The 47,295-nt window shown below is 63.4% G+C and carries 46 protein-coding genes; 18 read left to right on the forward strand and 28 right to left on the reverse strand.

Going from position 1 to position 47,295, the window contains the following annotated elements:
* From AC0L23_RS20555 to AC0L23_RS20610, 12 genes are all read right to left on the reverse strand, one after another.
* A partial coding sequence (locus AC0L23_RS20555; RefSeq protein WP_473357366.1) for a HAMP domain-containing protein occupies window positions 1-1,396 on the reverse strand: 1,396 nt, incomplete at its 3' end.
* Entirely contained in the window at window positions 1,380-2,060 is a 681-nt protein-coding gene (locus AC0L23_RS20560; protein ID WP_035969420.1) for a response regulator transcription factor, read from the reverse strand. The genes AC0L23_RS20560 and AC0L23_RS20555, both read right to left, overlap by 17 nt.
* 294 nt (window positions 2,061-2,354) lie before the next feature.
* Window positions 2,355-3,938 carry a Do family serine endopeptidase gene (locus AC0L23_RS20565; RefSeq protein ID WP_085362396.1) on the reverse strand — a complete coding sequence of 528 codons (1,584 nt, stop codon included), beginning with the start codon at window positions 3,936-3,938 and terminating at the stop codon, window positions 2,355-2,357.
* Window positions 3,939-4,167: 229 nt separating this feature from the next.
* A complete protein-coding gene (locus AC0L23_RS20570) occupies window positions 4,168-4,650 on the reverse strand; it encodes a cytochrome c-type biogenesis protein (RefSeq protein ID WP_085362395.1) in 483 nt (160 codons plus the stop codon).
* Between the two features lie 4 nt (window positions 4,651-4,654).
* On the reverse strand, window positions 4,655-6,637 hold the full coding sequence (locus AC0L23_RS20575; RefSeq protein WP_473357367.1) for a heme lyase CcmF/NrfE family subunit: 1,983 nt from the start codon (window positions 6,635-6,637) through the stop codon (window positions 4,655-4,657).
* Window positions 6,634-7,143 carry a cytochrome c maturation protein CcmE gene (ccmE, locus tag AC0L23_RS20580; RefSeq protein WP_026233609.1) on the reverse strand — a complete coding sequence of 170 codons (510 nt, stop codon included), beginning with the start codon at window positions 7,141-7,143 and terminating at the stop codon, window positions 6,634-6,636. The genes AC0L23_RS20575 and ccmE overlap by 4 nt, the downstream gene beginning before the upstream one ends.
* A gap of 37 nt (window positions 7,144-7,180) precedes the next feature.
* On the reverse strand, window positions 7,181-8,296 hold the full coding sequence (ccmI, locus tag AC0L23_RS20585; protein ID WP_085362454.1) for a c-type cytochrome biogenesis protein CcmI: 1,116 nt from the start codon (window positions 8,294-8,296) through the stop codon (window positions 7,181-7,183).
* 131 nt (window positions 8,297-8,427) lie between these two features.
* Window positions 8,428-8,697: a hypothetical protein gene (locus AC0L23_RS20590; protein WP_007593394.1), complete on the reverse strand. Its 270-nt coding sequence runs from the start codon at window positions 8,695-8,697 to the stop codon at window positions 8,428-8,430.
* 100 nt (window positions 8,698-8,797) lie between these two features.
* The gene (locus AC0L23_RS20595; RefSeq protein WP_085362393.1) at window positions 8,798-10,198 is read right to left on the reverse strand and encodes a hypothetical protein; all 1,401 of its coding nucleotides are present in this window, start codon (window positions 10,196-10,198) and stop codon (window positions 8,798-8,800) included.
* 159 nt (window positions 10,199-10,357) lie between these two features.
* Window positions 10,358-11,734 (reverse strand): sensor histidine kinase, encoded by a 1,377-nt coding sequence (locus tag AC0L23_RS20600; protein ID WP_085362392.1) that lies wholly within the window; start codon window positions 11,732-11,734, stop codon window positions 10,358-10,360.
* A gap of 121 nt (window positions 11,735-11,855) precedes the next feature.
* Window positions 11,856-12,527: a response regulator transcription factor gene (locus tag AC0L23_RS20605; RefSeq protein ID WP_018458554.1), complete on the reverse strand. Its 672-nt coding sequence runs from the start codon at window positions 12,525-12,527 to the stop codon at window positions 11,856-11,858.
* Between the two features lie 231 nt (window positions 12,528-12,758).
* Complete coding sequence (locus AC0L23_RS20610) at window positions 12,759-12,914, reverse strand: hypothetical protein (RefSeq protein WP_007593402.1); 156 nt, start codon at window positions 12,912-12,914, stop codon at window positions 12,759-12,761.
* Window positions 12,915-13,147: 233 nt separating this feature from the next.
* On the opposite strand from AC0L23_RS20610, the gene ku reads away from it, so the two are divergent.
* The 7 genes from ku to AC0L23_RS20645 all read left to right on the forward strand — a co-directional run bounded on the left by ku (window position 13,148) and on the right by AC0L23_RS20645 (window position 18,743).
* Window positions 13,148-14,131, forward strand: coding sequence for a non-homologous end joining protein Ku (gene ku / locus AC0L23_RS20615; protein ID WP_018458552.1), 984 nt, complete (start codon window positions 13,148-13,150; stop codon window positions 14,129-14,131).
* A 57-nt stretch (window positions 14,132-14,188) separates the two neighbouring features.
* Window positions 14,189-14,425 (forward strand): hypothetical protein, encoded by a 237-nt coding sequence (locus tag AC0L23_RS20620; protein WP_018458551.1) that lies wholly within the window; start codon window positions 14,189-14,191, stop codon window positions 14,423-14,425.
* Between the two features lie 168 nt (window positions 14,426-14,593).
* On the forward strand, window positions 14,594-14,776 hold the full coding sequence (locus AC0L23_RS20625) for a hypothetical protein (protein WP_018458550.1): 183 nt from the start codon (window positions 14,594-14,596) through the stop codon (window positions 14,774-14,776).
* Between the two features lie 192 nt (window positions 14,777-14,968).
* Window positions 14,969-15,133 (forward strand): Flp family type IVb pilin, encoded by a 165-nt coding sequence (locus tag AC0L23_RS20630; protein WP_018458549.1) that lies wholly within the window; start codon window positions 14,969-14,971, stop codon window positions 15,131-15,133.
* Between the two features lie 185 nt (window positions 15,134-15,318).
* Window positions 15,319-16,881 carry a hypothetical protein gene (locus AC0L23_RS20635; protein WP_085362391.1) on the forward strand — a complete coding sequence of 521 codons (1,563 nt, stop codon included), beginning with the start codon at window positions 15,319-15,321 and terminating at the stop codon, window positions 16,879-16,881.
* Window positions 16,882-17,055: 174 nt separating this feature from the next.
* Window positions 17,056-18,051 (forward strand): glycosyltransferase family 2 protein, encoded by a 996-nt coding sequence (locus tag AC0L23_RS20640; RefSeq protein ID WP_085352302.1) that lies wholly within the window; start codon window positions 17,056-17,058, stop codon window positions 18,049-18,051.
* Window positions 18,052-18,059: 8 nt separating this feature from the next.
* A complete protein-coding gene (locus AC0L23_RS20645) occupies window positions 18,060-18,743 on the forward strand; it encodes a class I SAM-dependent methyltransferase (protein WP_085385858.1) in 684 nt (227 codons plus the stop codon).
* A gap of 1 nt (window position 18,744) precedes the next feature.
* Here AC0L23_RS20645 and AC0L23_RS20650 read toward each other — a convergent pair whose 3' ends face one another.
* Window positions 18,745-20,190, reverse strand: a complete 1,446-nt coding sequence (locus AC0L23_RS20650) for a hypothetical protein (protein WP_085385859.1) — start codon at window positions 20,188-20,190, stop codon at window positions 18,745-18,747.
* Window positions 20,191-20,388: 198 nt separating this feature from the next.
* Between AC0L23_RS20650 and AC0L23_RS20655 the strand changes: the two genes are divergently transcribed.
* The 3 genes from AC0L23_RS20655 to AC0L23_RS20665 all read left to right on the forward strand — a co-directional run bounded on the left by AC0L23_RS20655 (window position 20,389) and on the right by AC0L23_RS20665 (window position 25,274).
* Entirely contained in the window at window positions 20,389-20,808 is a 420-nt protein-coding gene (locus AC0L23_RS20655; RefSeq protein ID WP_085362453.1) for a hypothetical protein, read from the forward strand.
* 215 nt (window positions 20,809-21,023) lie between these two features.
* On the forward strand, window positions 21,024-22,658 hold the full coding sequence (locus AC0L23_RS20660; protein ID WP_018458542.1) for a thiamine pyrophosphate-requiring protein: 1,635 nt from the start codon (window positions 21,024-21,026) through the stop codon (window positions 22,656-22,658).
* Between the two features lie 114 nt (window positions 22,659-22,772).
* Complete coding sequence (locus tag AC0L23_RS20665) at window positions 22,773-25,274, forward strand: GAF domain-containing sensor histidine kinase (protein WP_085362388.1); 2,502 nt, start codon at window positions 22,773-22,775, stop codon at window positions 25,272-25,274.
* Window positions 25,275-25,280: 6 nt separating this feature from the next.
* Here the strand turns inward: AC0L23_RS20665 and AC0L23_RS20670 are convergent, their stop codons facing one another.
* Both AC0L23_RS20670 and AC0L23_RS20675 read right to left on the reverse strand, forming a co-directional pair.
* The gene (locus tag AC0L23_RS20670) at window positions 25,281-26,861 is read right to left on the reverse strand and encodes an MDR family MFS transporter (RefSeq protein ID WP_085362387.1); all 1,581 of its coding nucleotides are present in this window, start codon (window positions 26,859-26,861) and stop codon (window positions 25,281-25,283) included.
* Window positions 26,862-27,016: 155 nt separating this feature from the next.
* The gene (locus tag AC0L23_RS20675; RefSeq protein WP_026233606.1) at window positions 27,017-27,532 is read right to left on the reverse strand and encodes a YcgN family cysteine cluster protein; all 516 of its coding nucleotides are present in this window, start codon (window positions 27,530-27,532) and stop codon (window positions 27,017-27,019) included.
* 295 nt (window positions 27,533-27,827) lie between these two features.
* Here AC0L23_RS20675 and AC0L23_RS20680 point away from each other — a divergent pair, with 295 nt between their 5' ends.
* The 4 genes from AC0L23_RS20680 to AC0L23_RS20695 all read left to right on the forward strand — a co-directional run bounded on the left by AC0L23_RS20680 (window position 27,828) and on the right by AC0L23_RS20695 (window position 31,885).
* On the forward strand, window positions 27,828-30,116 hold the full coding sequence (locus AC0L23_RS20680) for a transglycosylase domain-containing protein (RefSeq protein ID WP_085352296.1): 2,289 nt from the start codon (window positions 27,828-27,830) through the stop codon (window positions 30,114-30,116).
* A gap of 8 nt (window positions 30,117-30,124) precedes the next feature.
* Window positions 30,125-30,703, forward strand: coding sequence for a DUF1214 domain-containing protein (locus AC0L23_RS20685; protein WP_007593444.1), 579 nt, complete (start codon window positions 30,125-30,127; stop codon window positions 30,701-30,703).
* Window positions 30,700-31,284 (forward strand): DUF1254 domain-containing protein, encoded by a 585-nt coding sequence (locus tag AC0L23_RS20690; protein WP_085362386.1) that lies wholly within the window; start codon window positions 30,700-30,702, stop codon window positions 31,282-31,284. The genes AC0L23_RS20685 and AC0L23_RS20690 overlap by 4 nt, the downstream gene beginning before the upstream one ends.
* 424 nt (window positions 31,285-31,708) lie before the next feature.
* Window positions 31,709-31,885: a hypothetical protein gene (locus AC0L23_RS20695; RefSeq protein WP_162847298.1), complete on the forward strand. Its 177-nt coding sequence runs from the start codon at window positions 31,709-31,711 to the stop codon at window positions 31,883-31,885.
* An 81-nt stretch (window positions 31,886-31,966) separates the two neighbouring features.
* On the opposite strand, the gene AC0L23_RS20700 is transcribed toward AC0L23_RS20695, so the two are convergent.
* From AC0L23_RS20700 to AC0L23_RS20735, 8 genes are all read right to left on the reverse strand, one after another.
* A complete protein-coding gene (locus AC0L23_RS20700) occupies window positions 31,967-32,869 on the reverse strand; it encodes a universal stress protein (protein WP_085362385.1) in 903 nt (300 codons plus the stop codon).
* Between the two features lie 253 nt (window positions 32,870-33,122).
* Entirely contained in the window at window positions 33,123-33,251 is a 129-nt protein-coding gene (locus tag AC0L23_RS20705; RefSeq protein WP_018458533.1) for a hypothetical protein, read from the reverse strand.
* Window positions 33,252-33,659: 408 nt separating this feature from the next.
* Window positions 33,660-34,010 carry a monovalent cation/H(+) antiporter subunit G gene (gene mnhG / locus AC0L23_RS20710; RefSeq protein ID WP_018458532.1) on the reverse strand — a complete coding sequence of 117 codons (351 nt, stop codon included), beginning with the start codon at window positions 34,008-34,010 and terminating at the stop codon, window positions 33,660-33,662.
* Window positions 34,007-34,288, reverse strand: coding sequence for a K+/H+ antiporter subunit F (locus AC0L23_RS20715; protein ID WP_018458531.1), 282 nt, complete (start codon window positions 34,286-34,288; stop codon window positions 34,007-34,009). The genes mnhG and AC0L23_RS20715 overlap by 4 nt, the downstream gene beginning before the upstream one ends.
* A complete protein-coding gene (locus AC0L23_RS20720) occupies window positions 34,285-34,773 on the reverse strand; it encodes a Na+/H+ antiporter subunit E (protein WP_085362384.1) in 489 nt (162 codons plus the stop codon). Before AC0L23_RS20720 ends, AC0L23_RS20715 begins: the two co-directional genes overlap by 4 nt.
* A complete protein-coding gene (locus AC0L23_RS20725; RefSeq protein ID WP_198957672.1) occupies window positions 34,770-36,401 on the reverse strand; it encodes a monovalent cation/H+ antiporter subunit D in 1,632 nt (543 codons plus the stop codon). Before AC0L23_RS20725 ends, AC0L23_RS20720 begins: the two co-directional genes overlap by 4 nt.
* Complete coding sequence (locus AC0L23_RS20730; RefSeq protein WP_018458528.1) at window positions 36,398-36,739, reverse strand: Na+/H+ antiporter subunit C; 342 nt, start codon at window positions 36,737-36,739, stop codon at window positions 36,398-36,400. The genes AC0L23_RS20725 and AC0L23_RS20730 overlap by 4 nt, the downstream gene beginning before the upstream one ends.
* Complete coding sequence (locus AC0L23_RS20735; RefSeq protein ID WP_085362383.1) at window positions 36,739-39,660, reverse strand: monovalent cation/H+ antiporter subunit A; 2,922 nt, start codon at window positions 39,658-39,660, stop codon at window positions 36,739-36,741. Before AC0L23_RS20735 ends, AC0L23_RS20730 begins: the two co-directional genes overlap by 1 nt.
* 797 nt (window positions 39,661-40,457) lie before the next feature.
* Between AC0L23_RS20735 and AC0L23_RS20740 the strand changes: the two genes are divergently transcribed.
* The 3 genes from AC0L23_RS20740 (at window position 40,458) to AC0L23_RS20750 (ending at window position 42,227) form a co-directional block, all read left to right on the forward strand.
* Window positions 40,458-40,949, forward strand: a complete 492-nt coding sequence (locus AC0L23_RS20740) for a GreA/GreB family elongation factor (protein ID WP_085362382.1) — start codon at window positions 40,458-40,460, stop codon at window positions 40,947-40,949.
* 9 nt (window positions 40,950-40,958) lie between these two features.
* Window positions 40,959-41,372 (forward strand): nucleoside diphosphate kinase regulator, encoded by a 414-nt coding sequence (gene rnk, locus AC0L23_RS20745; RefSeq protein ID WP_143273371.1) that lies wholly within the window; start codon window positions 40,959-40,961, stop codon window positions 41,370-41,372.
* Window positions 41,373-42,032: 660 nt separating this feature from the next.
* Window positions 42,033-42,227, forward strand: a complete 195-nt coding sequence (locus tag AC0L23_RS20750) for a hypothetical protein (protein ID WP_026233604.1) — start codon at window positions 42,033-42,035, stop codon at window positions 42,225-42,227.
* A gap of 35 nt (window positions 42,228-42,262) precedes the next feature.
* Here the strand turns inward: AC0L23_RS20750 and AC0L23_RS20755 are convergent, their stop codons facing one another.
* The 3 genes from AC0L23_RS20755 to AC0L23_RS20765 form a co-directional block, all read right to left on the reverse strand.
* Window positions 42,263-42,658: a response regulator gene (locus AC0L23_RS20755; protein ID WP_085352290.1), complete on the reverse strand. Its 396-nt coding sequence runs from the start codon at window positions 42,656-42,658 to the stop codon at window positions 42,263-42,265.
* A gap of 264 nt (window positions 42,659-42,922) precedes the next feature.
* The gene (locus AC0L23_RS20760) at window positions 42,923-43,111 is read right to left on the reverse strand and encodes a hypothetical protein (RefSeq protein ID WP_085352289.1); all 189 of its coding nucleotides are present in this window, start codon (window positions 43,109-43,111) and stop codon (window positions 42,923-42,925) included.
* A gap of 235 nt (window positions 43,112-43,346) precedes the next feature.
* A complete protein-coding gene (locus AC0L23_RS20765; RefSeq protein WP_473357368.1) occupies window positions 43,347-45,308 on the reverse strand; it encodes a hybrid sensor histidine kinase/response regulator in 1,962 nt (653 codons plus the stop codon).
* 407 nt (window positions 45,309-45,715) lie between these two features.
* Between AC0L23_RS20765 and AC0L23_RS20770 the strand changes: the two genes are divergently transcribed.
* Window positions 45,716-45,976: a YjiS-like domain-containing protein gene (locus AC0L23_RS20770; protein ID WP_085362380.1), complete on the forward strand. Its 261-nt coding sequence runs from the start codon at window positions 45,716-45,718 to the stop codon at window positions 45,974-45,976.
* A 113-nt stretch (window positions 45,977-46,089) separates the two neighbouring features.
* On the opposite strand, the gene AC0L23_RS20775 is transcribed toward AC0L23_RS20770, so the two are convergent.
* Window positions 46,090-46,590: a GlcG/HbpS family heme-binding protein gene (locus AC0L23_RS20775; RefSeq protein WP_026233603.1), complete on the reverse strand. Its 501-nt coding sequence runs from the start codon at window positions 46,588-46,590 to the stop codon at window positions 46,090-46,092.
* A 29-nt stretch (window positions 46,591-46,619) separates the two neighbouring features.
* A complete protein-coding gene (locus AC0L23_RS20780) occupies window positions 46,620-47,213 on the reverse strand; it encodes a hypothetical protein (protein ID WP_039800453.1) in 594 nt (197 codons plus the stop codon).
* Window positions 47,214-47,295 lie beyond the last annotated feature (82 nt).

Consider the following 47,295-nt stretch of genomic DNA (forward strand, 5'->3'; position numbering starts at 1 on the left):
CGGGCCCCACACGGGGGCCGAGTCCCCGGGGGGGGGGGACCCCCACCCCCAACCCCCCCCCATCCACGGGCCCCCCCGGGGTGGCTACCCTGCGGCCGCGGCCGGACCCCGGCCGCGGGGGGCGGGCTTCCCGCCGCACGAATCGTTCCACCACATGCTTGCGGTCGGCTTCGGGTATCCCGGGACCGCGATCGGTGACGCTGAGCAGCACTTGATCGCCCTCGCGCCTCGATTCGATCGTGATCTGCCTGCCCTCCATGCTGACCACGGTTCCCGCCGGCTGCGCGGCCGGCTTGCCGTATTTGATCGCATTCTCGACAAGATTGGCGAGCGCCTGGCTGATCAGTTCGCGGTTGGCGTGCACCGGCGTCGGATCGGCCTTGACCTTCAGCGTCATGCCGTCGTCTTCAGCCAGCGGCTCGTAGAGCTCGTGGATGCCGTTGGCGACATCGGCCGCGTCGAAATCGTCCATGTTGCCGCGCGCCTGCCCGGACTCGGCGCGCGCGATCATCAGCAGCGCGTTGAAGGTACGGATCAGGCCGTCGGATTCCTCGATGGTCCGCTCCAGCGCGGCACGGTAGTCAGCCTCGCTGCCTGATTTCGCCAGCGCCTCCTCGGCGCGGTTGCGCAAGCGTGTCAGCGGCGTCTTGAGATCGTGGGCGATGTTGTCGGAGACCTCCTTCAGCCCCGCCATCAGCGCCTCGATGCGCTCCAGCATGGCATTGAGGTTTTCGGCGAGGCGGTCGAGCTCGTCGCCGCTGCGCCCCACAGGCAGGCGTTCGCTGAGATCGCCCGTCATGATGCGATGGGCGGTGCCGCTCATCGCGTCGATGCGCCTGAGCACCCTGCGCGCGACGAAGATCCCGCCGCCCAGGCCAAGCACCACGACGATCAGCACCGACCATTGCGCGGCCTTGGCGACGATGCCGAACAGGCGCCGCCGCTCGGCGAGGTCGCGGCCGATCAGAAGCCGGAAGCCATTCTCGAGCTCGGTGACGCGCACCAGGGCGCGATGGTCGCGCTCGTCCGCATCCTCGATGCGCCGATACGCCGTCTCCGACCAGCCGCGCGTCGCCATCACGCCGGGCGCCAGCGAGCCGACATTGCCGGCGATCGCCTGCCCGGTCGGCGTGGTCACGAGGTAGAGGTTGGCCCCCGGCCGCAGCGCCCGGTACTCAATCGCGCGCACGAGGCCGACCAAGCCGCGGCGGCCGTAGATCTCGTTGATCTCGGACGTCTCGGCATTGACCGTCTGCGTGATTTCCTCGGTGATCAGCCGCCGCGTATTCCAGGCGAAATAGGCCAGCAGCGAGGCCGCGAACATCGCGAACAACAGCAAATAGACCAGCGTCAGCCGGAACGCCGTGGTGCGGACGAGTTTACCGAATGCCGTCACGGATCATGTATCCCGCGCCGCGGATGGTGTGCAGCAGCGGCCGCTCAAAACCCTTGTCGATCTTGGAACGCAGCCGTGAAATGTGCACGTCGATCACGTTGGTCTGCGGATCGAAATGATAGTCCCAGACGTTCTCCAGCAGCATGGTGCGGGTCACCACCTGGCCCGCATGCTTCATCAAATATTCGAGCAGGCGGAATTCGCGCGGCTGCAGCGTCAGCTCGTCCTTGCCGCGCGCAACGCGATGGGAGAGCCGGTCGAGCTCGAGATCGCCGACGCGGTACAGTGTGTCCTCGGCCGGACCGCCGCGGCGGCGCGACAGCACCTCGACGCGGGCCAACAGCTCGGCGAAGGAATAGGGCTTCGGCAGATAGTCGTCGCCGCCGGCGCGCAGGCCCTTGATGCGGTCGTCGACCTGGCCGAGCGCGGAGAGAATCAGCACCGGCGTCGAATCGTCCTTGTCGCGGAGCGCGCCGATCACCGACAGGCCGTCGCGCTTGGGCAGCATGCGGTCGACCACCAGCACGTCGTAATCGCCGTTCTCGGCCATGGCGAGGCCTTCCTCACCGTCCGCGGCGTGGTCGGCAATGTGCCCGACCTCGCGAAACGCCTTCACGAGGTAGTCGGCGGATTCGCGGTCGTCTTCGATGATGAGGAGGCGCATCGTGCGTTCGGCAACGGTCAAGGGAGTGAACCTTCTCTAAACATGGCGCGAGCGGCAATCGCATGCAAGCCGAGTGAGAGACTCTGGCATCGAGAAAAAGGCGGGCGGTGAAGCTGGGGGGACTTCACCGCCCTAGGCCTTCCGACGGAGGGGGGCGTATTCCACCGGAAGGTAGACAGGGGAAGCAAACGTTGCGCTGCTCCCCCGAAGGGCGCCGTCGGCGGGGGCGACTGATGCCGGCGACACCCTTCATCTCGGAGGCCTCCTGAGGCCGAGCCCTTGGTTAGCCCTTCGTTAGCCCTTGGCGATGGGCACGGCGACGAAGCGCGACTGGCCGCCGCTCTTCACCCGCATCAGGACGCTGTTCTTGTTGTCGGTCCGCGCCGTGTTGATGGCGTCGCGGACTTCGCCGGCGGTGCTCACGCTCTTGCCGCCGACTTCGAGAATCACGTCACCTTCCTTGAAGCCGCGTTCGGCAGCCGCGCTCTTCGGATCGACTTCGGTGATCACGACGCCTTCCTTGCCGGCGCCGGCCACGGAATCGGCGGGCGCGACGGTCATGCCGAGCTTGGGCACGTCGGTGCCGCGGCTCGCGCCCTTGCCGCTGTCCTTGTCGATGTCGGCCTTGGCCTCGATCGTGTTCGGCAGCTGGCCGAGGGTGAGGTTCACGACCTTGTCCTGGCCCTTGTGCAGCACGTTGAGCTTCACGGTCGCGCCGGGCGCCAGGCCGCCAATGGTACGGGCGAGCTCGCGTGCGTCCTTGACCGGTTCACCGTTGACCGACGTGATCACGTCACCGGACTCGATGCCGGCCTTGGCCGCCGGACCATTCGCCTGCGGCTCTGCAACCAGCGCACCTTCAGCCTTCTTCATGCCGAGGCTGTCGGCGATGTCGGATGTCACCGGCTGAATCTGCACGCCGATCCAGCCGCGGCTGACCGAGCCCTTGTCCTTGAGCTGCGCCACCACGCTCTTCACGGTGCTTGCGGGAATCGAGAACGCGATGCCGACGCTGCCGCCGGAAGGCGAGTAGATCGCGGTGTTGACGCCCATCACCTCACCGTTGGTGTCGAAAGCGGGACCGCCGGAATTGCCCTTGTTCACGGGCGCGTCGATCTGGATGAAATCGTCATAGGGGCCGTTGCCGATGTCGCGGCCGCTGGCCGAAACGATGCCGGCAGTCACGGTGCCGCCGAGGCCGAACGGGTTGCCGACCGCGAGCACCCAGTCGCCGATCCGCGGCTTGCCGTCGGCAAGCTTCGCGAACGGGAAGTTCGAGCTGCCCTCGACCTTGATCAGGGCGAGGTCGGTGCGCTGGTCGGTGCCGATCACCTTGGCGGTGTAGGTCTTGCCGTCGTCGGTGGTGACTTCGACCTTGTCGGCGCCGTCGACCACGTGGTTGTTGGTCACGGCAAAGCCATCAGCCGAGATGAAGAAGCCGGAGCCCTGGCCCTGCACGACGCGGCCACGACCGCCACCACCCTTCAGGCCCGGCATGCCATCCGGACCGCCGAAACGGCGGAAGAACCGCTCCATCGGCGAGCCCGGCTGGAACGGCGACTGCGCGTCATCGCCGTCATCGTTGCTCGCGGTCTTCTCCTTCATGTTGACCTTTACCGAGATCACCGACGGTTTCACGCGCTCGACGATGTCGGCGAAACCAATTGGGCGTTCGACCTTGCGGACCTCGTTGTTGACCTGTGCATGCGCCGGGCTCGAGAACAGGTCGGCCGGCGAGGTCGACGTGCCGAAGCCGTAGACGGCGGCGCCGAGGCCGGCGACGACCGAGGCCATCAGCGCGATCTTGCGGGCCGAGAAAATCGACCGGCGGGGCTGCCGGTAGGACGGAAGGTTCGAGAGGTCGGAACGGTCGGTCATGCAGAGATCTCCAGGGCCTTGAAATCCATTTGGTACCTGACGGCGGCACCTTACGGACCTGAAGATGGGGGCTGCCGCCTTACCGTGCGCTGGCGGCGGGGTTAAACTTTTGTAATGAACGCGTGTGCGGATGCGGCAGTTTATCGCGGCCGAAAATCGCGAACCTGCAGGAACTTAACGAAGTTCCAGGAATGCCCGCGCAGTGCCCCGCTTTGATGCAGCGACGTAGCTAACGCGATGTGGCCTCGTCTGACATCAATGCGGCGAGACGCGCCTCTTCCTCGAGCGTGAGCGGCGGAGCTGGGACATCTGCACCATTTCGCGAGCGCCGGCGGATTTGCAGCCACAGCGCCAAGCCACCGCCAATCAGCAGCAGCGGCGCGAGCAGCCACAGCAGCACGTTCTGGCGCTCGAAGCGCGGCTTGAGCAGCACGAACTCGCCGTAGCGCGCGACCAGGAAATCGAGCACTTGCGAATTGCTGTCGCCGGCCGCGATGCGCTCGCGCACCAGGAGCCGCAAATCGCGCGCCAGTGGCGCATCGGAATCGTCGATCGACTGGTTCTGGCAGACCATGCAGCGCAGCTCGCGCGACAAGTCGCGTGCGCGCGACTCCTTCACCGGGTCCGACATGATCTCGTCGGGCTGCACGGCATGCGCCGCAGGCAAGGCCAGCAGCATCAGCGCGACGAACGCGACCATCATTCGGCGCATCAGATCACTCCGCCGGCTGCAGGCGCTGCTTGGCCCGCGCCGGTTTTGGCGCACCCACCCGCAGGCGCCGGTCCGACAGCGACAGCACGCCGCCGAATGCCATCAGCACTGGCCCCCACCAGATCAGCAGCACCAGCGGCTTGTGATAGATGCGCACGGCAATGGCGCCCTCGGCAGTGGCGTCGCCGAGCGAAATGTAGAGCTGGCTGGCGCCGCGCGTCAGCAGCGCGGCCTCGGTGGTCGACGAGCCGCGGGTCGTGAAGCTACGCTTGGACGGCGTCATCACGCTGAGCGTCTCGCCGTCCTGGCTGACATTGAATTCGGCGATCATCTCGCGGAAGTTCGGGCCTTGGCGCTGAAACAAACCATCGAGCTTGACGTCGTAACCGGCAACATGGGCGACGTCGTTCTGTTTCATGGTCGCGATATATTCGCTGTTCCAGGTGGTCTCACAGACGATCCCGATCAGCGCGATGCCGAGGCCGGCATGCGCAAACGCGGAGCCCCAGGCCGAGCGCGGCAGGCCGCGGGCCCGGTGCAGCGCCGTTGCGAACGGTAGCCGCACGAGGCCGGTGCGCTCGACGATGTCAGTGACGGCACCGGCGATCACGAAGATGCCAAGCCCGATCGCGAGCGGCGCCAGCGCGCTGCCACCGCGCGCCCAGCCCCAGACCATAGCGGCGACGACAAGCCCGGCAACGCCAGCCGCCAGCAGGCGTTGCGTCACGCCGAGCAGATCGCCGCGCTTCCATGCCAGTAACGGCCCGAACGGCACGGCGAGCAGCAGCAGCGTGAACAGCGGAGCGAAGGTGAGGTTGTAGAACGGCGCGCCGACCGACATCTTGAAATCGGCCAGCATTTCCATCGCCAACGGATAGAGTGTGCCGAACAGCACCACCGCGCAGGCGACCGTGAGCAGCAAATTGTTCAGCACCAGCGCACCCTCGCGCGAGATCGGCGCAAACAGACCGCCCTGCTTCAATGACGTCGCGCGCCCCGCGAACAGCGACAGGCTGCCGCCGATGAACAGGCAGAGAATCAGGAGAATGAACACGCCGCGGGTTGGATCGGTCGCGAAGGCATGCACCGAGGTGATGACCCCCGAGCGCACCAGGAAGGTGCCGAGCAGCGATAGCGAGAAAGTCAGGATCGACAAGAGGATGGTCCAGACCTTCAGCGCATTGCGCTTCTCCATCACCAGCGCCGAATGCAGCAGCGCGGTGCCGGCAAGCCACGGCATCAGCGAAGCGTTCTCGACCGGGTCCCAGAACCACCAGCCGCCCCAACCCAGTTCGTAATAGGCCCAGTACGAGCCCATGGCGATACCGAGCGTCAGGAAGATCCAGGCGACCAGCGTCCACGGCCGCACCCAGCGCGCCCAGGCGGCGTCGATCCGCCCCTCCAGCAGCGCCGCGATCGCGAAGGAGAACGAGACCGAGAAGCCGACATAGCCGAGATAGAGCATTGGCGGATGCACGGCGAGACCGATGTCCTGAAGCACCGGATTGAGATCGCGTCCCTCGATCGGCGGGTTGGCGATGCGCAGGAACGGGTTGGAGGTCACCAGGATGAAGAGATAGAAGGCGCTGGCGATCCACGCCTGTACGGCCAGCACATGCGCGCGCAGCGACAGCGGCAGATTGTTGCCGAAGGCCGCGACCAATCCGCCGAACAGCGCGAGGATCGACACCCACAACAGCATCGAGCCTTCATGGTTTCCCCACACGCCGGTGATCTTGTAGAGCAGCGGCTTCATGGAGTGGGAATTCTCGTAGACGTTGACGACCGAGAAATCCGAAGCTACGTGCAGCATCACAAGCGCGATGAACGACGCACCGACGAACAGGAGCTGCGCCAGCGCAGTGGAGCGCGCCACATTCATCAGTGCATCATCGCGCAGCCGCGCACCGATCAGGGGCACGATGGACTGGATCAGTGCCAGTCCGAGCGCCAGCACCAGCGCGTAATGTCCTGACTCCGCGATCACCGAACTGCTCCCTGCGGATTGCCCTGCGCGGTCGTGGCCGCGGGCTTGACGCCGTCGGAAGCTTTGGCGCCGTAATCATCCTTCCAGTGCCCCTGCTTCTTCAGGGCATCGGCGACGTCCTTTGGCATGTAGGTCTCGTCGTGCTTGGCGAGCACGGTGTCGGCCTTGAACACGCCGTCAGCATCGAGCGCGCCTTCGGCGACGACGCCCTGCCCCTCGCGGAACAGATCGGGCAAAATGCCCTTGAAGGCGACCGGAAGCTTTGCGCCGCCGTCGGCGACCTCGAAGGTCACAGCGAGATTGTCGCCGCGCTGGAGCGAGCCGGGCTGCACCAGGCCGCCGAGGCGAAACCGCTTGCCGGGCGCAACGTGCTTCTCGGCGACCATGGTCGGCGTCGAAAAGAACACGATGGAGTCGCGCAGCGCGTTGAGCACCAGCGCGGCCGCGAGGGCGAGCACGGCGAGCGAGCCGCCGATGATGGTCATACGTCGCTGCTTGCGCGTCATGGCGTATCCATTCCCTGCCCGTCTCGTCCTGACATCATCATCCGTCGAGCCCGAGCGTCTTGAGGCCTTCATCGAGCTGGCGCAGCCGCGCTGCATCGTTGGCAACCGCCTGGCGGGCATCGGTCGATGCCCCCACTGCCTTGTCGCGATCACCCATGACGAGATAGGCGCGCACCAGGCGCAGCCAACCCTCGACGTCGTCGCCGTTCTGCTTGAGGCGCGTGGCGAGCCGTTCGACCATGCCGCGAACCATCGCGTTGCGATCGACCTCTTTCATGTCCTTGGAAGCTGCGAGGGTCTCATCCGACAGCGCCGGCATCGTCGCGCCACCGCCACCGACCCGCGCGAGCGAGGTCTGCACCAGAGGCCGCCACGGCGCATCCGCCGGCGCTTTCGCCAGCAGCGCGCGCCAGATATTGGCGGCATCGTCTTTGCGGCCGTCCTGCTCGGCGGCGAGACCGAGAAAATAGTTCGCCTTGGGGTCGTCGGCGCTGAGCGCGCGCGCGCGCTCGAACTCGGTCTTGGCCTCGGCGGTCACGACGCCGCCGGCGGCGGCCGAGATCGCTTCGCCGAGATCGGACCGGCGCTCCGCGCTCTCGCCATTGTAGGTGAGCGAGTTGCGATAGGCGCGCACGGCGTCGTCGAACCGACCCAGCCGCTCCAGCACGGGCGCGATCACGTTCCAGCCGCGCCCGTCGGTCGGATTCTTTTCCAGATGTTGCTCGACCTGTACGACCAGATTCTCGAGCGACTGCGCCATGCCGGACCCGGATCCGCGCTCCCGCTGCGCCAGTGGAAAGTCCTGAAGCCTGGGCGAGCCGAGCGGCACATAGACACCAATCGCAACCAGCGGCAGGCCGGCAAGCGCCAGCACGGCCGCCGCGCGGCGCCATTTGAGGCTGGATTTCGGTGCCGTTGCGGGCTCGCTGCCGGCCGCGGCAAGCAGCCTGCGGCTGACCTCGACGCGCGCGGCCTCGGCTTCGGGCGCGGCGATCAGCCCTGCGGCAAGATCACGCTCGATCTCGGCGAGTTGGTCCTTGTAGACCGCGACCTCGCTGCCCTGATTTTGCGCGCGTCCGCTACGGCCGAGCGGCAAAAGCACGGCGAAGATCGCCGCGACCGTCATCAGCGCGAACACGAACCATAGCATCATCTGGCAAGCTTCCGGCAGCGCGCAAGCCGCGCCCACAGGTCGCTTTACACCACGGCCGGACGATGCGGCAATTGACAATTGTCAATTCGGCGCGACCGCGCACAGTCCCGAAATGGTGAAAATCCAACGGCTTAGCCGATCTCGAAGTCCGCGCTTTGAGCGGCGTCCTCGCCATGTCCGTTGAAGGCCTTCAGGAAATATGTTCCCGGCTCGATAGCGTCGGGCAATCTGATGCGCAACGCCCCGACGGGAACGGGTGATGCAACCCTGGTGACGGTCTCAGGAAGCTGCCGACCGCTTGCCTTCTCGACCAGCACCACCTTCGCGCCGACCATCAGCCTTTGATATTTGGCAACAACGACGCGATTCTCGATTTCGATGGAACTGATAACGGATTTCATGCGCCCACAGATAGAAATATAAAAAACCTGCACGGCGACCGTAGGGCCAGCCACCGACACCGTCAACCTGAAATTGTGACTACTGAAATATGCGCCTGGATCAGCTAGCGCGCGACGATTTGCGCTCGCCCGTGGCCGCGTTCTCCGCGGCGCGGCTCATCAGCGAGGCATAATCATCGCCGAACAGCACCTGGCAGAAGCGGATCGCGGCCTGCACCTGCTGCTGCCGATAGGTGCGGACCTTGTGATCGGCGCCGCGCAGCGACTGCACCAGCTGCTCAGTCGAACGCTCGACATATTGCTGGAGGTCGGAATAGGTGCGCAGTGTCACCTCGTTGATCGCAAGCTCGCTCGCATAATTGCGGCAGGTGGCGACGAAATCGATCAGCGCGACGGTTTCCTCGACCTCGGTGCTGTCGATCCGCGCGCCCGGCGGAATGTCCTTCTCGGCGCGCTGGCGCAGGATGCGGCGGACGCGGCCGGGAACACTGTCGATCTCGGATTGCAGCGCGTTAGAGATGTCGGCCCGGATCGAGGTCAACTGCTTGCCCCAGGCAGAATCGTTGCGCAGGTCGAGTTCGGTACGCAGGCCTCGCACGCCGTCGTGCAGCGTCTTGAGATTGGCGGCGACATTGTCGAAATGGCCGCGCTTGATGTCCATGCGCAGGATGGCGGCCACGCAGGACAGATCATGCAGCGCGATCGTGACGGCGACGCCATAGGGCGTTGCCGCAACACGGATCTCGTCGTCGGATGCGGCAATCTTGATGGCGAGGCGGATGATCTGCCACGGCGCGGTCATCCGCTGCACGACGATGGAGAGCGCGAAGGGCAGCATCTGCGGGGTCTGGAGGACGGGAATGTTGAGCGCTGCAGTCACCGATGCGATCTGGGCATCGCCGAAGGCGCGCAAAGAGCGCGGCAGCTTCTCGTTCAAGGTGGCAATGGCGTCGCGGACCGCGAGCACCGCCCCGGTCGAACAGAGGTCCTCAATCACGTTGGGCGGACCAACGCGGGCGAGCGCACGCGACTTGTCACCCCCGCCCGGCCCCGTCAGCTCGAAGATGGCATCCGCAGCGACCGCCTGGAGCTTCGAGGCCAGCGCTTCGACCTGCCCTGCGCTGTCGGCCGGCGTGCGCGCCAGCGCCGCCTCGAGTTCCTTCAGCTTATCCGGAGCACCGTCGCGGCCGAGCCATTGCCAGATCGGAGCCAGCGAGGAGCGGCGGACCTGCCCGACCCGGATCGGGGCGCCTGCTTCGACCAGGAAGGGTTCCAGCACCTGGAACAGCAGCCGCGACAGATCGTCCGTACGCGGCGGTGCGGCCTCGTCGGCTTCCGTCTTGCGGACAATCTTGCGCAGCTGGTCGAGCACGAGGGTTGCCACGGCCGTGTCCTGGCCGCGCTCGAGCGCACGCTCGAACTCTCGCATCAGCAGCGCCTGCGCCTGCGGCGGGAGCTGCGCGAGATAGTCCCTCAGCCGCTCGATCGATGTCTGGCTCATGCGCCCGGGTAATGAACGGTAAAATGGCGGACGTGGGATCCGTCCTGCTCGATCATAGGTGGGGCCACTTAAGAAGCCGTTTAGGAAGTCCCTCCGAATACCCCTGGTTTCGTCCGGATCGGTGTGCAGCAGGCCAAATAGTCGCGTCGGAACAAGGGATTATATTCCGGGGAGGACCAGCTCCGCCCGCAGGCCCCCCATCGGTGCGCGCCCGAGGGAGAGGCTGCCGCCATAGAGCGCAGCGAGCTCGGTCACGATCGACAGTCCCAGCCCCGATCCGGGCTTGGACTCGTCGAGCCGCTGGCCGCGCCGTGAGACCTGGGTGCGCTCGGCCTCCGACAGGCCGCGGCCGTCATCGTCGACGATGATATGCAGCCGCGGGCCGATGCTCGCCTGCTGCGGCGCTTCCGCCAGAACTTCGATGAAGACCCGCGACGCCGCCCATTTGCAGGCGTTGTCGACGAGGTTGCCGACCATCTCCTCCAGATCCTGCCGCTCGCCACGAAATTTCGCCGACGGATCGGCCTCGGCCTCGACCACGATGCCGCGGCCGCGGTGGATCTTCTCCATGGTCCGCCGCAGTGCCTCGATGGCCGGTGCCACCTCCGTCACCGTCGCAACGACCGAGACCCGCGCCGCGATGCGCGCGCGCTCGAGATGATGGGCGACCTGGTCGCGCATCACGTCGGCCTGCTCCATCACCTTGGCCGCGAACGGATCGGTGGCATGCGCGCCGGCCTCGTTCACGATGACCGAGAGCGGCGTCTTGATGGCGTGGGCGAGATTGCCGACATGGGTGCGCGCGCGCTCCACGATCTCGCGATTGGCGTCGATCAGCGCGTTGGTCTCGCGCGCCAGCGGTGCGATCTCGACCGGGAACTCGCCCTCGAGCCGCTCCGCCCGCCCGGACCGGATGTCGGCGATGGATTCGGAGATGCGCTTGAGCGGCGCGAGACCGAAGCGGACCTGAAACACGGTGGTCAGCAGCAACACGATACCGAGCGCGGTGAAGGTGCCGCCGAGGTAGTAATCGAAACTGCGCGTCTCGTCGAAAATCTCGGTGTCGTCACCGGCGACACTGACGAGAAATTTGCCGTCCGCGCCGAGATCGACCGGCCGCTCCACCATGCGCAGGTTCTGTCCCTCTGGACCGTCGACATAAGCGATCCGGATGCCCGCGGCTGTGAGCTCGGTGCCCTGCTCTTCCAGCTTTGGCAGCTTCTTGTCCCAGAGCGAGCGCGAGGAGCGCACCTCCGGCTTTTCGGTGTCGGTCCGCGTGATCTGCCAGTACCAGCCGGACAACGGCAATTCGAACAAGGGCTCGCCGAGCGACTGGAACTGGCGGTCCGGCGGCTCGTCGGGGGTGGCGACCTCGGCGATCAGCGTGCGGAGATAGAGATTGAGCCGGCGGTCGAAGGCGCGCTCGGTGGCGTTCTTGTAGACCGACGACAGCACCACGCCGGTGATGGCCAGGATCACCACGAGCCACGCGGTCGCCGACAGAAACAGGCGGTTCGCAAGCGAGCTGGCGGGCATCGGAATGATCCCGGAGGCGCGGGGTGGCATGGCGTCGGAACTCATGACCCGAACAAGGCCCCTGCTGCGCCGCCCGTCAAGCCAAGATACGTCTAGACGAGATAGTTCGAGACACCGCGCTTCAAGCGCCGGGGGCCGGCGGGGTCAGGAGATAGCCGAGGCCACGGACAGTCTGGATGATGTCGACGTCGAGCTTCTTGCGGATGCGGCCGACGAAGACCTCGATCGTGTTGGAGTCGCGGTCGAAGTCCTGGTCGTAGAGATGCTCGACCAGCTCGGTACGGGACACGACGCGCCCCGAATGGTGCATCAAGTAGGCCAGAAGCCGATATTCGTGCGACGTCATCTTGATGGGATTACCCGACACGCTGACCCGGCCGGTCCTGGTGTCGAGCGTGACGGGGCCGCAGGTCAGCTCGCTCTGGGCGTGGCCGGTGGAGCGGCGCAGCAGCGCGCGGATCCGCGCCAGCACCTCCTCCAGGTGGAACGGCTTTGCGACATAGTCGTCGGCACCGGCATCGAAGCCCTGGACCTTGTCGCTCCAGCGGTCGCGCGCGGTGAGGATCAGGACCGGCATGGTGCGGCCGTTGCGCCGCCAGGCCTCCAGCACCGAGATGCCGTCCTTCTTCGGCAGGCCGATGTCGAGCACCACGGCATCGTAGGGCTCGTTGTCACCGAGAAAATGCCCCTCCTCCCCGTCGAAGGCGCGATCGACGACATAGCCGGCGTCGGTCAGCGCCTTGGTAAGCTGGCGATTGAGATCGGGGTCGTCCTCAACGACGAGCAGGCGCACGCTTCTCTCCAGAATTAGGCCGCATGAACACCTGCACAGATGAGCAATTCCGGCGTGAACTGAATATGAACACCGGGGAACCGGCCGCGTTACTTTTTGGTCATATCCGACCAGTTCGCAGTCAACGCACTGCGCCCGCCATGCCACCGGACGAACCGACGGCATGGCGGGCGCAATGTGCCGCGTTACGCGGCGAGTCGGAAGGTGCAAACCGTCCGGTCGATCTGCCGATCAGGTCCGGAAGAACACGAACCAGATGACCGCGAGGATCAGGATCGCGAGCCCGGTTGATATGGCGAGCAGCGCCGCCACCGACGGCCCAGGCTCGCCCTGGCGCGCCTCCGTCGGAGTTTCCACGATCTGACGTTGGTCTCGCGTGGTTGCCATGGTGACCTCAATTTCTGGCCGTCGCATCGGATGGCCGCGACTCCTCGCGGCGAATGTCCAGTGGCAACGCATGATCGGATATGATGTTCCGGTTTTTGCAGCCGGATCGGGCTGCAACCGCGCGCCGGGCGGCCGATTAACGCAGTTGCAAGATTCAGCGATCCGCCTTGCTATGATTCGGTGTTCCCCGATGGTATCTTCGTCTTCTGTCCCCGTTGCGTTTGGAGTAGCCCATGGCCCCCCGCGCCAATTGGAAGGGTTTTCTGCGTTTGTCGCTCGTGACCTGCCCGGTCGCGCTCTATCCGGCCACTTCGGATACCGAGAAAGTCTCGTTCAACCAGATAAACCGCAAGACCGGCCACCGGATCAAGTACCTCAAGGTCGACGCCGAGACCGGTGACGAGGTGACTTCGGAGGACATCGTCAAGGGCTACAAGGTCGACACCGACACCTATATCGAGGTCACCAAGGACGAGCTCGACGACATCGCGCTGGAGTCCACCCACACGATCGAGATCGACGAGTTCGTACCGAAGACCGACATCGACAGCCGCTATCTGATCCGCCCCTACTATCTCGTGCCCGACGGCAAGGTCGGCCACGACGCATTTGCGGTGATCCGCGAGACGATCCGGAGCATGGACAAGGTCGCGATCGGCCGCGTGGTGCTGACCAACCGCGAGCACATCATCGCGCTGGAGCCGCTCGGGAGCGGCCTGATGGGGACGCTGCTGCGCTACCCCTACGAGGTGCGCGGCGAGAAGGACTATTTCGACGACATCCAGGACGTGAAGCTGACCAAGGACATGCTCGACCTTGCAAAGCACATCGTCGAGAAGAAGTCCGGCGCGTTCGAGCCTGAGCTGTTCGAGGACCATTACGAGACCGCACTGATCGACCTCATCAACAAGAAGCGCAGCGGCGCGCCCATCGCAGCAAAGGCCGCGCCCAAGACCAGCGGCAACGTTATCAACCTCATGGACGCGCTGAAGAAGAGCATCGCGAACGAGAAGGACGCAGGCCCCGCGGCGAAGGTGGCCAAGGACGTGACCAAGGACGCCGTCAAGGGCAAGAAGCCGAAGAAGCGCGTCGAAGGCCAGCGTGAGATGCTGCTGCCGATCACCGGCAAGGGCGGCAAGGACACTGCTGCGAAAGCCGCTCCCAAAAAGGCGGACAAGCCGGTGCGCGCGCCGGCCCGGGCGAAGAAGGCCGGCTAGCGGCATCGCACAGCGCCGACGCCGTGATGCTGCCCCTCGTCGATCGGCCGACCTGACATGCCCTGGTCGACCGCGTTCGACGAACCCATCTCGTTACGTGGCGGGCGCAAGCTGCGGACGCTGCAAGAAGCTGCCGATCACATCATGCGACTGCCCGAGGATACGCAGGATGCGAGCCACTGGCAGACCGCGATCGAAACCCTGATCAACGCGGCCGAGACCGGCGGCGGCTGGATGATGTTCGCCCGCATCGCGGTGTTGCGGGCGCTGAATGCGGACGGTCGGCGCGAGTGAGCCGGGCGCCCGCTCGAGAACAGGCTCAACAATCCGTTAAGTCAAGCCGCGCTTTCAGCGTCTGCCTGCGGCCGGAGGGCACGTAATCCTACGGAAGACAAAATTAACCGACGCTTCCCGCTCAGCGCAGCATCGTCGCCCCTCGATTGAACTCGGGGTTGCAGGCTCGTGAAGCAGCAGGACGCCAGAAAGAATTACATCGGCATCGTCAACGACGCGGCCGAGGAAGAAAGCCTGGCCGGCAGCTCCGCGCGAGCGCAGCCGTCCGTGGTCAGCTATCTGGTCGGACGTCTGGCGATAGTGCTGAAACGCTCCAGCAAGGCCGCACCGGAACGCCAGATCTCGTCCTGAGACGGGATGACGACATCGCCAAATGCGTCCGAATTGGGTGACGAAACCTTAAGTCAATCGATGTCACCATATCAAACGGCAGGTGAGGACCATCCGCCCTGCGTTTTGGCGCGCTCACGAAAACTTAGTGAATCAATTTACCATTCCGAAAACGGCACCAGCCTAGGTTGGACGGATGAACAGGAGTTGACGATGACTTTGCTCAAGTCATTTCTTGCCGACGAAAATGGTGCCACCGCCATCGAGTATTGTCTGATCGCCACCGGCATCGCGTTCGCGATCATCACGGCCGTGAACAACACGGGCAGCGCACTCCTGAGCAGCAAATTCAACTCGATCAGCGCGGCGATGAAGTAGCTGGCATAGCCGGCGCGCCGCAATCGCATCAGCACGAATCCGCGTGCAGCGCGCCGGATGATAGGCTCCTCCTTCCGATGCGGCGGCGACCCCAGTTTGATTTTCGCGAAGTTCACATTATTGGCGTTGTGTCGCGCGGTTGCGCCGTCGTAGAGCGTAAGCTCAAACTCTAGCGGCCCTATGACATGATTCCTTCCGACAAGCCGACCTCGACAATCTGGGCTCGTTTTGGCTCGAACCGATCGACCCCGATCAGCGTCCTTGCTGTCCTGGCGGCCCTGTCGTTTCTTCCGGTGCTGCTGACCCCTATCCCCGCGATGGTCGACTATCCCAATCATCTCGCCCGGATGTACATTCTGAGCCAGAACGGCACTCCCAATGCCAATCCGTATTACGAAGTGGCCTGGGCATTCTATCCCAACCTTGGAATGGATCTGCTGGTCCCGCGAATGGCGCGGCTGATCAACGTCGAGAACGCCACGCGCCTGTTTCTGCTCCTGAGCCAATTGCTGATCGTCGGAGGCGCGCTTTTGCTCGAATGGGCCCGGAAGGGACGGGTCCATCTCGCCGGCTTTGCGGCGCTCGCTTTCCTTTACTGTCTGCCGTTCAGCTGGGGCTTCGTGAATTTCGAGTTCGGACTGGGCCTCGCTCTTTGCGGCATCGCCGTCTATCTGATGCTCGCGGAGCGCCCATGGCCACTGCGTTTCGTCGTCAACATGGTCTTCGTCGCTGCGCTGTTTGCGGCGCATTTCTTCTCCCTCGGCGTCTATGGCGCGACGCTCGGCGTCTACGAGCTCTCGCGCATCCGCCATGGGCGAAGGTCGTACGGGGTCGCCGCCGCGCGGCTCGGCGCGTTGGCCATACCGGCGCTTGCCCTCTTTGGGATCATGCGCATGACCGCGGGATCGATCGGAAGCGAAGGAACGAGCTGGTTCATCGGATTCAAGCCGATCTGGCCGTTGCGCATCATGAACGGTTACAATCTGACGATCGCAGCGGCGACGGGGCTTACGCTGATGGTCTCGCTGTTCTTCGCCGCAAGACGCGGCGTCCTCAAGCTCGAAACAGCCGGGACCTGGCTCGCGATCGGCTTCGCGCTGCTCTACGTCGTCATTCCCTCGAAGCTGTTCGGAACCTCGTTCGTCGACCTGCGCGTCATTCCCGCTGCGGCTCTGATCCTGCCGGCCTTCTGCTCGCTGACGCTGCCCAGCCGGGCGTGGAGAATGGCAGCGCTCGCCGCGATCAGTGGCGTCATACTGATCAATCTCGCCGTCGTGCTCACGGTGTGGCTGCCTTACCGCACCGACTATGCGGCCATCGTCGAGTCGTTCCACAAGATCGATCGCGGCTCGCGCATCCTCGTCGCCAGCACGGACGACAATGGAGACCCGCCCTTCGCCGACCTCACCTCATATCCGATGTACTATGCACCTACGCTGGCCGTGCACTATGCCAACGCGTTCGTGCCCAATCTATTCACGGAAGCGGGCAAGCAGCCCGTGCGGCCACGCGAGGACGTGCGCCGTCTTGCCATTCCCTACGGGGGGCCGGTGCCGCTGGGCGTGCTTACCGCGATTGCGGCAAGCCGGCCGCCGGCAGGCGTTCCGCCGTTCGTCCGCACCTGGCATCAGGACTTCGACTATCTCTATGTCCTCGGGCCGCGAGCCGCAAACCCGCTGCCGGATCTGCTGGAAGCGCTGGACACCTCTGAGCGATTTGTTCTCTACAAGATCCGCCGCAAGTCCTAGACCGCAAGTCCGAGGCCGAAGCCGCGCTGCCCAGCGTGGTTAATCGGGCATCACCATCTGCACCCGCCTTTTGGAAGCCACTGCGGTGCCCCATATCCTTAATGGTTGTGGCAAGGCGACCTTAACCACCGCCGGCATAGACTTCCGCTCCTGCAACGAGTTGGACTCTCTCGCATGGCGGCCAATTTCCAGTCGATCCGCTACAGCCTCGTCATCCCCGTGTTCAACGAGGAAGCCGTGCTGCCGGTGCTGCTGCGCAGGCTCGACCTGGTCTTGTCCCGGCTCGACGGGCCGGCAGAGGCGATCTTCGTTGACGACGGCAGCAGCGATTCCAGTTCGATCGTGCTACAGGCGCTCGCCACGCGCGACCCGCGCTTTCGCTATATCGGCCTGTCGCGAAATTTCGGGCATCAGATCGCCATCACCGCCGGCATGGACGCCGCGCAAGGTGAAGCGATCATCGTCATGGATGCCGATTTGCAGGATCCGCCCGAAGTGATCGAGCAATTGATCGCAAAATGGCAGGAAGGCAACGACATCGTCCACGCCCGCCGCCTGTCGCGCGACGGCGAAAGCCGATTCAAGCGCGCGACCGCGCATCTGTTCTACCGGCTTCTCGGCAGGATGTCCTCGGTCGGCATCCCCGCCGACGTCGGCGACTTCCGCCTGATCGATCGCAAGGTGCTCGACGCGCTTCGGCAGATGCCGGAGCAGGACCGCTTCGTACGCGGCATGATCGCCTGGCTCGGCTTCCGGCAGGCGGAGGTCACCTTCCACCGCCTCGAGCGAGCAGCGGGCGAGACCAAATATCCGCTGTTCAAGATGCTGCGGCTCGCGATGAACGCCGCGCTCGGCTTTTCCGATCTGCCCTTGCGCCTGGCAATCTGGTGCGGATTGACGGTCTCAGGTCTGGCACTGCTCTATGGCGGCTGGGTGATCCTGTTGTGGCTCAGCAACGATAGTCATCTCGTGACCGGCTGGTCCTCGACGATGGTCGTCGTGTCCCTGCTGTGTGGAATGAACATGCTGATGACGGGTATCGTGGGGCTTTACGTCGGCCGCATCCATGCCGAGGTGAAACGTCGACCGCTCTACGTGGTGCAGACCCGCGCTGGCTTCGACCGCAACGAGGCGGCAGCCGCACCCGCGATCCACGCCGTCAACGAGTGACACAGCGCATGACCGAGCTCTTCGACGGCTATCACGACAACTACCGTGACGTGGTCCAATCCTCGATCGACTTCTCCGGCTTGCCGCATCATTTCTTCATGCGCGCCAAGGCCGATCTGCTGGGCAACCTGATCGCGCAGCGGCTCGACACGGAGAGGCCCGACATGCTGGACGTCGGCTGCGGCGTAGGCAGCCTTCATCCACTGCTGCACGGCATAGTCGGCCGCTTGAGCGGCATCGACGTCTCGTCGGCCAGCCTGGCGCAGGCGCGCGCTGACAACGGCAGGGTCGACTACCGTGAGTTCGACGGCCGCACCTTTCCTTTCGACGATGCCAGCTTCGATCTGGTCACGGCCGTCTGCGTGATGCACCATCTCGTGCCAACGGAATGGGCGCAATTCATCGCGGAGATGCGGCGCGTGACGCGCCCCGGTGGACTCGTCTGCGTCATCGAGCACAATCCGTACAACCCGCTGACCCGTCTTGCCGTCGCGCGTTGTGAGTTCGACCGGGACGCCGTCTTGCTCGGGGCCGGCACAACCCGAAAATTGATGGCTGCCGGCGGCTTGCGCGAGATCGGTGCGCGCCATTTCCTGCTGCTGCCCTGGGACACCAAGCCGTCGCGGCGTCTCGAAGCGACCCTGAGCGGCGTGCCGCTTGGCGGCCAATACGCCGCCTACGGGACCGCTTGATCTATCTTTGCGGCATATCTCGCCGCTTGTGCACGACCGCCACGTCGTCGCTGTAGACGCGCTGCCATTGGGGCAGCCGGTCCAGCATCGCTATAGCCGGCGTCCCCGGCGCGAGCAACGTCGCGCCGATGCTGTATTCGTCGAGCAATCTGAGAAAGTCGCCGAGATCGACGAGCGCCAGGGCGCGATTGTAGCGGTTGATGAACGCTCCCCCGTACAGTTCACCGCGACCGTCGATAAAGGTGGGAATGCCGGCAAAGATCAAATAGCCACCGAAGGTATAATCGTTGAGCACGTGCCCCGCTGCGGCGAGGTTGGCTTCAGCGATGGCAGCCTGAGGGGTGATGGCCGGAGCCGGCCGTATATCACGGGCCAGCGTCGCCCCGCTCACCGCAATCAACACACCGAGGGCGGCCAGGTTCAGGCGGCGCGACGAGCCGGCCGCATCTTTCCCAATCGGTCCGCCGAACTTCCGCCCCAGCGGAGCCGCCAGATAGAGCGGCGCCAGCATGGCCAGCAGATCCGCATTGCGGATCTGGGCCAGCGCGAAATGCAGCAAGCCGATCACGACCAAGGCCCGCACGACCGGCAGCGTCACGCCACGCGAGAGCGCGAAGATGCCGGCCAGCAGCACCAACTCGAAGAAACCTATGTGGCTGAAATCCTGCGGCCGCCATTCCGCGATCCACCTGAGCGCCGGGCCGAGGCCGAGTGTGGTCAGCGGCATCAGCAGCGGTTCCGGCCCGTAGGGCGTCAGGCAGGAGGCCGCGACCGCGAGCGCGGTGAACGGTAGCCATCGCAGGAATACGCGTGGCCATTCGCTGCGCTTCTCGCGCAGCAGCGCCTCGAGCCCCGCAGGCCCGATCAGTCCAAGTGCCAACACCACACTGCCGTGCAGATTGGCCCACACGACCAGCAGCGGAAGGGCCCAGTACGGCGGAGGCCCTTCACGATCCATGCAGCGTACCAGGGCAGCCGCCCAGGTCACCATCAGCGGCAGCACCAGCACATGTGGCCGCGCCAGCATATGCGGCGCCAACAGGATGACGGCCGCGATCACCATGAGCAATGTCTGGGTCGGCGAAAGCTCGCGCAGCAGGAAGAACGTGAACAGGCCAAAGGCGAGCGCTATCGCCGCGGCGGCGACGACGAGGACGCCCTGCCAGCCGGCAAGCGCGTAGGCTCCGGCGTAGATGACCTCCGAGAGCCATTCGAAGGTGATCCAGGGGGCGCCGTGCCTCGAAAAAGAAAATGGGTCGGTCGCCGGCAGCGTGCCGTGCGCAATGATCCAGCGCCCGACCTCGATGTGGGAATAGCTGTCGGGATCATTGAGCAGCCGCGGTCCAAGGATCAGCAGCAGGCCATAGACGCCAAGGCTCACCAGCCCGGGAAGCGCCGCACGCGCCGAAAACGGTTGAACCTCGCTGTGGACGACCTGGTCACTCATGGCGAGCGCAAGTTAGGGCGCAAGCGTTAAATTCCTCTTTGACTTGACAGGGCCTGGCTTGGTGCGCGGCGGGCCGGTCACGCTTTGTGAACTATATTCCCGGTAGCGAAATCCGGGCTGCGGCGCTTTGACGACCATGCGGGTCCTGATACGCTTCACACTGTCAATCGACGAACCACGGCGGCTTGAAGGATGCGGATGAGAAGCGTGATGCTCTTGGCTTTCAGCCTCATCTTTGTTGGCGTCTGGTCGCAGGACAGCGCGAGAGGGCAGACTTCGGCCGCGCCGCCGGTTTCGCTTTCTCCGCCCAATGCATCGCCGCCGCATGCGGGCGCCAAAACTTCCAGACCTCCGCCGGCAGCATCCATCAGAGAAGCTTCGCCGCCGGTGATCGGCGGGCTTCCATCGGCGCCGAACCCAGCTGCCGACTACGATGGCTTCAGCGTAGGTATCGGCGACGGCAACGACACCTCGAGCCAGGTAGTCCCGCCTGTGAGGTCACGCAATGCGAAGGGCTCCAGGGCCGATCCGGGTGCGAAAGGCGCCGCTGAGCAATTGATCGATCAAGAAGACGAGTCGCTGAAACGCAAGCTGATGATCTGCCAAAGCTGCAAGTAGCGGTCGTAGTCCGGATGGAGCGCAGCGAAATTCGTCACTGGTCTATCCGGTGGAACGGCCCCGGATTGCGCTGCGCTCCATCCGGGCTACGGCAGCTCGCTGCATAGCTGACCTACCGCGACTCTCATCGTCCGCGCTTTACCCTCCCCGGATTTCCTGATCCTCTCTCCCCTAATCGGCCGGAGCAACCGGCCTACGCCAGGGAGAGAGACGCCATGAAGCTCGGCACCGCGATTGCGGAAATCATGAAGCGCGAGGGGATCGGGATCCTCTGCGGCTATCCGGTCAACCATCTGATCGAGCATGCGGCCAAGGCCGATATCCGGCCGGTGATGGTGCGGCAGGAGCGCGTCGGCATCCACATGGCGGATGCGATCTCGCGGGTGACATCGGGACGCTCGATCGGCGCGTTCTGCATGCAGCATGGCCCCGGTGCGGAGAATGCGATGGGCGGCGTTGCGCAATGCTACGGCGAATCCGTTCCCGTACTGGTACTGCCAATGGGCTATCAGCGCAGGCTTGCGCATATCGAGCCGAACTTCAATTCCAGCGAGGCGATGAAGGCGTTTTCGAAATCGTCGGAGCCGATCATCCTGGCCGCGGAAGTCGCCAACATTTTTCGCCGCGCCTTTACCAAGCTGAAGAACGGCCGCGGCGGCCCTGTGATCGTCGAGATCCCTGCGGACATGTGGAACGAGGAGGTGCCGGAGCCGCTGAACTACACGCCTGTGCTGCGCACCCGCTACGGCGCGGATCCCATTCATATGAAGGAGGCGGCCGACCTGCTCGTCAACGCCAAGCGCGCGGCGATCTATGCCGGCCAGGGCGTGCATTACGCCCAGGCGTGGCCACAACTGAAGCGGCTGGCCGAACGGCTCGCCATTCCCGTCACGACCAGCCTTGGGGGCAAATCGTCCTTCCCGGAAACGCATCCGCTCTCGCTCGGCTCCGGCGGCCTTGCGGTGCCGCGCGCCGTGCCGAAGTTTCTGGCTGAGGCCGACCTCATTTTCGGCATCGGCTGCTCCTTCACTGAAACAAGCTTCGGCATCGCGATGCCCAAAGACAAAACCATCATCCACTCCACACTCGATCCGAACCATCTCAACAAGGACGTGGAAGCCAGGATTGGCCTCGTCGGCGATGCCGGGCTTGTGCTCGACGCGCTGCTGGAGGAGATCGGCAAGACCGTCAGCGCGGATCGCGACGCGTCGGCGGTGGCAGCCGAGATCGCGGCTTCGCACAAGGAGTGGCTGGCGAAATGGATGCCGAAGCTCACCAGCAATGATGCGCCCTTGAGCCCCTATCGCGTGCTGTGGGACCTGCAACATACCGTCGACATCCGCAACACCATCATCACCCACGATGCCGGCAGCCCCCGCGACCAGCTTTCGCCGTTCTGGAAGTCGGTCGAGCCCCTCACCTATCTCGGCTGGGGCAAGACGACGCAACTCGGCTACGGCCTTGGGCTGGCCATGGGCGCAAAGCTCGCAAAGCCTGACAAGCTCTGCATCAATGTCTGGGGCGACGCCGCGATCGGCTTCACCGGCATGGATTTCGAGACCGCGGTGCGCGAGCGCATCCCGATCATGTCGATCCTGCTGAACAATTTTTCAATGGCGATCGAATTGAAGGTGATGCCGGTCTCGACCGAGAAATATCGCTCGACCGACATTTCCGGAGACTACGCCGCGATGGCGCGCGCCTTCGGCGGCTATGGAGAGCGGGTGACGAGACCTGAGGACATCACCCCCGCGATCAGGCGCGGCATCCAGAAGACGCAGGAAGGCGTTCCCGTGCTGCTGGAGTTCATCACCAGCAAGGAGACCGAGGTGTCGCGGCCGGGCACGTGAAGCGGGCCGGATTCCGGCAGCAAAACTCGCTGTCGCGGAGGCTGGCTCCGGCCGCAGGAGATGTGATAATCCGCCTCGGTGCCGCGCTTGTCGCGGCATCAAGCCGGATTGCGAATGACCGCCCCTTCCAACGACATCGCGGAATTTAAACGCCTGTTGCAGGCGGCCACAGCCGAGAACGCGCAGCTTCGCAGCGAGCTCGCGATTGCGCGCGATCGTCAGAACGCCAGCGCCGGGATTCTGCGCACCATCGCGGCCTCTCCGTCCGATGCCCGGCCGGTCTTCGAGGCGATCGCGTCCAGCTCCCGGCGCTTGCTCGGCGGCTTCTCCGCCACCGTGCTTCAGTTCATCGAGGACGAGCTCCACCTCGTGGCGTTTACACCAACGAGCCCCGAGGCGGACGAAGGGCTCAAGGCGTCGTTCCCGCGCAAGATTGCCGACTTTCCGACCTTTGCGCTGGTGCGTGGCGGCGAGACGATCCAGTTTCCCGATAGCGAAGCCGCGGAGGTCCCGGAGCTGAATCGGAACCTTGCGCGGCTGCGCGGCTTCCGCAGCGTGCTGTTCATGCCCCTGATGAATCGGGCGACGCCAGTCGGCATGATCAGCGTCACGCGCGCCGAGCCCGGCGCGTTCGCAGCCGACCACGTCCAGCTGCTCCAGACCTTCGCCGATCAGGCAGTGATCGCGATCGAGAATGCGCGCCTGTTCAACGAAACACGCGAGACGCTGGAGCGTCAGACCGCCACCGCCGACATTCTGAAAGTGATGGCCGCCTCGCCATCCGACGTACAGCCGGTGTTCGACGCCATCGCGGCCAATGCCAACCGGCTGATCGGCGGCTTCTCCACCGCGGTGCTGCGCTACATTGGGGGCGCGGCGCACCTTGCGGCGTTCACGCCGACCGATCCGGCCGGCGATCGCGTGCTGCAGGCCTCGTTCCCGGTGCCATTCGCGCAGTTCCCGCCCTACCGGCTCGTGGCCAATGGTGTGGCGGCGCAATTGCCCGACACCGAAGTCGAACCCGCAGCCCGCGACATCGCGCGCGCCCGGGGCTACCGCAGCATGCTGTTCGCGCCCTTGATGAGCGACGGCGCGGCGATCGGCGTCATCATCGCCACGCGGCGCGCGACCGGCGCGTTCGGCGAGCATCACGTGCGGCTGTTGCAGACCTTCGCTGACCAGGCCGTGATTGCGATCAAGAATGTCAGCCTGTTCAACACCACGAGGGAAGCGCTGGAACGGCAGACCGCGACCGCCGACATCCTCAAGGTGATCGCGGCCTCGCCCGCGGATGTGACGCCGGTGTTCCAGGCGATCTCCGACAGCGCCAAGTCCCTGGTCGGCGGACATTCCTCCACCGTCACGCGCGTCATCGACGACCTGCTGCACCTGGCCGCCTTCAGCACCGACAACGAAGCCGGCAATGAAGAGCTGCTCAATTCGTTCCCGGTGCCGCTGTCGGCATCCGGCATTCACAGCCGGGTGGCAAGAAGCGGAGAGTTCGCATTCCGCAGCGACATGCAGACCGAGCCCGACCTCACGGACGCCATGAGAGAGCTGGCGCGGACGCGAGGCTATCGCAGCATCCTCGTGATCCCGATGCTACGCGACGGCGTCGCGATCGGCACCATCGGCGTGACGCGGCCGGAGGCCGGTCCTTTCCCGGACAAGGCGATCGCCCTGCTCAAGACCTTTGCAGACCAGGCCGTGATCGCCATCGAGAACTCGCGCCTGTTCAACGAGGTGCAGGACCGCACCCGGGACCTCGCCAAATCCCTCGACGATTTGCGCGCTGCCCAGGACCGGCTGGTCCAGACCGAGAAGCTGGCTTCGCTCGGCCAGCTCACCGCCGGCATCGCGCACGAGATCAAGAACCCGCTCAACTTCGTCAACAATTTTGCATCGCTCTCCGCCGAGCTGACGGACGAGCTGAACGAGGCGCTCGCGCCTGTCCCGCTTGCGGACGACGTCCGCAGCGAGGTCGACGAGCTGACCGGACTGTTGAAGGACAATCTCGCGAAAATCGTGCAGCATGGCAGGCGCGCCGACTCCATCGTCAAGAACATGCTGCTGCATTCCCGCGAGGGCGGCGGCGAGCATCGGCTGAGCGACATCAACGCGCTGGTCGAGGAGAGCCTCAACCTCGCCTATCACGGCGCCCGCGCCGAGAAGCCGCAGTTCGACGTGACGCTGAAGCGCGAGCTTGATCCGGCTGCCGGGCAAGCGGAAGTGTTTCCGCAGGAGATCACCCGGGTGCTGCTGAACCTGATCTCGAATGGCTTCCACGCGGTCGCCAAGCGCAAGTCGGATGACGGCGCCGCCGATTACGAGCCGGTGGTGATCGCCGCGACACGCGACCGGGGCGACAGCATCGAGATCCGCATCCGCGACAATGGCACCGGCATTCCGCACGAGGTGAAGGAAAAGATGTTCGATCCGTTCTTCACCACCAAGCCGGCCGGCGAAGGCACCGGCCTCGGATTGTCGATGAGCCACGATATCGTGGTGAAGCAGCACGGCGGCACAATCGACGTCGCGACGGAGCCCGGCGCGTTCACCGAGTTCACGATTCGATTGCCGCGAAGCAGCAGCTTTCCGGACGGACGCCGCGGCTAGCGGTTCTTATTCCGCCATCTCGACGGGTTGCGTCGTGGACGGACCGGCCAGCGGCCGCTCCTCCATCATGATCAGGCAGAGCGCGGCGCCAGCCATCAGCGCGGTGGCGGCGCCGAAGACGTAGCGGAACGCATGCCGCATGTCGTCCGCGGGAATCGCATTGACGGCGCCGTGATGCTCGCCGGCGAGCGGAACGTCGGCACCGAGTGCGATGAGCAGGATGGCCGCGAACGCCGCAACCGTGAACGAGGACATAAGCGAGCGGAAGAAGTTCAACGCGCCCGTGATGGTGCCGACCTGCGGACGGGCGACCGAATTCTGCACCGAGACGACGCAGACCGGAAAGGTGGTGCCGAGGCCAAGCGCAAACGCAGCCATCAGCGTCAGCAGCGCCCAGAGCGGCAACGTCGTCAACGTGAGGCCGAGGCTGCACAGCGCTGCCCAGGACGTTCCTACGATGGCGACCCGCTTGTAGTGCTTGGCCCGCGCCATGGTGCGACCGGCGATGGCCGCGCCGCAGGTCGAGACCGCCGCGAGCGGAATCAGCGCGAGGCCCGCTTCGCTGGCGCTGAGGTGATAGACCGCCTCGTAATAGAGCGGCAGCTGCACCGTGAGGCCCGTGATCGCACCGAGCGCGCAACCGCCGGCCGTCAGCCCGAACGGCACAACCGATCCTCCGAGCAGCGGCAGCGGCAGGAACGGCTCTTCCGCCCGGCGCGCGTGCCACACGAAGGTGACCGCGAGCGCTACAGCGCCGCCCACCATCGCAAGCACGGTGGGCGAGAGCCACGGGAAGCGCGTGCCCCCCCAGGTCAGCACCAGCATGAAGACGACGGCAGAGGCCATCAGCAGCACGCCGCCGAGCCAGTCGACCTTGCGCTTGCGGTGGAACACCGGAATCTTCTTCATCCTGGGCAGCAGCAACGCGATCGCCGCCGCCGCGAGCGGCACATTGATCCAGAAGATCATCGACCAGTGCAGATGCTCGGCGAACACGCCGCCGATGACCGGGCCGAGAATGCCGCCGACCATCCAGACGCTGGAGAAATAGGCTTGATACTGGCCGCGCTCGCGTGGGCTCACGACGTCGGAGATCACGGTCTGCACCACCGGCATGATGCCCCCGCCACCCAGTCCCTGGAGACCGCGTGCAAGAATCAGCATCGGCAGGTTCGGAGCGATCGCGCACAGCACCGAGCCCGCGACGAACAGGCTGAGCGAGATGATGATCATCACACGGCGCCCGTAGATGTCGCTGAGCGTGCCGAAAACCGGCGCGACCGCGGTCGAGGCGAGCAGATAGGCGGTGATGACCCAGGAGAGATTGGAGACGTCGTGGAACTGGCGTCCGATGGTCGGCAGCGCGGTGGCAACGATGGTCTGGTCCAGTGCGGCCAGGAACATCGTCAACATCAGGCTGATGACGATGGTGCGGACCTCGTCCTGCGACAGCGGCGCCGGCGGCGCGAGCGAAGGAGCGTCATCGACGCTCAGGACCTCGCTCGGAAGGCGCGACAATTCCTCGGCGATGTCGTCGGGCAATGTCTGGGTGTCGGCAGAACTGCTCTGCCGCTCGAACTTGTTCATCTCGACCGGAAGCCATGAGGCGGCGCAACACCGCGAAGGATTCGTTCTATGCAGTCAATGTAGACAGCAAAGTTCTTCTCAGGCAGGCACCGCGGCGCATGGGAGCATCCCACCCCACGGCCATCGCGAGGACGTGATCTACCTGGTGCGGCGGATCAGTCCTTCGGACGTCGCTTCAGGCGCGCCCGTTTTGGCAGCTGCGCCGGCCACTGCACGATGTGGTTCTCGAGCTCATCGTCCGGAATCTCGACCTCGCTGCCTTCGACCCGTCCGCGTACGGAGACGCCCGCGTCATGCACGGTGTCGGGATCGCCTGACACCAGGGGATGCCACCAATAGAGGTCGCGGCCTTCCGCAACAAGCTTGTAGCCGCAGCTCGGCGGCAGCCAGTTCAGGGTGCGGACATTGGCCGGGGTCAGGCGGACGCAGTCCGGAACCTTGTCGGAACGATTCGCGTAGTCCTTGCAGCCGCAGGTCACCCCATCGAGCAGCTTGCAGCCGACATGCGTGAAATAGATGTCGCCGGTGCCATCTTCCTCGAGCTTGTTCAGGCAGCAGCGGCCGCAGCCGTCGCACAGGCTCTCCCATTCGGGCCCCGACATTTCTTCCAACGTCTTGGTTTTCCAGAAGAATCCTTCCTGGCCTGAAGGTCGTTTGGGAGCTGCGGTCATGCGCCTCAACAAAAGTTCGAAAGAGCTACGGCTGGTGCCATCTAGGGCGTGCGGCCATGCGGCTGCAAGCAACGCCCGCGTGAGGCCCGTAATGAACCGGGGTCAATTAGGCCTGTTGTTCAAAATCGCAAGCGTGACCATTGGTTTATAGGCCCTGCTCGGCTAGAAGGAACAGCAAGTCCCCACCGTCGCTGGCCGGGCGCCTTGGGTTTGCCGCAACACTCCCGCAAGACGTCTCGATGCCGCCCCCGGCCGGGTGCTTGAACGCTTTCGAACCAAGCCGCAAGGGTTCTAGGTGCGCCAGATCATACCACCGCATTGGAAGGCCCGGATCCGGAATTTCTTCCTGGACCTCGATGCGCGCATCGACTCCTCGCTGTTCTCCTCGGCCAAGGGCATCCGCGAGCTCTACGAGCGCTACTCGACCTTCATGGACCGCTTCTATGTCGGGCGTTGGAAGCGCTGGGTGTTCATCGAGCCGCTGTCGGAGGCCGCGACCCTCGGCCTCGGCGGCCTGGTGGTGATGCTGACCCTCGCCATTCCCGCCTTCCGCGAGACCGCGGACGAGGACTGGCTGAAGAAGTCCGACCTCGCGGTGACCTTCCTCGACCGCTACGGCAACCCGATCGGCAGCCGCGGCATCAAGCACAACGATTCGATCCCGTTGGAAGATTTTCCGGACGTGCTGATCAAGGCGACGCTCGCGACCGAGGACCGCCGCTTCTACGAGCATTTCGGCATCGACATCGCCGGCACCGCGCGCGCGCTCGTCACCAACGCCCAGGCCGGCGGCGTCCGCCAAGGCGGCTCTTCGATCACCCAGCAGCTCGCCAAGAACCTGTTCCTGAGCAACGAGCGCACCATCGAGCGCAAGGTCAACGAAGCCTTCCTCGCGGTCTGGCTGGAATGGCGCCTGACCAAGAACGAGATCCTCAAACTGTATCTCGACCGCGCCTATATGGGCGGCGGCACCTTCGGCGTCGACGGCGCCGCGCATTTCTACTTCAACAAGTCGGCACGTGACGTGACGCTCGCCGAAGCCGCGATGCTCGCCGGCCTGTTCAAGGCGCCAACCAAATACGCGCCCCACATCAACCTGCCCGCCGCCCGCGCCCGCGCCAATGTCGTTCTCGACAATCTCGTCGACGCCGGCTTCATGACCGAGGGCCAGGTGTTCGGCGCCCGCCGCAACCCCGCCTTCGCGGTCGACCGCCGCTACGAGGCGTCGCCGAATTATTATCTCGACTACGCCTTCGACGAGATGCGCAAGCTGGTCGACACCTTCCCGAAATCCTACACTGAGCGCGTCTTCGTGGTCCGGCTCGCGATCGACACCAACGTGCAGAAGGCGGCCGAAGACGCGGTCGAGAACCAGCTGCGCCAGTTCGGCCGCGACTATCACGCGACGCAGGCCGCGACCGTCGTCTCCGATCTCGACGGCGGCATCCGCGCCATGGTCGGCGGCCGCGACTACGGCGCCAGCCAGTTCAACCGCGCCACCGACGCCTACCGCCAGCCGGGCTCGTCGTTCAAGCCTTACGTCTACACCACCGCGCTCCTCAACGGCTTCACGCCGAATTCGATCGTGGTCGACGGCCCGGTCTGCATCGGCAATTGGTGCCCGCAGAACTATGGTCATTCCTATTCCGGCGCGGTGACACTGACGCAGGCGATCACGCGCTCGATCAACGTTGTACCCGTCAAGCTGTCGATCGCGATCGGCCAGAAGGAGCAGCCGAAGGCGCCGAACCCGGCCAAGATCGGCCGCGCCAAGATCGTCGAGGTCGCGCGCCGCTTCGGCCTCAAGGCACCGCTGCCCGACACGCCGTCGCTGCCGATCGGCTCGGACGAAGTCACCGTGCTCGAGCACGCGGTGGCATATGCGACCTTCCCCAACCGCGGCAAGGCAGTGACGCCGCATTCCGTGCTGGAAGTGCGCACCGGCGCGGGCGATCCGGTCTGGCGCTGGGACCGCGACGGGCCGAAGCCGCGCCAGGCGATTCCCGCCTCCGTAGCCGCCGACATGGCTGGCATGATGAGCCACGTCGTCAGCGAAGGCACCGCGCGCCGCGCAGCGCTCGACGGCATTCCGACTGCGGGCAAGACCGGCACCACCAATGCCTATCGCGACGCCTGGTTCGTCGGCTACACCGGCAATTTCACCTGCGCGGTCTGGTACGGCAATGACGACTATTCGCCGACTAACCGCATGACCGGCGGCTCGCTGCCGGCGCAGACCTGGCACGACATCATGCTCGCGGCGCATCAGGGCGTCGAGGTCCGGGAGATCGCCGGTATCGGCATGGGCCAGAAGCTGCCGCCCGAGCGGATCACCAACGCACAGGCCAATGCGGCGCCGAAGGTGCTGGAGACCAAGCCCGGTCCGCCGCCCGTATTGACCAAGCGCGGCGCCGACGTTTTGGTGCGCGTCGAGAAGCTGCTGGATGACGCGGCCAGGACCGCGGCCAAAGCGGCCGCCACCGACCCCAAGCAAGCCAAACCGGCATCGTCCACGAGCGCGCTCGCCTTCCCGCAGAACTATGCGGAAGAGAATGCGAACGCATCCGCCCCGCGCAAGAACTGACCGAACAAGTGCGGCTGATCCTGATCACATTGACGGCCCTTCTGCTCGCAACCGTGGTGGGCGTCGGCGCGACCTGGATGACGACGACGCGCGGCACCGAGATCGGCGCGCTGACCATCGGCCCCTGGACCGCGCGTCCGCGCACCGGCACCGCCGACGTCGATCCCTATTCGCGCGCCACCATCGTGCGCAACGGCGAGCTGCCTATCGGCACCGGCGACGGCGTCGCCTTCACCGCCACCGCCGACGACAAGAAGAAGGTGCTCGACGGCCGCTGCGACGTCGTGGTCTCCGGCGTGACACCGCCGGCACGGTTCTGGACGCTGACGCTTTATGACCGCAAGGGTCATCTCGTTCCCAATTCGCTGCAGCGCTACGGCTTCACCAGCCAGGAGATCGTGCGGCAGTCCGACGGCTCGTTCGAGATCCGCATCGCCTCGCGCTCGCGCGCCGGCAACTGGCTGCCGACCGGCGGCATCGAACGCTACGCGCTGATGCTGCGGCTCTACGACACCCCGGTCGGCGTTGCCACGCGCACCCAGCGCGACGCGCCGATGCCCACGATCACGACGGCGGGCTGCTCATGATCCGGCTGTTGTTCACCATCGTTGCCGGCGTGGTGCTGGGCCTCGTGGTCCATCTCGTCAGCGTGCTGGCGTTGCCGCGGATCGCGACCCAGGACGCCTATTCGCGGCTGACGCCGATGACCAAGCTCAACGCGGTCACGCAGCTTCCGCTCGCGGATCCGCAGACCTCGCCGATGCCGTTCATGGACCCGGCCTTTGCGCTCGCGATCTGCCGCTACGATCTGTCGAACGGGCCGATCAAGCTGACGGTCCCCGTCAGCCAAGCCTATACCTCGGTGTCGTTCTACACTCGCAACGAGATCGCCTACTACGCCATCAACGACCGCTCGGCGGGCAAGAAGGTGATCGAGCTCGACCTGATGACCGAGCCGCAGCACAACGAGCTGCCCGAGGACGAAGAGGTCACCGCCGCCGACCGCCTGATCATCGATTCCCCCAGCACCACCGGCCTGATCGTGCTGAAGGCGCTCGCCCCCGAGCCCGGCCTGATGCCGCAGGCGCAGGCTTCGCTTGCGACCGCGAGCTGTGGACCGCAGACCGAGCCGCCGGCCAAGGCGGAAGCACCGCGCGGACGGCGCTGAGGCGCGGCTTCGGCGGCGCAAAAACAAAAAAATCGAAAAACAACCCCATGCACAGTAGCGGGGGCATTGAAATCATTAGCCATTTTTGTTGCACAACTAGGCGTTTGCCGAACCGATACATCCCTGCCCGTCGTGCTGTTCAGCTTTGACACGTCGGGCAAAACACTGGCAGAATGGCAGCATCGAAAGTTCACCCGCGCGGAGCAATCCGGCGCGGGTTTTTTCATGCCGGAGCGCAGGTGCCATGATCGAGAAACACTATTGTCCCCCGTGCAGGCGGGACTAGCGACGCTGATGTCCCGAGCACCGGGCTGTTACTTCAAGATCCTTGCTGATTCCAAATCCTCAATTCCGCTCGGTTTGGCGTCAACTGTTCCCGGTCACGGACGGCCGGTCACCAAGTGCTAAACGCGGAGATTGAGCAATGCCAAAGCATGACGAAACATCGAAGCAGCGGGAGAAGCGGGAACTCGACGAGGAATTGGACCGGCAATTGCAGCAAACCTTTCCGGCCAGCGATCCGCTGAAGATCACGCGGGGCTCAACTAAACCACAAGCAGCAAAGCCGGCTGCGCACGACGGCGAACGACGGCGCCGCTAGTCTATCGATCAGCCGACAGAGCGGGAGCCGTGGTCTCGCGGAAAGAAGGGTTCGCCGGCGAGCGATGAGCCGCGGTACGCGTCACGCCTTCGGGTCGGTGCCGATCAGCGGATTTGACATTGTGCGTTCAGAGCCGGCGGGAGGAACAACGAGAACGTCCACACTCAACGAACGCAGGACTTCTTCCGTTACGCTCCCGATCAACGCCCGAACCAATCCAGATCGCCCGTGCGTCCCCATCACCAGCATGTCAGGCTGCCTCTCCGAAACCGCACGGGTGATGACCTGCATGGGCCCGCCCTCGCCGACCTGGAGAGACCATCGTTGCGTGCCGAGCTTGTTCGCCACCAGAAACTTCGTCAGCTCCTCCGTTGCCTTCAGACGCTCGCTATCGACATATCCGCTGATGACGGCCGCGCTCGCACCGGATCGGACCAATCGCGCTTTCGTCATCGGCGAGAAGGCGTGAAGGATCGTTGTTGCGCCCTCTGTCAAGAGTCCGGTGGACAGCCCCACGCGGATTGCATCGGCGGATGTATCCGACATATCGACCGGCACCAGAGCGCGTTCATAGCGCCGCTGCGCCTCGTTGTTCACCATCAGAACCGGATACCTTCCTCCGCGAATTACACGCTCGATTGTGGTGCCTGTGAAGATGTCGCGCAGAAACTGCTTACGATGGGCTCCCATTACAACGAGATCCGCGTCGGCTGCTGCAGCCGCTCGCAATATCCCGTCAAAGGGATGGCCCTTGACCACGATCGGGTAGCACTGAACGTTTTGCAGCTCCGGCATGGATGCGATCTGCTCAACCAGCACCCGCTGTGCCTCACGCTCTTCGATGCGGATCAGCTCGGCTGGCTGATCCTCGTCGACGACATGAACAAGGTGCAGAGTTGCATCAGGGGAGCGCGCCAGGAGGCCGGCCTGCCGCAAAGCGCGATTGGACCGCGTCGAGAAATCTGTCGCAGCGACGATATTCATGTCAGAATCCTTACAATTGCGAACGGCCGCCGGCCCGATGGCCTGCCAAGCTCGACCAGCGCGGCAATTCGGTTGCCTTGCGGAGGGCCTATGACGCTGTTGCGTGCCAGCTTCGTTCGTCCGGTTTGGCCTGGACCGACGATCTGGAGCCGAGAAGCAACCAAGCATCGCGCCCCGCGAACATGCGGCGCACGATATCTTTCTCGCTCATAAGCAACTGTTGTACGCGGTGACGGAGGTGAACCTCCCAACGTCACCTTTTAGGATCGTGAGGAATTGGCGCTCGGCGGCGAGCGAATGCCTCGCGGAAGCCATCGGGATCTGAAATCCAGATGAACATGACCCATGAGGTCAGGACGAGCAGCGCGAAGAACACCGACATGAGAAACTCCCGGCTTTGGTTGCAGAAATGTTGAGGTACCATCCCGGACGATCTGAATCGTCCGGGTTACCGGCGGATCTGCAGCTGGGTCCTATAAATCCGGCGTCGTAGCGTTGTAGTCATCACTGCCTCTGTTTGCGGTGCGGCTCGCTTGCCAGCGGCATGTGCATTGCTCGCTCTGCCGGGCACCGAGCTTCCAGCCCTCGCGAACGCGGCATGGACTGAGTTCGGGGCTGATTGCCTCCGATCAGGCGGCCAACATGCAAAGACTTCGGCGAACTCGCCTACTACTCAGCGTCATGCATCATGTACTTAGAGGTGGGCATGCGATGCAGGAAATCAAATGCGACATTTAGCCTGGATTGACCGACTGGCCGGTCAAGGAACCAAAAAATCGCGCGTCTCGCGCTAATTGCCCTCTGGTCCGCGAACTTGCGCACTCTTTTCGGCGGTATCGCGAAATCGCGCTGCGCCCACCAATACGGTCAGCGCAATAGGCGTGGTTACCACGCCAAGCCCGATGATCAGGATTTCGTGCAGCACGGGCCTGCTCTGAAGTACCGAAAAGCAAACGATTGAAGCAGCTGCAATGAATACGGTGCCCAGCGTTGTCCCGAGCGTCGGCGCGTGGACCCGCTCGTAGAATGTGCCGAACCGCAAAAGGCCCAGCGAACCGACCAGTGTGGCGGCGGCGCCGACAAGAAGGAGAAATGCCGTGAGAGCAGCAGCCCAGGGCGGCAGGTGTTCGATGCCGTTCATTCCATCACCTCGCCGCGCAGCAGAAACTTCGCTAGCGCAACCGTACCAACAAAACCGAAGAGGGCCATGGCCAGAGCCGCCTCGAAATAGAGCGTTTCGCCGGATCGAATCCCGAACGTCAGAAGCAATAACATCGCGTTCACGGACAGCGTGTCGAAACCCAGAACGCGATCCTGTGCTCGCGGCCCCCGAAAGATGCGAGCCGCGCCACAGCCGATAGCCAACACCAGAAGTACCTGTGCGGCGACAAGCGCGTAGATCAGCAAGAGCTGGCTCATTCGAATATCTCCAGCAGATGGCGTTCGTAGCGCTGCTTGATCGTGCGGATCCACTCGGCTTCATCGACCAGGTCGAGAACATGGATCATCAACAAGCCCTTCTGTGCATCGAAATTCACCCACAGCGTTCCGGGCGTCGAGGTGATGATGCAAGCCAACATGGCCAGTCCGTAGGGATTGCGCATGTCGAGCGGAATGTTCACGAACCCGGATTTTCGCTGCCGGCGCCCAAAGCCGAGAATGATCCGGCCAACCGCCAAGTTAGAGCGGATGATATCAATCGCTACCCATCCCAACAGGCGAAGAAGGACGCCGGGTCGCCTGACGTGTGTGCTTGGCAGCTCCAGCACGGTGAGGATCTGCCCGCCGACGAGCGCGATCACACAACCGAGGAGGACATGTCCGACCGTGACTGCTTGATTGAGCAGCAGCCACAATGCGAGAAGACAGAAGCTCACCCGCGGAAAGGGTAGGAATCGCGTCATTCGCCACCCGCCTTTCGGCTGCCTTGGACCCTGATCTCCAGGACGTCGCTGACGTAGCCCGCCGGCGCGTGCAGCGATTGCGCCGTTGCCTGCATGAAACGCATCACCGGACCGGCGAGCACTGTCTGGGTGGCGCAAATGATCAACAGGAACATGATGGGCGCCATTTCGATCAGGCGCACACGCGGCACGGTGCGATCTGGCGAGGCCCAGAAGGAGCGGATACCTGCTCGGGTCAGCGCGACCAACGCCGCAAAACTGGATATGAGGAGCGCCAACAGGAGCGCCCATCCACTGCCGGGAACGGCACCACCCGGATGCATGTCTGAAGGTTGAAGCGCCGCCGTAAGCAGCGCGAATTTGGCTATGAACCCCGACAGCGGCGGAAGCCCGGCGATGACCAGTGCGCATCCGATAAAGGCGACGCCGAGCAATCCCATCGTGCCCACAATGGCCATGCCGACTTCCTCTTCGGTATCGTCCGCACCGTCGTCTTCTCCGTAAGCTTCTCGCGTGACGGCGATCACGTCAGCTCCCGGTTCGCGGCCGCGCTCGATGAGTTCGGCCAGAAGGAAGAACGCGCTGATGCCGAGAGTCGAGCTGACCAGGTAAAACAGTGCTCCACCGGTGACACTGACTTGCCCGGTCCCCGTGGCTGCCAGCACGGTTCCGGAGGATACGAGCACCGAAAAGCCGCCGAGACGGGCGGTCTCCTGGGATGCCAATGTGCCGATTGCTCCGAAGGCGATCGTCGCCACCCCGCCCCACAACAGCCAGTCACTGCCGAAGCCCGCTGACGCGCCGCTGCCCTCACCGAAAAGCAGCAGCGATAGACGCAGGATGATATATACGCCGACCTTGGTCATGATCGCAAAGATCGACGCCACCGGTGGACTCGCGGCTGCGTAGGCCGTCGGTAGCCAGAAACACAGAGGCCACATGCCGGCCTTGAGCAGGAAGGCCACGGCCAGCATGCCGGCGCCTGCTTCGAGCAAACCGCGGCTCTCCGCAGCGATTGCAGGTATCCGCGCCGAGAGGTCCGCCATATTGAGCGTCCCGGTGACGCCATAGATCAGGCTGACCCCGATCAGGAACAATAGAGACGCGACCAGATTCACGACGATGTAGTGCAACCCAGCCTTCACCCGTGCGAGACCGGACCCATGCAGCAGAAGTCCGTACGAAGCGGCCAGCAATAACTCGAAGAAGACAAACAGATTGAAGAGATCGCCGGTCAGGAAGGCACCATTGAGGCCCATCAACAGAAACTGAAAGAGCGGATGGAAATGCGCGCCTGTCCGGTGCCAACGGGCAAGAGAGAACACGAGCGACGCCAGCGCCAGGATGCTGGTCAGGAGCAGCATGAGCGCGGAGAGCCGATCGAGAACGAGGACAATTCCGAACGGAGCAGGCCAATCGCCCAGGCGATAGACTTCCCTGATTTCGGGATGACCCGAATCAGACATTCCGAGCAAGATCACCGCGACACAAACAAGTGCAACCGTTGTGGCGACGTTGACCGCAGCCACGATGTTGCGGTGCCGCTCTCCATTCAAGAGCAGCATGCCTGCGCCGGCAAGCAGGGGCAGGACGATGGGCGCAACAACCAGATTTGCAATTCCGCTCACGCCTCGGGCTCCTGACCATCGACGTGATCGGTGCGCGCCAGGCCGCGCGACGCGAGGAGAACGACAAGGAACAACGCGGTCGTCGCAAAACTGATGACGATTGCAGTCAGTACGAGCGCCTGTGGTAGCGGGTCAGCATGTTTCGTTGCATCCCCGATCTCCTTTGCGATCAGCACCGGCGCTCCCGTCCGCACCCGTCCCATGGCCACAATGAAGAGATTGACCGCGTAAGAGAGCAACGAAAGCCCGATGATGACTTGAAACGTGCGCGGCCTGAGGATCAGCCACACTCCGGACGCCGTAAGCGCACCTATGCCGATGGCCAGGCTAAGCTCCATTACACCAACTCCTCTTTCGCTCGCTCATCGTGCGCGCGTTGCCCCGCCTGGAGCGGCACGCCATAGCGACGCAGCGATTGATGCGCGATTGCGATGAGCATCAGAACCGTGGCGCCGACGACGAGCGAGAACACACCGATATCGAAAAGAAGAGCGCTGGCCGTGGGGACGCGACCGAGCAGAGGCAGTTCGGCATATGCAAAGTACGAGGTCAGGAAGGGGTGTCCGAAAACGCAGGCGGCAGCTCCCGCACACCCTGCCAGCAAGAGGCCGAAACCCATCCAACGCACCGGCATGACGTGAAGACGAGCTTCCACCCACACCGTGCCGCGAGCCATATACTGCAGGATGAACGCTGTTGCCATTGCGATGCCGGCGACGAAGCCCCCGCCCGGAAGGTCGTGCCCGCGCAAGAGAAGGAAAATGGCCACGACGCCGATCACGGGAAACAGCAGGCCCATCATCAATGCCGCGGTAGCAAGCGTGTCCTTGGCAGTGTCGCCCTTCTGTCGATCGGGATGAGCCTCGTCGTGGGCATCCTGGACATGCTGCTGTTCGGGAACGGGAATGCTTTCGGGGGCCGGACGGAAACGGCGCAAAAGCGCGAAGACGGTCAGTGCGACGACCGCAAGCACGGTGATCTCGCCGAGCGTATCGAATCCGCGAAAATCCACCAGGATGACGTTCACCACGTTGGTTCCGCCCCCCTTCGTGTAGGCGTTTTCCACGAAGTATCGCGAAATGCTGTGATTGTCCGGGAGCTGCATGGCCGCCAGCGCAAGGGTGGCCAAACCGAGCCCGGCGAGGAGCGCGATGGAGAAGTCGCGAACGCGGTGCCAGCGAATGCTGTCGGGCGCCTCGGCCGGGCCTGGTCGCGCAATGCGTTTCGGCAACCACCGCAAGCCGAGCAACAGGAGAACCGTCGTAACCGTCTCAACGACGATCTGCGTCAGCGCGACATCGGGAGCGGATAACCAGACGAAGCTGACGCAGGTGACGAGACCCGCGGTCCCGAGCAGTATCAGCGCCACCACCCGATGAAATTTGGCCTGGACCGCGGCCCCCACCGCGCAGCCAACGCCCACCACCCAGAGTAGTCCAAAGACGAGGTCGAATTCCCTCCCTGACGGTCCCGTCAGCGAAAGGCCGCTGGCGTAGAGGGGCAGCAGGGCAGCGACGAACGCCACGCCAGCCAACAGTCTCAATTGTGGTTGGAGACGCCTCGTGCCGAGATTGGTGGCGAGCCATCGTGCAAGCCGCCAGGACAATGTCACCAACACCCAGTCAAAGATCCGCTTGCCATTGATGCGACCGAGCAAGGGCGGTCCCTCATGCGCGAGCAGGTAGGAGCGCAGCATGACGTAGACGCCCAACCCACCGGCCATCGCTACGATGCTCATCAGAAGTTCAGGCGTAATTCCGTGCCAGAGACGAAGGCTGTACTCCGGCATCGCGGAGCCGAGAACCGCCCGAGCAGCCGTATCGAGGATCGGCGCCACTGTGAGAGCCGGCGCGACACCGACGATGAGGCATGCCAGCACGAGCAGTTCGGCCGGAAGTCGCATCAACAGGGGCGGCTCATGTGGAACGCGTGGCAAGCCGGTTGGAGCCGGGCCGAAGAACACGTCGCGAATGAAGCGCAGCGAATAGGCAACCGTGAACGTGCTGGCGAGAGTGACGATGTACGGCAGCGCCTGATCGACGAGGGAATTGTCATGGACCTCGATCGTCTCGGCAAAAAACATTTCCTTCGACAGAAAACCATTCAGCAGCGGCACTCCCGCCATTGCCGCGGCAGCCACCATGGCCAGCGTCGCCGTAATCGGCATGAAGGCCCACAGCCCGCTAAGGCGGCGGATGTCGCGCGTGCCGGTTTCGTGATCGATGATGCCGGCCGCCATGAACAGCGATGCCTTAAAGGTCGCGTGGTTCATGATATGGAAAATCGCCGCGATCTGTCCGAATGGGGTATCGAGTCCGGTCAAAAGCGTGATCAGTCCGAGATGGCTGATCGTCGAGTAGGCCAATAGCCCCTTCAGATCCTGCTGGAACACGGCGAGAAAGGCGCCCAGAAAAAACGTGATCAGGCCGATCGAGCCCACCAGCCACAGCCATTCATTCGTTCCACCCATTGCCGGCCAGAGCCGCACTAGAAGGAACACTCCGGCCTTCACCATTGTTGCCGAATGGAGATAAGCTGAAACGGGAGTTGGAGCGGCCATCGCGTGCGGCAGCCAGAAATGAAACGGGAACTGGGCGCTTTTTGTGAGAGCGCCGAGAAGGATTAGAACGAGTGCGGGGACATAAAGCGCGTGCGAACGGATCGCGTTTCCGGAAGCCAGCACCTGCTCCAGGTCATAGCTGCCGACGATGTGCCCGATGAGCAGCACGCCGGCGAAGAGGCAAAGCCCACCCGTCGACGTGATCACCAGCGCCATCCGCGCGCCGTCTCTCGCCGCCGCGTTGTGGTGCCAGTAACTGATCAGCAGGAATGAAAAGAGACTGGTCAGCTCCCAGAAAAAAACCAGTTGGAGCAGGTTGCCGGAGAGCACGATTCCCAGCATTGCTCCCATGAAGGCGAGCAGCAGGGAGAAGAACCGCGGAACGGGATCACTGGGTGACATGTAGTACCGGGCATACAGCACCACCAGAAAACCGATGCCGGTGATCAGCATGGCGAAGGCCCATGCGAACCCGTCAAGCCTCAGCACAAATGCGAGTCCAAGTTCAGCGACCCAGTCCGTTCGCCACCCGACAACGCCGCCATTCGTCACGTTCGGATAAGCCGCACCGATGAGGCAAAAAGCTGTAAGTGCGACCGCTCCAGCGAGCCATGCCTCAGCGTTGCGTGCATTGACCCGCAAGAGCGCCGCAATAAAGCTTCCTGCGAAAGGAAGGACGAGAACGGCAAGCAGGAACATTTGCGTTCATTGCCCCAGGCTGCGAGGTGGAGAGATGCTTTCGCTGATCCTCAATTGCTTAGCCGAGGCGGATCGATATCTCCACTGCTAGATTTTAGCGCCATTGTGATGGTTTGGCCGGAAACCGCCATTCCGGCGGACACTGGCTCCGCGATTGAGCGGTTCAGATCCAGTGTGGAAGGGTGCCAGTCGCGGCGGCAACGACGGCGGCGAGAGCGCCCAGCAACGCACAGAATCCGCAGAGCGCGATCCCCCGCCAGCCACTCATCTCGACCGGCTCGGTGTCCTCAGCTGGGCTGACCTCGGAGCGGTATCGCATGTCATGGCGCCCGTTCAGTGTTCCATCGCCAGGTGCAAGCGATCGATGCCGACTATAATAATGGTTCTGTAGAACTACGGCTCACATTCACGTCAAACCGCCGCCCGGGGCCTACCGGTGCGACAAGAGCGATCGCCTGCAGCAACGTCAGCCTGTCCATCCCACGCGGTGTAATCTTCGACGCACGTTCTTGCGCAGCTGGGTAGACCCGCGTGCTTGTTCGATGTCTCACTTCAATGACGCTCCTTGTCTCCTCTCGATATTTCGCGTGCACAGGTGCTGTGCGGTTTCGTCGCAATGTTTCCAGGGAAATGAACCACTATAGTCAGAGCATCATGGCTTATGTCATCGACATTGATGCGCGCACCGCGCGTTTTGCTCTTCACGCCGGCCGCCTCCAAGCAGGCGGTTAGCCGGGCGGTGTTCGCGCCGTCCGGGCTCTTTTCCAGCTTTCGTGACCTCCACTCGAGAGGTCGTCTTGAAGCAGAAGGAGTGCGCCGTGCTGCCTCTTCCAAAAATTGCACTGACCTCATCAGACTATCCGCGGCTCGAACAGCTCGCCCGGCTCGCCGTCCAAAAAGGAGATTTGGACGGGATATTCCTCATGGGCGAAATCAACCGCGCCGATATCGTCGCGGACGAAACGGACAACGTCCGTCCTTTCGTGACGATCGGATCATGGGTCACCCATTGCACGAATTGGGGCGCTCCGCGTCGCACCGTGCAACTGGTCTGGCCTGAGGAGTGCTGGTCGGATCCCGCCTGCATTTCGGTGTTGACCCCGCTGGGTACAGCTTTGATCGGACTGCGGCTCGGCGATCAGATGCCGTACTTCGTCGCCGGATGTCTGAATGTCGTCAGGGTCCAAAGCCTGACCCCATCGGATTCAAAGGTCGTCCCATTCTTCCGGAGAGGGCCGACGCGGTCAGGCAACCCATTCGATGACGACCCCGGACCAACTGCAGCATAGGAGCGACCAATGCGCAATTTCGAAGCTGAGAGCCGGCGAGAACAGCCGGCGTTGCCGCCGATCAAGATTACTGAGGACGAATCACGGCGCCTCAGTTCCTTGGCCAATTCGAGCATGGATCTGTTTCCGCGAGTGGCCCATTTTCTGGCTCGAGAGATGGAACGTGCCACGGTGACGGACGAGAACAACTTGCGAGGCGTGATCAGGATGGGATCGAAAGTGACCTATCGCGATGACGAGACGGGTGCGAGCCGAGAGATCGTGCTGGTCTATCCGCATGAGGCAAACATCGAGCTCAGTCGGATCTCGGTCCTGACGCCTGTTGGAGCGGCCTTGATCGGCCTATCGCCGGGACAGCGGATCGACTTCGAGACGCCCCACAAGCGCACCAGGGGCCTGACCGTTCTCGCTGTGTCCGAATAAGGCGCGTACGTTAAGTCAGACCGAGCATCGCCGTCTTGCGATGTGGGCGCGTAGTCCCGAGGACGTCGCGCCCGGATCTGGCCCTTCGTATGAATTCGACAGCGCACACGCCTTGGTTTCGTAGCGCTGTGGATCACCGCGCCTCTCACTATTGCAGGACTGGTCGCCCAACGACTCTGCGCGGCTTCGATCCATCATAGTGAGTTTGCAACGCGGTGTGCCCCCCCCCAGAGGACCGGGGCTCAGGGGTCGTAAAAGTCGTTCACGAGGACGTCTCAAGTCGCGGCCGTGCGGTTGATCTACACACTCGCTCTTTGGAAAAGGACAGGAACATTCCTGCGATTGCCAAGTTTTCCCGATGCCCTTCCCCAAGGGCGACCCCGAGTGGCCCCAGCTCCATGCCCCCCAATAGCCCCGCGAGCTGGGGCCCGTTTTTTTTCGAAATTTGGGCTGATAACGGGAACCAAGAACCACTTCTTTGGTTGGGCATCATTCGCAACCGCACCTCAAATAACGTGGTGCCGACACACGAAGGACCTCAGCTGGCCCAGCCCCGAGCTGAAGCCCTTCTTGTGTCGTGCGCGCATTTTTAAGCCGAATTCGGAACGAATATTCGACCCTTGAATCATTCCACGTCAGCTAAGTGTCGGATGTCCAACCGTGTCGCGCTTAAATCAGTTCGCCCGTGAGGCCGCAGCGGCATTGCTGCGCATGGCAAAAACAACAAAAAATCCCACGGTCGCTGCTGGCTTGGTCCAGCGTGCGGCAGACCTGAAAGACCGCACTGGCGAGCTTCCTGCCATTGATGTCGAGGCCATGGCCGAAGAGCCGCCCAAGCCCTTGACGAAGAACTAAGCTGCCTCGGTCGGAGAAGGCTTCGTCCACTCCCCTCAGGACTGAGCGGGCGGAGTTCCGGTATTCAGAAGTTGAGCTACGGCGGTCACGATTTGCGCAGGTGCAAATGGCTTGGTCAGCAAGATGCTGTTGGGCACGCCGTGGGCGGGCCATTGATCGGCCGCCGCGCCTGTCATGTAAATCACAGAGATGTCCGGATTTAGCTCCCTGGCGCGATGGCCGACTTGCCAGCCATCGAGCTTTCCGAACAAATTTATATCGGTAACGAGTGCGCGATACTTGGTTTGGTTGCCCTGCAGAAGACTAACTGCATCCTCCCCGCTGACGGCGACTTCGGCTTCAAAGCCGCCATCTGACAATGCGTCGGCCACCATGTCGCGGATAAGCTGTTCGTCTTCGACGACGAGGATAGTAACTCCCGTCCCTTGCATGCTGGCCCCCTGCGCACCCCGCTGTGCGATCGGGAAGGAACTCGCGATAAAGAGTTATGTTCCATTTTGAACACAGGGAGCAAGGGTCCCCCGCCCAACGGATGTCAGCTCGACTTCAGGAGTGCAGCTTCTTGCGCAACTTCCCGATCAATTCGCGAAAGCCCGCGACATACTCTTGGAGGATGCGCCACCGGGCCTCGTCGCCCTCGCTGACCAGCCGCACGGCCGCAGGCGGCCCTGATCCAGATCGATCTTTTAACTCTCTCAGGGCTGCGGCGGGTCTTCTGGCGGGCTTGGTGGCGGCAGTCCGTATTCCAAGGCGCGCTTTGCCGCCAGCTTTCTGTAAGCCGCCGCCTGGTTCAACAGCTGAGTTTTGAAGGTCGAATCCTGCTCGCCCGCCGCCAATTTCTCCAGACTGACGGCACGCTCCAGGTATTCGTTCAACAGTTTCATCGCCGCCCCCGGCTTTTTTCAGACCCTTAAAAATCTCACGGCGCGAAAAAAGGTCAAGCGGGGAAGTCCGGCTACCGATCCACTCCCTCAGGATGAGCGCAGTATGGGAATCCTGGTGCCCGTTGAGGCACCAGGCAGTCAGGGAAGGGATAACGGCTAAGGCCCAGAGAACGGACGGTGCTACGGTGGCCGCCGCCGGCCAGCGGTCAGGATAGTACCGCTGGTCAGACCCTGGTCATTCAAACTGATCCAGAATCTCTCGCACCTTCAGCGCCAGTTTTGCTTGCGAGATTGGCTTCTCCAGCAGGTTGACACCTTCATCAAGCCTTCCCTGATGGACCACGGCATTACGCGAATAGCCCGTCATGTACAGGATCTTCAGTCCCGGTCTAATTTGATGCGCGCGCCTGCCGAGCTCGCGACCATTGATCCCCGGCATGACCACGTCAGTGAGAAGAAGGTCCACCTTCGAATCGTCTTGCAGGAGAATGGTCAGAGCGGCCTGAGCGCTGCGGGCCGAGAGGACGCGATAGTTGAGATCCCGCAGGACGTCAGAAATATAGACGCGCAGATCCTCATCGTCCTCGACGACGAGAACGGTCTCGGATAGCTCACCCTCGGCAATTTCCTCAGGTGCGATTTCTTCGGGCCGTGTGCTTCCGGAGAAGCGCGGAAAGTACATCTTGATGGTGGTGCCCTGCCCCACCTCGCTGTAGATTTTTGCGTGGCCTCCGGATTGCTTGACGAAGCCGTAGACCTGGCTCAGGCCAAGGCCGGTGCCGTGGCCCGGCTCCTTTGTCGTAAAGAAGGGCTCAAAAGCGTGACTGAGAACGTCCCGCGACATTCCGCCTCCGGTGTCAGTCACGCAAATGGCGACGTACTGACCGGGCGCCAGTTCAGGATTGAGCCGGCAGTAATCATCGTCGGCGGAGATGTTGGCTGCTTCCAAAGTCAGCTTTCCGCCGTCGGGCATGGCGTCACGAGCGTTGATTGCCAGGTTGACGATGGCTGACTCCAGATGATTGGCGTCGGCTTCGATTTCCCAAAGACCCGCACTTCCGACGGTCTGGACTTCGATGCGCTCTCCGAGCGTGCGCTGAAGGAATTCCTGCAGGCCATTGACGTAGTTGTTTACGTTGATTGGCTTGGGATCGAGCGCTTGTCGGCGCGAAAATGCCAACAAGCGACTGGTTAACGCCGCGGCTCTCTGTGCGCCGCGCTTCGCGTTTGCGAGCGCCCGGTTCAGATTGGCTCCGGGCGCCTTGGCGTGCCGCTCAGCTGTTTCGAGATTGCCAAGGACGATCATGAGCAGATTGTTGAAGTCGTGCGCGATGCCACCGCTGAGTTGCCCCACCGCTTCCAGCTTTTGGGATGCGGCGAGTTGCTCCTGAACGTACTTGAGCTCGTCCTCGGCGCGCTTCCGGTCCGTAACGTCGCGCGTGACTTTGGCGAACCCGACAATGTTTCCGGCCTCGTCCGTGATGCGATCGATGATGACGGATGCCCAGAAGCGGGAGCCGTCTTTTCGCAGGCGCCAGCCTTCCGCCTCGAAGCGACCATGCTCCGCCGCCTCTGAAAGCGCACGCTTGGGCACACCGAGTTCGATGTCTTCGGGCGTGTAAAAAGCGCTAAAATGCTGACCGATGATCTCCGGCGGCGCGTAGCCCTTGATCCGCTCTGCTCCGGGATTCCAGGTTGTCACGTTGCCCAGTGGGTCGAGCTGAAAGATCGCGTAATCGACCACGGACTCGATTAGCTGGCGATAGCGCCGCTCACTATTGAGAAGCTCTTCATGGGCTTCCTGACGTTCGGTAACATCTCGCGTGACCTTGGCGAAGCCGATCACTTCGCCGGCTTGATTGCGGACGGCATCGATGATGACCGATGCCCAGAAACGGCTTCCGTCCTTGCGGACTCTCCATCCTTCGGCACTGAAGCGGCCTTCTCGTGCTGCGACGCTCAAGGCGCGCTCTGGAAGCCCATTGGCGCGATCATCTGGCGTATAGAAGGATGCGAACGACTTGCCGATGATTTCGTCGGGCGAGTAGCCCTTCAACCGCTGGGCACCGGAGTTCCAGCTGCGGACTGTGCCGTCGAGGTCGATCATGTAGATGGCGTAATCAACGATTGCGTCAATGAGCAGTTGAAGGCGCGCAGTATCGTCGATCCCGTCAAGTTTTGACTGATGGGCTTGCAAATGGTCGACTCCGGTGTCGGGGGAAACCGTTTAACCGTTAAGTCTTTTTATTGTTCCGTGGTGCTGCTTCGTGCGTTGCATGCCTCTGTCGGGATCTGGATCTCAGTTGTACCAGTGAGGGAGCGAGGATCTCAACCATCAGGCGGCGCTCCGATCAGTGCTCCTCGGTCGGATACACTCATTTGCAGGGTGTGATGCTCCGCGTTGCGGTCAGCTTGATCCAGGGACGGGCGGCGCCGAACGTCCCTTTCGGCATGACCGGCACTCCAGCGACGCCTCCAGCTTCCATATCAGCGGATCGCTTGTGCGGCAGAGACGAGCATGATAGAAAAAGCCATCGGGTCAAACACAACCGCCCGACCAGCTTTCGAGCCAAGCGTTGTTTCGCTCCATTATGGAGGTGAAACATGTCTTGCGACAGCACCACTGGCTCAATCGGCACATCCAGCGCAGCCTTCGTTCCTTCTCCAAGCCCTGCATGGTTCTGGAAACTCACGCTCGCGCTGCTGGACGGCATCACACGGCGCTGCCAATACGACGAGCTTCTCGAACTGGATGACCGGCTTCTCGCGGACATCGGCTTGTCGAGAACAATCGTTGGGGAAGCTCGACGGTGTTACTTCTCAGGTTGGCGCGACAAATCGGATATTGTCGATTTCTGTCGGTGAGCGCCCCACACCTGCGCGTGCGAAGGCGGCGCGTCTGCTTGTCCCTGTGGATCAGACGGCCGCCAGGCTCGTGAAAGGCCGAAGGACTTTTTGACCGCGATCTTGACGTCTTCTCAGAAGTCCAGCTTGTCGCGTATGGCATCAATTCCGGCTTTCGCGCACGCTTCGTCCGCGTCACCGCCCGGCGCGCCGGACACGCCGACCGCTCCGACCAGGGAGCCGCCGGCTTCAACGATCAGTCCTCCGGCAATGACGACCGCTCCGGGAAGGTTGCGAATGCCCGCCTGCATCATCCCCGGCTGGCTGATCGCATTGAGCTCGGTCGTGCTGGTCTTGAACGAGGCTGCTGTCCACGCCTTGCCTGCTGCCGTCGAGGGCGTGTGAGGGCCTGCAAAGCGATCGCGCAACATCACTTGCGTGACGCCGAAGCGATCGACGACGGCAACTGCAACCTGGTATCCACGGGTGCGGCAGTTCGCCAACGCAGCGCGCGCAAGATCGAGCGCCAGTTCTGGACCGAGCGATTTGTAGGCGACCAGACCTTCCTCCGCCCGTACTGGGCAGATGGACGCAATCAGCAGGGCCGTCGCGACCGACAGGCATCGAACGTTCATGGCAATCTCCGGCATAGGTGACCAAAGGCCTATTTGCTCTCACCATATGTCAGATCATCGAACAGGGTCACGCTATCTGCCTTGGTCCACAGGCCGATCATGCCCGCGTCCGGAATGGTGGCGTCTTCCACCTCGAACAATTGCTTTCCGTCATAGCTCACCTTGAACCGACTTCCTGCAAAGTCGCAGCGCAGCAGGTGCCATTGCCCGGACGACACCGGCGCGCTGACGCCATAGCCGCCTCTGCGACCCACGATCTCGAGCGACATTCGAACGCCATTGATCGTCTTGTAGAGAACGACATTGTCCTCCAGCGCGTTAGCCCGGACCACGTAGTAATTGTCGGCATCCTTCGCACGCCAAATGACTCCCGCGGCGCGATCCTCGGAGCCGGCAACGGCCTTGAATTTCACCTCGACGAAGCCGTCACGGATGGACGTATCGCGCTTGATGGCGAGGGGAAACGTCGCCCGTCCGGATTGCTTGAGAACGTTCGGCTTGCTTGGCGCCGTAGCCTCGGCCTCGACGGTCCATTTCGGCTGTCCCTTGCCGGTCATCGTCAAAGTCCACCCGTCGGGCGAAGTTCCGACAGCAGCGCTGTCGAAATTCAGGGTCTCGGCCATGGCATTTCCTTGTATGGAGCTTTTTTTGTCAAGGAGTTCCCCAGGGCTGCAAACCTTTTGTCCTTCGTCAGTTTCTTTGTTC

It is taken from the genome of Bradyrhizobium sp. MI1.4, assembly GCF_055811315.1.

Bases quoted from the DNA above. Each gene is read 5' to 3' on its own strand.
- AC0L23_RS20560 (WP_035969420.1), bottom strand. From the start codon at position 2,060: ATGCGCCTCCTCATCATCGAAGACGACCGCGAATCCGCCGACTACCTC.
- AC0L23_RS20565 (WP_085362396.1), bottom strand. From the start codon at position 3,938: ATGACCGACCGTTCCGACCTCTCGAACCTTCCGTCCTACCGGCAGCCC.
- AC0L23_RS20570 (WP_085362395.1), bottom strand. From the start codon at position 4,650: ATGCGCCGAATGATGGTCGCGTTCGTCGCGCTGATGCTGCTGGCCTTG.
- ccmE (WP_026233609.1), bottom strand. From the start codon at position 7,143: ATGACGCGCAAGCAGCGACGTATGACCATCATCGGCGGCTCGCTCGCC.
- ccmI (WP_085362454.1), bottom strand. From the start codon at position 8,296: ATGATGCTATGGTTCGTGTTCGCGCTGATGACGGTCGCGGCGATCTTC.
- AC0L23_RS20590 (WP_007593394.1), bottom strand. From the start codon at position 8,697: ATGAAATCCGTTATCAGTTCCATCGAAATCGAGAATCGCGTCGTTGTT.
- AC0L23_RS20595 (WP_085362393.1), bottom strand. From the start codon at position 10,198: ATGAGCCAGACATCGATCGAGCGGCTGAGGGACTATCTCGCGCAGCTC.
- AC0L23_RS20600 (WP_085362392.1), bottom strand. From the start codon at position 11,734: ATGCCCGCCAGCTCGCTTGCGAACCGCCTGTTTCTGTCGGCGACCGCG.
- AC0L23_RS20610 (WP_007593402.1), bottom strand. From the start codon at position 12,914: ATGGCAACCACGCGAGACCAACGTCAGATCGTGGAAACTCCGACGGAG.
- ku (WP_018458552.1), top strand. From the start codon at position 13,148: ATGGCCCCCCGCGCCAATTGGAAGGGTTTTCTGCGTTTGTCGCTCGTG.
- AC0L23_RS20620 (WP_018458551.1), top strand. From the start codon at position 14,189: ATGCCCTGGTCGACCGCGTTCGACGAACCCATCTCGTTACGTGGCGGG.
- AC0L23_RS20630 (WP_018458549.1), top strand. From the start codon at position 14,969: ATGACTTTGCTCAAGTCATTTCTTGCCGACGAAAATGGTGCCACCGCC.
- AC0L23_RS20635 (WP_085362391.1), top strand. From the start codon at position 15,319: ATGATTCCTTCCGACAAGCCGACCTCGACAATCTGGGCTCGTTTTGGC.
- AC0L23_RS20640 (WP_085352302.1), top strand. From the start codon at position 17,056: ATGGCGGCCAATTTCCAGTCGATCCGCTACAGCCTCGTCATCCCCGTG.
- AC0L23_RS20645 (WP_085385858.1), top strand. From the start codon at position 18,060: ATGACCGAGCTCTTCGACGGCTATCACGACAACTACCGTGACGTGGTC.
- AC0L23_RS20650 (WP_085385859.1), bottom strand. From the start codon at position 20,190: ATGAGTGACCAGGTCGTCCACAGCGAGGTTCAACCGTTTTCGGCGCGT.
- AC0L23_RS20655 (WP_085362453.1), top strand. From the start codon at position 20,389: ATGAGAAGCGTGATGCTCTTGGCTTTCAGCCTCATCTTTGTTGGCGTC.
- AC0L23_RS20660 (WP_018458542.1), top strand. From the start codon at position 21,024: ATGAAGCTCGGCACCGCGATTGCGGAAATCATGAAGCGCGAGGGGATC.
- AC0L23_RS20665 (WP_085362388.1), top strand. From the start codon at position 22,773: ATGACCGCCCCTTCCAACGACATCGCGGAATTTAAACGCCTGTTGCAG.
- AC0L23_RS20670 (WP_085362387.1), bottom strand. From the start codon at position 26,861: ATGAACAAGTTCGAGCGGCAGAGCAGTTCTGCCGACACCCAGACATTG.
- AC0L23_RS20675 (WP_026233606.1), bottom strand. From the start codon at position 27,532: ATGACCGCAGCTCCCAAACGACCTTCAGGCCAGGAAGGATTCTTCTGG.
- AC0L23_RS20690 (WP_085362386.1), top strand. From the start codon at position 30,700: ATGATCCGGCTGTTGTTCACCATCGTTGCCGGCGTGGTGCTGGGCCTC.
- AC0L23_RS20695 (WP_162847298.1), top strand. From the start codon at position 31,709: ATGCCAAAGCATGACGAAACATCGAAGCAGCGGGAGAAGCGGGAACTC.
- AC0L23_RS20700 (WP_085362385.1), bottom strand. From the start codon at position 32,869: ATGAATATCGTCGCTGCGACAGATTTCTCGACGCGGTCCAATCGCGCT.
- AC0L23_RS20705 (WP_018458533.1), bottom strand. From the start codon at position 33,251: ATGTCGGTGTTCTTCGCGCTGCTCGTCCTGACCTCATGGGTCATGTTC.
- mnhG (WP_018458532.1), bottom strand. From the start codon at position 34,010: ATGAACGGCATCGAACACCTGCCGCCCTGGGCTGCTGCTCTCACGGCA.
- AC0L23_RS20715 (WP_018458531.1), bottom strand. From the start codon at position 34,288: ATGAGCCAGCTCTTGCTGATCTACGCGCTTGTCGCCGCACAGGTACTT.
- AC0L23_RS20720 (WP_085362384.1), bottom strand. From the start codon at position 34,773: ATGACGCGATTCCTACCCTTTCCGCGGGTGAGCTTCTGTCTTCTCGCA.
- AC0L23_RS20730 (WP_018458528.1), bottom strand. From the start codon at position 36,739: ATGGAGCTTAGCCTGGCCATCGGCATAGGTGCGCTTACGGCGTCCGGA.
- AC0L23_RS20735 (WP_085362383.1), bottom strand. From the start codon at position 39,660: ATGTTCCTGCTTGCCGTTCTCGTCCTTCCTTTCGCAGGAAGCTTTATT.
- rnk (WP_143273371.1), top strand. From the start codon at position 40,959: ATGCGCAATTTCGAAGCTGAGAGCCGGCGAGAACAGCCGGCGTTGCCG.
- AC0L23_RS20755 (WP_085352290.1), bottom strand. From the start codon at position 42,658: ATGCAAGGGACGGGAGTTACTATCCTCGTCGTCGAAGACGAACAGCTT.
- AC0L23_RS20760 (WP_085352289.1), bottom strand. From the start codon at position 43,111: ATGAAACTGTTGAACGAATACCTGGAGCGTGCCGTCAGTCTGGAGAAA.
- AC0L23_RS20770 (WP_085362380.1), top strand. From the start codon at position 45,716: ATGTCTTGCGACAGCACCACTGGCTCAATCGGCACATCCAGCGCAGCC.
- AC0L23_RS20775 (WP_026233603.1), bottom strand. From the start codon at position 46,590: ATGAACGTTCGATGCCTGTCGGTCGCGACGGCCCTGCTGATTGCGTCC.
- AC0L23_RS20780 (WP_039800453.1), bottom strand. From the start codon at position 47,213: ATGGCCGAGACCCTGAATTTCGACAGCGCTGCTGTCGGAACTTCGCCC.